The organism is Dactylosporangium vinaceum (assembly GCF_019904175.1).
GTDB classification, from domain to species: Bacteria; Actinomycetota; Actinomycetes; order Mycobacteriales; family Micromonosporaceae; genus Dactylosporangium; species Dactylosporangium vinaceum.
On record NZ_CP061913.1, the window covers coordinates 3658589 to 3715724 of the forward strand.

Genomic DNA, 57136 nt, shown 5'->3' on the forward strand with positions numbered 1-57136 from the left:
GGCCGCGAACAACTGGACCCAGCTGGGCACGGCCAACCTGACGGTCACGGCTGGAACGACGTATCACCTGCGGGTCACCGCGATCGGCTCCTCGATCAAGGTGTACGTCGACGACCTGAACACGCCCAAGATCTCCGTCACCGACGCGAGCTACGCGTCGGGCGCCGACGGCGTGCGCGTGTTCAACGCCGCGGCCGCCTTCGACAACGTGGCGGTCGGTGCGCCCACCGGGCCCGGGACCAACCTCGCGCAGGGCCGCCCGGCGACCGGGTCGGCGCCGTGCACCGCGTCGGAGGGGCCGGAGAAGGCCGTCAACGGCAGCGTCGCGGGCGGCAACGCCGACAAGTTCTGCTCGTCGGTCGCCGGGGCGTGGCTGCAGGTCGACCTGGGCGCGACGAGGGCCATCGGCCGGTTCGAGGTCGCGCACGCGCAGGCGGGCGGGGAGTCGTCCGCGTACAACACGAAGGCGTTCACGATCGCGGTGTCCAACGACGGCACGACGTGGACGACGCCGGTGAGCGTCACGAACAACACGGCGGCGAACACCACCCACACCGTCACCGGCGTCTCGGGGCGCTATGTCCGGCTCACCGCCGGCACCCCGGAACAGGGCACCGGCGGCGCGGCCCGGATCTACGAGTTGCGCGTGTTCTGACGGACGTACCGCGGCGCGGCGTGGATGCCGGTCTGGCCGGAGGGGAGGCCGTCGAGGAGGTTCTCGAGGCGCTTCACCATCGGGTCGTCGGCGTCCGCGTCGTAGTCGTCGGGGCGGGTCTGGTCGCGGCCCGGGCGCACCCGGGCCGCCCGCAGCAGCAGGGTGCCCAGCACCGCGATGGTGAGGTTCGCGGCGAGGGCGACGATCCCGACGTATAGCGGCCAGCCGTTTATCGTCGTGATCGAGCTGCCGAAGTGCTCCTTGACGATCGTCCCGCCCGGGCCGATCTGGGGGATGCGGTAGAGCATGACGACGCCGGTGCCGAGGCCCACCACGAGGCCGGCGATGAGGGCCAGGCGGTGGAACCAGTTCGTGAGCAGGCCGATGAAGCCCGCCGGGATCGTCTGCAGGATGATGACGCCGCCGATGAGCTGCAGGTCGACCGAGAACGCGGGGTCGAGCAGCAGGATGCAGAAGACCGCGCCGATCTTGACGACCAGCGACGTCCAGCGGCTCACCCGGGCCTCCTCGGCCGGGGTGGCGGCGGGGCGCAGGTAGGCCCGGTAGATCGAGCGGGTGAACGCGTTCGCGGCGGCGATGGACATGACGGCGGCCGGGATGAGCGCGGCGATGCCGAACGCGGCCAGCGCGATCCCGGAGGACCAGGCCGGGAACAGGTTGTGGAACAGCTGCGGCATGACGGTGTTGAGGTCGCGGCCCTGCGGGGTGACGGCCTGGGAGAGGGCGAAGAAGCCGAGCATGGCCATCAGCCCGAGCACGAGGCAGTAGATCGGCAGCGCGGCGGCGTTGCGCTGGACCGTCGAGCGATCCTTGGCCGCGAGCATTGTCGTCAACGCGTGGGGGTACACGAAAATCGACAGCGCGGAGCCGATGACGAGACTGAGATACGCCGTCTGGCCGGCGGAGCCGCCGAGCAGCAGCCCGTCGGACGGCGACGGCGTCGCGGCGAAGTGCGCACCGGCCTTGCGGAACGCGTCGCCCCAGCCGCCGTTCATGGCCACGATGAGCAGCGCGGCGACGACGACCCAGCCGAGCAGCACGTCCTTGGCGATGGACAGCAGCGCGGGCGCGCGCAGCCCCGAGCGGAACGTGCACAATGCGATGACGGTGACGCCGATCAGCAGCGGCCACTCGCCCGACAGTCCGACGGTCTGCAGCACCGCCTGCAGCGACGCGAGCTGCACGGCGATGTACGGCATGGTGGCGGCGATGCCGGTCAGCGCCACGGCCGCGCCGAGCCCGCGCGACCCGAACCGGGCCGCGGTGAACTCGCCGGGCGTCACGAACCCGTGCCGGTGCGCCACCGACCAGGCCCGGGTGGTGAAGATGAACGACAGCGGCGTGGTGATCGTCGCGAACGGGATGGCGAAGAAGCCCATCGCGCCGACGCCGTAGGTGAGGGCGGGGACGGCGACGAAGGTGTACGCGCTGTACATGCTCCCGCCGAGCAGAAACCACGTCGTCCAGTTGCCGAACGCGCGGCCGCCGACGCCCCACTCCTCGAGCGAGTGGATGTCGCGCGGCCGCCGCCACCGCGACGCCCCGACGCCGAGCAGCAGCATGGCCCCCATCAGCCCGATGAAGGTGAGGGACTCGACGCCGCCGGTCACCGGGGCCACTCGCTTTGCCTGTTGCGCAGTTCCCAGTCGCGGCGGCGGTTGCGCGCATGGACACTGACGAGGATCACCATGGCCAGCAGCACGCAGGCCATTTGGTAGGTGTAGAAGAACGGGATGCCCCAGACCATCGGCGTGGCCCGGTCGTACAAGGGCGTGAGCAGCGGCGCGATCGTCGGTATGGCCAATAACCAGTAACCGGAGCGCCGGCGGGCGGGCGGTGCCATCGAGCCTCCTTGCACGGATGAATCCGGGGGGTTGGCGCGATGGTACTGGCTGGTAACTTATTTGAACAGTTCGCTGTTCACCCAAATGCAACGCCGTGGAAATGTCCGTCGGCGACCACGGCGCGCGCACGAGCCCAGAGCGGCCGGCACGGGCACCGGCTCGGGACTGGGTCTTTGCTGTGGTCTATGAGCTGGGGCGATCGGAAGGCCAGGTGCGACCGCCGCAGACGGGCGAGGTGCGCACGTCCCACCGGCAGTAGGTACGAGCGCTCAGTGGTGCCGGTCCGAGCCGGGCCGGATCGACGCTCTTCATGCCGCCGGCCTTGTCGCCGAACAGGCGGCCGGCCTTGTCGATCGGCATGCGGTCGATGCGCACCTGATGTTCCCGGTATGACCCATCCTTGACGGTGTCCTCGCCGAGCGTGATGGGGACGGTCAATACCTCGACGCCGTTGTACTGCAACTGCACCGAGGGGTAGCAGTTCGGACCGGTGCAGACCGAGAGCACGTTCACGCTGTCACTCGGCTGCCGGTCGGCTTCCGAGAAGAAAACCTGAATGCTCGTTCGGTGGCATAAGATGGCCTTGTCAGCCGGCCCGACGATGGTTGTGTCGATCGGCTTGGTCGCCATGGTCTCTGAGGCCACCGAGCAGCTGTCGAGATTGTGCTCTCCGGCTCGCCGGATGTACCACAGCACGCCGGCGACGGTGGCGAGGACCAGGGCGAAGATGAGTGCGAGGGCTGGCCGGTTGGACCGCCACCGCGATCTTTGCGGAAGCCTGTCGGCGGGTGCGGCGACGAAACGCGCGTCGAGCACCTCGGGCCAGCCGTCCGATTGGGCGGACGGCTCGGATGTCACCGCCGTGGTCCGCGCCACTGTCGGCTGTTGTATCGGCGACAGGCCCCGCGGCATGCCGGCGACGGCCGTGAGTGTCTTGCTGGTCGTCGGCGCGGTGGCCGGCAGGGGAACCGTCGCTCCCTCGGCCATCGACGCCCTCAGGGCGCCTCGCGCGACCGCGAGATGCACGTGCCGTGACGCTACCGGCGCCGAAGTCGTGCCGAATGCGCTGTGCAGGCGTCTGTGCAGCAGCGGCATTCCCGCTGCGCCGCCGACCAGGAAGATGGCCGTCGGTGTGCGCCCCACTCCGTGAGCGGTTTGCTCGGCGACCCGCACAGCGGCGTCGATCGTGCGACGCGCGGCCGATTCCAGTTCATGTCGTGTGACTCGCACCTTGGAGCCGGTGAAGGGCTCCACTGGATCGGCGGAAGTCGTTTGGCTGAGCGACTCCTTGACTCTGCGAAGCGTCTCCCACCATGCTCGGCGATTCCTGTGCTCGGCCGACGTCTTTGGGTTGTTGAACTGCCGCACGGCGGTCTCAGGCAATACCGGCTCGACCGCTTTGCTCAGTGCTTCATCGATATCGCTGCCACCGAGACTGTCGTCGCCGCCGGTCGCGAGCACGTCGAAGCCGGCCTCGCTGCGGCGCAGCATCGCGATGTCGAGCGTGCCGGCACCCATGTCGAAGATCAGGTAATCAGCGCCATTGGGCACGGCCAGCGGATATTCCGCCAGAATCTGGTGTGCGGCGGCCGTGGCCTCGGGAATGAGATCGACGTTGCTCAGGCCAGCCCTCTCGGCCGCGGCGCGCAGGACTGCCTGCCGAGGCGTGCCCCAGGTGGTGGGATAAGTGAGGACGGCGGCATCGAGCGGCAGTGTGCTGTGATCTTGTGCCTTGAGCACGACCGTCCTCAGCACCGTGGCGATGACTTCGACGACAGGAAAATCCTGGCCGGCCAGGTGAATTACGTCGCTGTCTATCCAGCGCTTTGGATGCGGCTCGAATGCTCCCGGTTCGCTCAGGCCGGCGAAGACCGCTCGCTCGCCGCAGATCAGGTGACCGTTCTCGAAGCAGACGGCGGACGGCATCGTCGTAGCGCCGTTGTCAAAGACCACATCAGACTGTCCAGCGCCGGGGATGTACATCGAGGCCGCCGTGTTCGATGTGCCGAAATCGATGCTGAGGAGCGTGCCGCACTCATACACGGCGCAGAGGTTAGCGAAGACGCTTCCTGGAGGCGCACAGAACGATGAACAATGGCGCTTATTCGGGATGCCTCAATACCGAGTATTCGTGAAATGGGGGATATTGCGTGCTGCTCTGCGACCGGGCGCGGATCACCAGGCTCGGCGGTGCGGGATCGAGATGATGGAAGGGCTCGTCGCTGCCGGGCTGAGGTCAGCGGCCCAGGGCGCGGCCGGCGCCGGTGACGACCGTGGTGGCCAGGACCCAGCCGGCCGCCATGACCAGGACGGCGACCGCCTTGTCGGCGCCGACCGGGTTCCAGGCGTGCTCGTGGCCCAGGTCGACGAGCGGCACGAGCAGGTCCAGGGTGTACAGCAGCGGGTCCCAGGTCGGCGACTCGCCCGGCTTGACCGGGGCCAGGGGGCCGTGGAGCGCGAACCACGTGCTGCCCCCGGCCAGGACCGCGATCAGCCACAGCAGCGCGCGGGCCGGGCGGTAGCCGAAGCCGATCGTCGCGTCCTGCACCGCGCCCCAGGAGGCGCCGAGGCGGCCCATCGCGCGGTGGCGCCGGCGTTCGCGGACGCGTAGGACCTGGCGGGCCTCGCCCTCGCGGCCGTCGCGGCGCAGGGCGGCGGCCAGCTGGTCGTAGGGGCCGGGGGTGAAGGCGGCGTCGAAGCGGGCCATCCAGGCCAGACGCTCGCGGGCGGTCCACGCCTTGGTGTCGTCGGAGCGGCGGCTGATCCGGTCGTAGGTGAGCCCGGCGAGCTCGACGGTGCACGCGGGCGGCCAGGTGGCCGGGTCGTCGACCAGCCGGCCGACGTGCGCGTCGCGCAGGACGATCGCGCCGGCCGAGTCCGGGGCCGGGCGCAGGGTGAGCATGGCGGTGCGGGCCTCGATCAGCAGCAGGGCGGAGCCCTCGGCGGCCCGCAGTACCGTGCCCTGCAGGGTGATGGCGCCCTCGGCGCGCACGCCGATGAGCATCACCAGGCCCTCGGCCACAGTGCCGTGCAGCCAGATCCCGCCACCGACGACGGCGCCGTTCGCCCGGATCGCCGTGGCGTCGGCCGCCGCCGCGTGCGCCGTGGCGTTCGCGAGGTTGAGGTCGCCGGCGATGCGGGCGCCGTCGATGCGGACCCCGGCCGGGTAGACCGTGCCGTGGCCGAGCTTCGCGTCGCCGTCGACCACTGCCCGCTGCACGTCGACCTCGGCGCCGAACGTGGTGCCCGACAGGTCCAGCCCGCCGCCGACGACGATGTGGTGCAGCCACGCCCCGGCGGCGACCCGGGCGTGGCGCAGCCCGAACCAGCGGCGCACGCGCAGCGACTCGGCGTCGATGGACGGCAGCTCGCACTCGTCGAGGTTGACCGAGCCGATTTCGGCGTGGTCGAGCACAAGTGGCTCGTCGAACGTGCACCGCCGCAGCCGCAGCGGGGCGTCGAAGCGCGCGCCGGTCAGGTCGAGGCGGCCGGTGATCCGGGCGCCGGTCAGGTCGACGCGGGCGGTGCGGCCGGGGCGCGCGGGCGGGCCGGCCAGCAGCAGCTCGGCGACCACGGCGGCCCGGACCGGGGCGCCGCCGGCGTCGAGCGGTGTCCCGGTGCGGAAGGCGTGGCGGAGGGCGCGTTCCGTCCGGGTCAACATACGGTGATCTATACCATCCTCACTCTCAGGAGTGAGACCCGGCGTCGCGGCCCGCTCTTGTCGGCGATGTGGACCAGAGCGTCGCACGGCGAGCATCCACGTATGTCCAAGAAACTCGTCATCCTGCTGTGGCTGGCCGTCGTCGCGCTGGGGTTCGGCCTCGGCGGCGGCGTGTTCGCCAAGCTCACCGCCCAGGTCGCCACCGTGCCCGGCAGCGAGAGCGAACGCGCGCTCGACCTGCGCGAAGCGGCCGGCGGCCCACCGGAGCGCCACCTCACCGTCGTCGTCACCGGCGGCGCCGACGTGACGGGCGCGCTCGAGCAGGCCCGGAGCGCGGCCGGCGTCGCCGCTGTCGCGCCGCCGCTGCCGAGCGCGGACGGGCAGGCCGCACTCACCGACATCACGCTCACCGCCGGCGCCACCGCCGCGCAGGCCGCGCAGGTGGCCGAGCACCTGCGGGCGGCGGCGCCCGGGAAGGTCACCGTGGCCGGCGGACCGCTCACCGACAACGAGTTCAGCATGCAGGCGCAGCGCGACGTGCAGCGCGCCGAGATGATCACGTTGCCGGTGGTGCTGATCCTGCTGGTCATCGTGTTCGGCGGCCTCGTCGCGGGGTTGATGCCGCTGATCGTGGCCATTGCCGGCACCGCGGCGACCTTCGGGATCCTGTACCTGGCCAGCTTCGTCACCGACATCAGCGTCTACGCGATCCAGGTCGCCACCATGCTGAGCCTGGGCCTGGCCGTCGACTACGGCCTGCTGCTGCTCAGCCGGTACCGCACCGAGCTCGCGCACACCGAGGACCGCGAGGAGGCGCTGCGGCGGGCGGTCCGTAAGGCCGGGCGCACGATCGCCGTCACCGGCCTGACCGTCGCGGCCAGCCTGCTCGGCCTGACCGTGTTCCCGGACGCGTTCCTGCGCTCGATGGGCCTGGCCGGGGCCGGCGTGGTCGTCGTCGACATGCTCGCGGTGCTCACGCTGATGCCGGCGGTGCTGCGGCTGGCCGGGCGCCGGATCAAACCCGCCAGGCCCGACTCGGGCACCGGCGTGTTCGCCCGGCTCGCGCGCTTCGTGCAGCGGCGGCCGCTCATGGTGACAGTGCTGACCGCGGCGGCCGTGCTCGTGCTCGCCGTACCGTCGCTGCATGTGCGTCTGGCCAACAGCGATGCGCGCGCACTGCCCACGTCGACAGAGACGCGCAAACAGTTCGACGCGCTCAGTGCACACTTCCCGGAGCTCGTCGGGCCCGACGTGATCGCCGCCGTCGTGCGCTCGGGCGCGGACGACCCGCGGACCGCGCAGTTCGCCGCCGACGTGCGGCGCGTGCCGGGCGTGTCCACAGTGGACGTGGTCCGGGTCGCGGACGGTGTCAGCGTCGTGCGCGCCACGCCGGTGCACGAGCCGTGGACGGCCGAGGGCCGCGCGACGCTGCAGGCGGTGCGCGATGTGCCGGCCCCGTTCGAGGTGCTCGTCACCGGCGACGCTGCCCGGCTCGTCGACTACCGGGCGATGCTCGCCGAATACGGGCCGTGGGCCGCGCTGGTGGTCCTGGTGGCCACGTTCGCGCTGCTGGCCGTGTTCACCCGCTCGGTCCTGCTGCCGATCAAGGCGGTCTTGACCAGCCTGCTGAGCATCGCCGCGGCGTTCGGCGCGATCGTGTGGGTGTTCCAGGACGGGCACCTCGCGAGCTGGTTCGGCACCGAACGGCTCGGCGCGCTCGACCTGACCGTCCCGGTCCTGGTGGCCGCCATCGCGTTCGGCCTGTCCGTCGACTACGAGGTGTTCCTGCTGGCCCGGATCCGGGAGCGGTACCTCGAGACCGGCGACGCCCGCGCCGCCGTCGCCACCGGCCTGCAGCAGACCGGGCGGATCGTCACCTCGGCGGCGCTGCTGCTCGTGGTCGTGTTCGCCGGCTTCCTGGCCGGCGGGTTCGCGCCGATCAAGGAGATCGGCCTGGGCCTGGTCGTCGCGATCGTCCTCGACGCGACGGTCGTGCGGATGCTGCTGGTGCCGGCGACGATGACCCTGCTCGGGCGGGCCAACTGGTGGCCGTCGAAGCCGCCCGAGCGTCCCTCCACTGTGGACCGGAAGCTGGTCACCGCCGGCGGGTAGCATGGAGCGGTGATCGATCTCGACCGCTACGCCGGGCCCGTCCCGGCCGATGGGCCGGCGTCCGCGTGGCGCCGGCCCGCCGCCCGGCTGGCGGTCGTCGCCGCCCTGGCCCTGGTGGCCGGCGTCCCGGCCGCCCCGCCGCGCGCATATTCGCTGGGCCGGACCGCGCCGGCGCCCATAAACTGCGGCGTCGCCGCGTTCCAGGGCATCACCGTCCTCAGCGGCGACGCTTACCATGTCCTCAACCCCGGACCCGTTGGAGTGCACCGCCGATGCCCGAGCTGAGCCCGCCCGTCGAACGGGTGCACGAGTCGTTCCTGGCCGCGATGGCCGAGTTCCGGGCGGAGGGCCGCGGCGTCCCCGACGACAACTCGATGATCGGGCACGACCTGCGCACCTATGGCGACACGTGGGCCGACCCGGACACGTTCGCGCGGTACGTCGCCGACACCCGGGCCCAGGCGCTGGAGGAGACGCCGCGCCCGGAGCACTTCGTGCCCTCGACGACGCTGTGGCTGATCGACGGGGACGAGTACCTCGGCCGCGTCGCCATCCGCCACCGGCTCAACCAGCACCTGCTCGACGAGGGCGGCCACATCGGCTACGACGTCCGCCCGACCGCCCGCCGCCGCGGTCACGCCACCGCGATGCTGCGGGGTGCGCTGATCGTCGCCAAGGAGCTCGGCATCGAGCCGGCCCTGCTCACCTGCGACACCACCAACACCGTGTCCCGCCGGGTGATCGAGGCGGCCGGCGGCGTGTTGGAGGACGAGCGCAACGGCAAGCTGCGGTTCTGGGTGCCCGTCGGGTGAGCGCGCGCGGCCTGCGGGTCCTGGTCGTCGGGCTGGCCGCGACACACGTCGCCGGGCTGCTCGGGGGGCACGTGCTGCCGTGGACCGGGACGCTGACGATGGCCGCGTTCCTGGTTTACGCCTGGGACTGCGGGCCGCGGATCGGGCTCGCCGCCCTCATGGGGCTGGCGCTTGAGATCGACCTGCGCACCGGCGGCACCGGGTTCCCGAACGCGTTCGGCGCCCGCCCGGTGCTCGAGGGGCTGCTGCTCGTCATCGCGCTCGGCGACCTGCTCCGGACCCGCCGGTGGGCCGGGGTCGCCGCGGCTGCGGTCGTCGTGCTGCTGGCCGGGCCGGTGTTGCTCGCCGCGGCCCGGCCCGAGCCCACGGCGTCGCTGCAGGCCGTGGCGTCGCCGCAGGAGCGCGATCAGCTCGCCGCCCGCATGCGGTTCCTGCACCCCGGCGAGATCACGGCGGTCGCCGTCGCGGTGGAGCCGGCGCACGCGACACGGCCGCCGTCGTCACCCGCGCTGATCTGCGCGATCCCGGCGATGCTGCTGTTCGCCGCCCTCGCGCTCGTCGCCGGGGCGCGGCCGGACGAGGACGGCACCCTGCCGGCCTGAGCGGCAGGTGTCGCCGCTCATCGCCGCGGCCCGGCCGGACGTAGATAGCGCAGCCCCTGCTTGAGCGCCGCCCGCGGGTTGGTGTCGAGGTGGCGGGCCCAGTCCGGCGACGGCTCGTTGCGCAGCCAGGCGTAGCGGGCCAGGGCGTAGCCGTACATCGGCTCGGTCAGGTAGCCCAGCCGACTGGTGCTGGTGTACGTGAACTCTCCGCGGACCTGCCGGTGCCTGTCGAACGACGCGTTCGCGCTGAAGATGCCCAGGCCGAAGACGACCGTCAGCAGGTCCGTGAGCGGCTCGTGGTCGGGGGCGTCCGGATCGGCCCGGCCCTCACCGAGCAGCCGGGCGTGCCCCAGCTCGTGCGCCACTGTCGCGATGAGCGCCATCGGCCGCTCGGCCAGCTCGGAGCGGATCGCGATGACCGCCCGGCCGTTGTGCACCCGGTAGTGCCCGGCCGCGCCGGACCAGGCCGTGTGCAGCGGCACCGCCCCGGCCAGCCGCGGGTCGGTGCCGTCCGACTCGTGCTCGAGCTCGATCGAGGACCGGTCGACCTCCATGTGCGTGCAGAGCCGGTCGACGAGCATTTCGATGTCGTGGGTACTGCCGGCATAGGCGCCCGGGAAGTGCCTGTCGGTGGGCGTGAGGACCTCGCCGAGCAGGATCCGGCGCCCGAACTGCGCGACCAGGAAGTCCAGCGACCGCTCGATCCAGTCCTGCTCCTTCGGCACCACCGGGCACTTCGCGGCGGCCCACGGCCCGAATCCGAGCATGCTCATAAATCCCCCTGTTCGGCTGCGGCCGCACGACCGGCGAACCGGTTATGCCAGCCCGTAGCGCCGCTCGATCGCCTCGACCTCGTCCTTCGCCTCCCGCAGGCCCGTGCCGGTCAGCTCGCGGTACACCTTGATGGCCTGGATCTTCCGACCGGCCTGCAGCTCCTGCAGGACCAGCGGATGGACCTCGGGCTCGGGCTCGGTGATCCCGAGGTGCCGCATGATGAGGTCCACCTTGCGCTCGAGGGCGGCCAGCCGGGCGGACGGGTCGGGGGAGCGAGAACCAAAGGGCATGCCGCAGTTGTACCGCACCGAAGCTATTTAAGCCTTGACTTATATAAGCAGCCACTGCCATGCTGGCGCGGTGCACGCGTTCGACGTGCTCGGCGACCCCGTCCGCCGCCGGATCCTCGAGCTGCTCGCCGATGGTGAGCAGCCCGCCGGCGCGATAAGCGAGGCTGTCCGGGCCGAGTTCGGCATCTCCCAGCCGGCCGTCTCCCAGCATCTCAAGGTGCTGCGGGAGGCGGGCTTCGCGACCGTCCGCGCGGACGGCACCCGCCGGCTGTACGCCGTCGACGCCGCGCCGCTGCAGGAGGTCGACGCCTGGCTGGAGCGGTTCCGCGGCTTCTGGACCCAGCGTCTCGACGCCCTCGCCACCGAACTGGCGCGGGGCAGGCGGATGCGACAACAGCAGGAGGACCCGTGATCGACCTCGTCAACCAGATCAACGCCACCCACCGCGAGCTCGGCACCGCCGGGCTCTCCGGCGGTGGGGCCGGTCGCTCGCTGCTGCTGCGCCGCACGTACGACGCGGCCGTCGAGGACGTGTGGTCGGCCTGCACCACACCGGAGCGCCTGGCCCGCTGGCTCGCACCCGTGTCCGGTGACCTGCGCCCGGGCGGGCACTACCAGCTCGAAGGCAACGCCGGCGGCACCATCCAGATCTGTGTGGCCCCGTCGCTGCTGCGGGTGACGTGGTCGATGGGGGAGGGCATGGCCACCGAGGTCGAGCTGCGCTTGACTCAGTCCGGCGATGGCACGCTGCTGCAGCTCGAGCACGCGTCGCCGGCCGAGATCGTGGACGAGATGGTCCGCCAGTACGGTCCGGGCGGCACCATCGGCATCGGCGGCGGCTGGGACCTGGCCCTGGCCGGGCTGCTCCTGCATCTCAGCGGGGCCGAGTACGACCCGGCGACGTGGCCGGACACCGCCGAGGCGAAGGCGTTCGCGGCCCGCAGCTGCGCGGCGTGGGGCGCGGTCGTGCAGGCGGCCTGGGGCACCGGCGACGACGACCTGGCGGCCGCTGTCGCGTTCGCCACCGCCCACTTCTCCTGAGCTCAGCCCGCCCAGTCGCGGATCGCGTCGAAGTCGGCCTCGGTGAGGCCCGTGCGGCCCATCACGCGGTGCAGCAGGGCCGGGGCGCTGTGATGGCGGGCGACCCAGGACCGGTCGGCCGGCCCGATCTCGTCGTCGACCCAGACGAACGGCCGCCCGGCCGCCCACGCCACCAGGTTCCGGGTCTTCCAGTGCTCGGGGCCCGCGTCGCCCGCGCCGGTCCACGCCACGGTCGGCAGCGGGGGCAGGTGCAGCAGCGGGCCGAGCACCGCGTTGGCGTCATCGGCCCAGGTCGTGGCCCAGACCAGGTCGCAGCCCAGGCTGAGCAGGCGCGGGCCGTCGGCCGGGTCGAGCCGGGCCAGCAGAGGGTTGCCGTGGTGCTCGGCGGCTGACGCGGCCGCCGGGTCGGCCGCGGCCGCGCGTCCGTGCAGCGGGATCAGCGGGCCGTCGACGTCGAGGAACAGCAGTGGCCGCACGCGGCAATTCTGTACACACGGTTGCCGCAAACCCGTGCACGACACATCGACGAAATTGGTATGGCACATGTGTCGAACCGGCGGCGCGCGCTCCGACCTACCGGTGACACTGGCAGGGGCAGACGGCGACCACCGGAGGAACGGGTCATGCGGAAGATCATTTACTGGGTGCACAGCTCGGTCGACGGGTTCATCGACGGGCCGGGCGGCGAGTTCGACTGGCCGCGGATGGGCCAGGGGCTCTCGGCGTACTCCGAGGGCCTGAACGTGCACGTCGACACGCTGCTCTACGGGCGGCCGGTCTGGCAGATGATGGCCGGGTTCTGGCCGAAGGCCGACGAGGTGAGCGACCACCCGCACACCGCGAAGTTCGCCCCGTTCTGGCGGGCCACGCCGAAGGTCGTGTGCTCGCGGACCTTCGAGGGCGACGACTGGACGAGCCGCGTCATCCGCGACGACCTGCCCGGGCAGGTCGGCGCGCTCAAGGCGGAGCCGGGCGGTGACATCCTGCTCACCGGCGGCTCCGGGCTGGCGGCCGCGCTCACCGCGCACGGGCTCATCGACGAGTACCACATCGCGGTGCATCCGGTCGTGCTCGGCGGTGGCCGGCCGCTGTTCGCCGAGCCCAAGGGCCGCCTCAACCTGGTCGCGGACGGCTCGCAGGTTGTCGACGAGCAGGTGGTCGTGACCCGGTACCGCCTCGCCGGCTGAATATAGATGCACCGGCAGTGCCGAAAGTGCGCCGGTAGGCGTATCGTCGGCCGGCATGGTGCTCAAGGTGGACGTGCCGCCCGCCCTCGTCAGCGGTGCCGCTGACGAGGGCTACGGGCCGGTCGCCGACGCGTTCCGGCGCAACTTCGCCGAGCGCGGCGAGATCGGGGCGGCGTGCGCGGTGTACCGCGACGGGCGCAAGGTCGTGGATCTCTGGGGCGGCTACCGCGACGGGCGGGCGCGCGAACCCTGGCGGGAGGACACGCTCGTCACGGTCTTCTCCAGCACCAAGGGCGTGTCCGGCCTGGCGATCGCGGTGGCGCACGCGCGCGGCTGGATCGACCACGACGCCCCGGTCGCGCAGTACTGGCCGGAGTTCGCCGCTCACGGCAAAGCGGCGGTGACGGTACGGTCGCTGCTCGCACATCAGGCCGGGCTCGCCGCGATCGACCGCCCGCTCACCGTCACCGACCTCGCCGACCTGGACGTGGTCGCCGCCGCGCTGGCGGACCAGCGGCCCGCGTGGGAGCCGGGGACGCGGCACGGCTATCACGCCATCTCCCTCGGCTGGTACGAGGGCGAGCTCCTGCGCCGCGTCGACCCGCAGCGGCGCTCGCTCGGGCGGTTCTTCGCCGATGAGATCGCCGGCCCGCTCGGGATCGAGTTCTACATCGGCGTGCCCGACACCGTCGACCCGGCGCGGATCGCCCGCCTGCACGGGTACCGCCCGGGCGAGTTGCTCCTGCACATGGGCACGATGCCGCGCGGATTCGTGCTCGGGTTCCTCAACCCGCGCAGCGTCACCGCCCGCGCGTTCGCGAATCCGAAGGTGCTGGGCCGGATCGACAATTACAACCGGCCGGACGTGCGGCGGCTGGAGCTGCCCGCGGCCAACGGCACCGGCGAGGTCCGCGCGATCGCCCGCGCGTACGGCGACGCCGCGACCGGCGGGGCCGTGCTCGGCCTGACGCCGGCGACCCTGGAGGCGCTGACCCGCCCGGCCGCGCCGCCGAGCGGTGGCCTCGACGACGTGGTCCTGCGGGTGCCGACGCAGTTCTCGCTCGGCTACATCAAGCCGTTCCCGGCGCTGCGTTTCGGCGCCGCCGGGGACCGGGCGTTCGGGACGCCGGGGGCTGGAGGCTCGTTCGGGTTCGCGGACCCGGAGACGGGCGTCGGCTTCGCGTACGCCATGAACCGCGCCGGCTTCCACCTCTGGGACGACCCCCGCGAGCTGGCGCTGCGAGAGGCCCTCTTCCACACCGTGCTCGGCGAGCGCGCCCAGCGCCCGGACTAGCCGGGACCGTGTTGCAGCCACGCGCCTCGCCGGGTTGGCGAGGCGCGTGGTCTCGGGCGGTGGCGTTGCCGGGGCCGGGGACTAGCGGGGATTGCGTTCCTGGCGGGCGCCCAGCTCGGCCAGGCGCATGGTCTCGTCGCGGCGGCGGACCCACCATGCGCCGAGCAGGAACACGGTGAGCGGCAGCAGGACGAGCGCGACCACCTGGCCGGGCACGAGCGGGATCGTGTGTCCCATATTGCCGGTCGAGGCCGCCCAGCCGGCGAAGCCCAGGTTGGTCAGGACGATCATCGTGACCACCGGCGAGGCGGCGACGAGGAGCCGGCGGCGGATCGGGCCGGGCAGCCGGGCGACGGCGATGAGCAGGGTGAGCAGCGCGATGGCCGTGCCCAGCAGCATGAGGTCCAGCACGATCTCGTCGGACGCCTGGAACAGCATCGGGTCGTCGATGGGCACGTTGATGCCGGGCAGGTCGGAGGCGAAGAAGACCCAGGTGGAGCCGCCGGTGTCGGTGGAGTCCGACGTGAACGCGCCCGCGGCGCTCACCGCCAGGAGCGTGCCGATGACCGCGAAGGCGGCCAGGATCGTGGTGAGGCGCCGGCGTCCGGCCACCTTCCACGGGCTCGTGCGCCCGGCGGCGGTGAGCGTGACGGCGCAGACCAGGGCGAGGACGGGCAGCCACAGGGAGTACAGCGAAGGCACCGGGTCTGTCCCGAATCGCCCGGCCAGCGGGACGGTCTCCAGCAGCAGTGCGGCCCAGGCCGCGCCGGCGGCGACCCGGCGCCAACCGGTGAGTGCGGCGACGACCACGGCCGTCCAGAGCAGGCCGCGCAGGAACCGGGCGGACAGATCCGGGATGGCGGGCCGCAGCCCGAACCGGATCGTCACCAGGGCGACGGCCGCGAGGAGGCCGATCAGTGCGCAGGCGTCGGCCCAGGCGGCGCCGAGCGGGCGGCCGGAGCGCGTGAACAGCCGCTGGCGCACGGCGTGCAGTGCGATGTCGGCGGCGTCGCCGGGCCGGGGCCAGCGCTGCCGGTCGCCGGCGTCGGCCAGCATCGTGGTGAGCATGTCCTCGCCGTGGGTCCGGCGGAACGCGGGCGGGTAGATGCGCAGCAGCCGCTGGTAGCGCGACTCCAGTGGGCTCGTCATGCGGCACCTCCTTCGGGGAGCAGGCCGCTGCGGCGCAGGCGGCGGCCCGCGGTGACGGCGGCGGCCCGGCGCCGCTCGGCCTCGTCGGCCAGCCGGCGGGCGCCGGATGCGGTGAGCCGGTAGTTGCGGCGCAGCCGGGACTGGATGACCTCTTCGCTGTCGACCTCGATGAGGCCGTCGTCGACGAGCTCGGCGAGGACCGCGTAGAGCGTGCCGGGGCGCAGCCGGACGGTGCCGCCGGACTGCTGCTCGACGTCTTTCATGATGCCGTAGCCGTGGGTGGGCTCCTCCGCGAGCGCGGAGAGGATGTGGAACGCCGACTCTTTGAGAGGCATGACCGAAGCATATAACGAAATCCGTCATATACCCAGACCGATTCGTGCCGGGCCCGTGGCGCGGACCCGGCACGGTGGTGGTTGTCGCTCAGGCGGTGTCGCCGACGTTGTTCACGATGACGGCCTTGGTGTAGACGACCTGGCGCATCAGCGCCCCCTTCGGGGTGAAGTCGTCGTTGCCGTGCTCATCGGTGACGTGCCGGTCGGCGATCGCGACCTGGCGTTCGCCGATGACCCGGTACGTCGCCGGGTCGAACAGCAGCTCGTGCGCGTCGAACTCCTGCTCGACCCAGCCCAGCCCGATGGCCGGCCGCCCGTCGACGTTCACGGCGTCCGGGTTGAGCCGTGCGCCCGGGCGCTGCGCGAGCGCGCCGTAGAACGCGGCCTCGACCTTCGGCGGCAGGACGTACTGGCCGAGCAGTGCGTCGAGCTCGACGCCGAAGTTCTTGTCCTTGCGGTCCCAGGCGAGCACCTTGGCCGGCGTGTCCAGGCCCTTGAGCTCGTCGTAGTTCAGCTGGCCCCAGGTCGCGTCGCCGCCCTGCCGGTACACCTCGAGCCGGCCGCTTTCGTTCGTGGCCATCACCTTGGCGTCGATGCGCTTCCAGTTCTGCAGGGTGATGGTCCGGGTCCGGCCCGGGATGATCGGGTCGTTCGGGTGCTCGTTCTCGTAGGCCTTCTCGTTGCGCAGCTCGCGCGACTCGTTGTACATGAACTGCTCCGGCCGCGGGTCGGTCCACGGCTTCTGCGTCGCGGCCCAGGCGGCGTTGGTCAGCACCTCACTAGCGTTGGCCGGCTTGGGGAAGGGCAGGCCGACAGTCGAGTAGCCCTTGCCGCTGTCGTCGACCGTGCCGAAGTTCTCGACCGCGACGGCGCCGACCACGGCCAGGGCCGCGGCCGCCGCGGTGAGCGCGGCCCGCATGGGCCAGCGCCGCCGCCGCAGCACCGTGACGGTCGCCATCGGGGCCGGTGCGCTGTGCATCCGCTCGTGCAGGGCCGCGCGGGCCCGCTCGCGGGTGCGCGGGCCGGGCTCGGGGTCGGGCCCGAACGCCTCCCGCAGTGCCGTCATCTCATCCATCACCGCTCCACCTCCGTGTCGGTTCCCAGGGCCTTGCGCATCTCATGCCGGGCCCGGTGCAGTCGCGACCGCGCGGTGCCGGACGGGATGCCCAGCGCCGCGGCCGCCTCCTGCTGGGTGAGCCCGGCCCACGCGATGAGCAGCAGCACGTCGCGATCGCCGAGTGACAGCCGGTTGAGGGCCGCGGCGAGCCGGGCGCGGGCACCCCCGGCGTCGACCCGGCCCGGCACCAGCTCCGCGTGGTCGGGGCCGGCGTCGGGCTCGGCGCTGCGCGCGAGGGCCTTGAGGCGCCGCGCCTCGGCCCGCGAGTGCCGCATGATCAGGTTGGACGCGATGCCGTACAGCCAGGGCCGCACCTCACCGCGGGCCGGGTCGAACCCGGCTCGCCTGTCGTAGGCGACCAGGAACGTCTCCGACGCGACATCCTCGGCGAGATCGGGCCCGAGGCGGCGCGCCGCGTAGGCGTAGATGTGCCCGTAGTAGCGGTCGAAGACCTCGTCGAACCGATCCGCGACCAGGTCGGTGTCGGCCTCCGGCGGTGCCAAATCCGTCTCCCTCACACCCCCTGTTCGCCGCTGCGGGCGGATGTGTTCATGATTCTTTCCAGGACGTCCTTGGCGCCGGTGAGCCCGGCGATCTGCGCGTCGATCCGGTCGCGCTCCTCGGCCAGCAGGTCGAGCAGCTCCTGGCAGGTCGGGGCGAGCACGGTGGTCTCGTCGGGGATGCAGGGCACGATCTCGGCGATCGTGGCCGTGTTGAGGCCGGCCGAGAGCAGCAACTGGATGTGCCGGACGGTGTGCTGGCTGTCGGGGGCGTATTCGCGGTACCCGCTGGGCCGTCGCTGCGGGTGCAGGAGTCCCTGCTCCTCGTAGTACCGCAGGGCCCGTGGGGTGGTGCCGGTCAGCCGGGCGAGCTCGCCGATGCGCATGTGCGCAGCCTCGCAACGCTTGACTCTCACGTCAACGGCAAGGTTTAGCGTCACCGCCATGACCGACTTCGAGTTCGACCTGGCCGTGCTCGGCCTCGGGCCGATGGGGCGGGCGCTGGCCGGGGCCGCGCTTGACGCCGGGCACCCGACAATCGTGTGGAACCGGACACCGCAGAAGGCGCGGCCGCTGCTGGAGCGGGGCGCCGTCCTCGCTGCCGACGCGCCGGACGCCGCACGCCGGGCCGCGGTGACGGTGTGCTGCCTGCTCGACTATCCCGCGGTACAGCGGACACTCGACGATGCCGAAGCGCCCGCCGTGCTCGTCAACCTCGGCAGCGCCCACCCCGGTGAGGTGCGCACGGCGGCGGCCTGGGCCGCGGCGAAGGGAATCGGCTACCTCGACGGCGCCATCCTCAGCCCGGCCCCGGCGATCGGCACGCCCACCGCCACCATCCTCTACAGTGGACCTGCGGCCGTGTTCGAGGCCCATTCGGCGGTACTGCGATGCTTCGCTCCCCGCTCGGTGTACCTGGGCCCGGAGGTGGCGGCGGCGGCCGGCTACGAGATGGCGCTGCTCGACCTGTTCACCACCGCGACCGGCGGCCTGCTGCACGCGTTCGCGCTCGCCCTGTCCGCCGGCCTCGACCTGCCGCTGTTCGCCCGGTTCGCCGGCGGGATGAGCGCGCTGCTGCCGGAGATGGCGCAGCGCTACGCCCGGCACCTGGCCGACGACGTCTACCCCGGCGAACCGTCCACATTGGCCGCGGCCACGACGGCCATCGCGCACGTGGCAGCGGCCGCGCACGACCTGGGCGTGGACCCGGGCCCGCTGCCCGCCCTCCAGGCGATGTTCGGGCGGGCGGTGGCCGACGGTCACGGCGCCGACGGGTACGCCCGGCTGGCCCGCGCCCTGGCACGTTTCCGGGATTCAACCCCTACGGGATCCCCGTAACGTTGTTGGTGTCAGCGAGACAACAACTTCCCAGGGGGATACGGACATGAGCGACTACGACATGGGCGACACGGGCCACGACGTGGACTACGGCCACTACGAGGCGGGTGAGCAGCACGACGGTCTGGACCAGCTGCACCAGGCGCACGGCAGCGAGGCCGACCACAACAGCCAGTTCGGCCAGTACGAGAACGACCACCACGCGCAGGAGTCGACCGACTTCTCGCAGGGTCACCACGTCGAGTACGACCAGCCGGCCGCCGTGCACTACGAGTCGGACGACTACACCAACTACAACCACGACGCGTCCGTCGACGACCACGTCTTCGCCGCCGAGGGCTCGGAGAACTCCCACCAGGCCGAGTTCGGTGAGCTCGACGCCCTGCAGCAGCGCTTCGACGCGAGCTTCGCGTCGGGCACCGAGCTCCACGGCGGCGAGGGCCAGTTCGGCGTCGCCGCGAACTGAAGCCGTCCCCCTGGCTCGAGGCCGGTCACCCCTGTGGTGGCCGGCCTTCGCCCGTTACCGCACGACCCGAGCCGCGACCGGCCGGGTCAGCGCTTCATGCCGGCCAGGGTCTTGCTGAAGGTGGCCTTCGCCGCCTCCACGGTCTTGTCACGCAGGGTGTTCTTCTCCTGCTGCGACCAGCCGGCGTTGTCGCTGCGGTTGACGTTGACGTACACGGTCATCCGGGCGTTGCTGTCGCGCACGGCGAGGGTGAGCTGCATGCTGCTCTTGGCCAGGTCACCGCTCTGCGGCGTCTCGTAGATGATCGCCTGCTCGCCGAAGCCGGACAGGATCGTGTTCGGGCCGGCCAGCTTGCCGGTCTCCATCTCCTGGGTCTGGGCGTTCGCGGCGACCTGGGTGTCGGCGAACCCGAAGATGGTGAACGAGATGGTCGCCACCCGCTGCTGCTGCGGGTCGGTCACGGCGTGGGTGCGGCCGTAGGAGCAGGAGCTCGCGTTCACGGTGGCGTTCGGGACCCGGATCGGGGTCGGTTTGCCGTTCTCGGCCTCGAACAGCTCGAAGAACGTCGAGGCGTCGGATTTGGCGCACTCGTCGTCGGGCACCTTTGTCAGGTCGTACTTGCCGGGGCCGCCGGCGGCCGCGCCGCCCCCGCCGCCATTGGTGGCCGCGCCGGTGACGCCCGCGCCCGTCGTGCCGTTCGCGTTGGTGTTCTGCCCGTCGGCCTTGCCCAGGAACCGGGCCGCTCCGAAGACGCCGCCGGCCACGACGAGTACACCCGCCAGGATGATGGCGACGAGGGCCAGCGGTGACAGGCCGCGCCTGGGCGCCGGGGCCGGAGCCTGCGCCGGGGCGGGCGGGTACGGGCGCATGGGCATGGGTGCGACAGGCGGCGACACCGGGGCGGCGGGGTATCCGGGCGCGGAGACGGGGGCGATGGGGCTGCCGGAGAACGCCTGGGTGTTCGGGTACGGCACGCCCGAGGACGGCACCGCCGACACCGGGGCCGTGATCGGGCCGGAGACCGGCGCCGCCACCGGCGCGGACATCGCGGACATCGCGGTCACGGTGTTGGGCGTGCGGTTGACGTACAGCGATCCCTCGGCGACGACCAGTTCCGGCTGCTCGGCGACGACGGGTGCGATGCCGAGCGCCTCGTGCAGCATCGTGGCGACGAGCGGGATGCGGCTGGAGCCGCCGACGAGGAACAGGCCGGCGACGGCGGACTGCGGGATGCCCGACTCGTTGAGCATCGCCCGGGTCATCGAGATCGTCGAGCGCAGGACCGGCCGGGCCAGGCCCTCCAGCTGCTCGCGGCCGAGCGGCACCTCGCGGCCGAGGGAGGGGATGCCGATGACGGTGCCGCTGGCCCGCGACAGCATCTCCTTGGCCGAGCGCACGTCGTCCCACAGCTGCCGGCGGGTCGCCGGGCTCGTCCACAGTTCGCCGTAGGTGGCCTGCAGGAACCCGACCACGGCGGCGTCGACGTCGAGCCCGCCGACGTCGTTGAGGCCGTCGGAGGCGACCTGCTCGAAGCCGGTCTGGTTGCGCCGCAGCAGGGTGACGTCGCAGGTGCCGGCGCCGAGGTCGTACACGAGCACGCCCGCGCCGACCGGGAGCGCGCCGCCGCGGGTGTGCGCGAAGTAGGTGGCCGCCGCGGTCGGCTCCCCGACCAGCTCGATGGTGGCGAACCCGGCGTGGCGGGCGGCCTCGACCAGCACGGCCCGCCGGTGCTGGCCCCAGTCCGCCGGATGGGTGAGGACCACGTCCTGCACCGGCCCGGCGACCCGGGCGGCCTCGCGCGCGACCCGGCTCAGCACCGCGGTGATGAGGTCGCGCACGCCCAGCTCGGCGTCGCCCAGCAGCACCGACGTGTCGTCGATGCGCCGCTTCGGGTTCGGCTCCAGCCGCTCGGGTGCGCTGCGGGCCAGGTGGGCGGCGTCGCGCCCGGTGTGCAGCAGCCCGTCGGGGCCGAGCAGGACGGCGGAGGACAGCAGCGGGGAGCCGTCGAACAGCAGCGGTTGCACGCGCGCGTCGGGCCGCTGGAGCATCGCGATGGTGGTGGAGGTCCCGAAGTCGACCCCGAGGCGCAACCGCGCAGCTGTCATGGTCGGCGAGGATAACAGCCGGTCACGTGGCGGATTGCCGGGAATCGGCCGGACACGGCGCAGAAGTGGAGCAACACCTCCGCTAACGTGCGAGGGCATGAGCATGCCGTACCGCGACGCTGTGACAGCCCTCGATGCCGCCTACGGTGGCGTGTGCGACCTGGCCGCCGCCCTGAGCCCCGATGACCTGCTGGCCCCGTCGCGGTGCCGGGGCTGGCTCGTCGCCGATGTGCTGTTCCACCTGCTGGGTGACGCGCAGCGGGCGCTCGTCGCGCTGCACACCCCGGCGCCCGGCCCGGCCGACACCGACCATGTCACCTATTGGCGCTCGTTCCCGCCGGGTGGCGGCGGTGGCGGGTGGGCGGTGCGTCGGGCGGCGTCGGCGTTCGACGGCGCCGAGATCGTCCGCCTGTGGCGGGAGACCGCCGCCGCGGCCGTGCAGGCCGCCCGCGGCGCCGACCCGGCCGGCTTCGTGCGGACCCAGGGCAAGGTGCTCGCGGTGGCGGACCTGCTGGCGACGTTCGTGCTGGAGGCGGTCGTGCACCACCTCGACATGACCGTCGCCCTGCCGGCGGCGCCGCCGCCCGCCGCGGCGGCCGTCGAGCTGGCCGGCCGCACGCTTGTGGGTCTGGGCGGCGAGCCGCATCCGACGAGCGTGGCGTTCGTGCTGGAGGCGACGGGCCGCGTGCCGTCGGAGGATCCGCGGTTCCCGCTGCTGGGCTGACTGGCCAACCGCTCACTACAGATGTAGTTTGGTGGTGTGACGGCGCGACGGGCGCGGCTGCTCGACGCGGCCATCGAGGTCATCGGGGCGGGCGGCATCCGGGCGCTGACCCACCGGGCGGTCGACGCCGCCGCCGGGCTGCCGCCCGGCTCCGCGTCCAACCTGTTCCGCACCCGCGACACCCTGATCGAGGGCGTGGTCGAGCGCTTCGCCGAGCGCGAGCGGGCCAACTGGGAGCGCCTCGCGGCCGGCGCGCAGCCCTCCAGCGCGCGGGACCTGGCCGACCTGCTCAGCCGCTTCGCGTATGTGAGCACGCACGAACAGCGCACGCTCACGCTCGCGCGGTACGCGATCCTGACCGAGGCGGCGATCCGCCCGCCGGTGCGTGCGCACCTCCTCGCCACCGGCGCGCGGGTCAACGCCTGGGCGATGGGCTGGATGCGGGCCGCCGGCTCGGCCGACCCCGGCCGCGACGCCCCGCTGATCATGAACTACTGGACCGGCCTCGTCCTGCACCAGCTCGCCATGCCCGACCCGTCGTTCGACCCCGCCGAGCGGCTGCGCGCCCTCGTCGAGGCCGTCCTCACCGCCGCGGAGGCGTCATGACCTTTCCATGGTCCACAATGGACGACCAGCGGGCCACCGTCGCCGATCTCCTGGAGTCCCTCACCCCCGAGGAGTGGGCGCGGCCGTCGTTGTGCACCGCGTGGACCGTCCGCGACGTCGCCGCGCACCTGACCATGCAGCAGCTCGGCGTGCGCGACATGCTCGTGCGCGCACCGATCGTCATGCGCGCGAAAGGCGACATGAACCGGGCGATCCACGACATGACAGTTGCCCAGGTGCGCGCGAACACCGACGCCGAACTGGTCGCGGGCATCCGGGCGTCGATCGGTTCGCGCCGCCACACGGTCGGCGTCACACGCTACGAGACCCTCACCGACATCCTCGTGCACACCCAGGACATCGCGATCCCGCTCGGCCGCACCATCGCCACCCCGCCGCAGGCCGCCGCCGTCGCCGCGACCCGGATGATGACGATGCGCTGGCCCCGGCCGTTTCCCATCAAGCAGACCCTGCGGCTGTACTGCCTGGAGGCCACCGACACCGCCTGGCGCCACGGCACCGGGCCACTGGTGCAGGGCCCGATGGGCGCGCTGCTGCTGCTCGTGTGCGGCCGCCCGGCCGCGCTCGACCGGCTCAGCGGCGACGGCCGGGCCGAGCTGGAGCGCGTGCTGCGCGCATAGGCGCGGTGCGCTGCACTGCGACAGCGGCCTCGTCTTTGCCGGCTGCCCTCGCCGCTCGGGGGCCGCGGCGCCGCCCCGGCCGCCCCACGGGAGCAGCGGCTTGTGATGGCAAACCGTCGATGTTAGCGTTCACTCGCCCGGGCGCGCGGGCAGCCCAGACAGCAGCCGTGCATGCGACCGAGCCGGGGGAGTCGTGTCCTGGTCCTTGCGATCGGCGGCCGGACCCGGCGCGGCGGCACCGAGCGACGCGGTGGTCCAGTGCGAGAGTCTCGTGCACATCTACCAGACCGGCTCGGTCGAGGTACAGGCGCTGCAGGGACTTGACCTGGTCGTGACGGCGGGCGAGATGATCGCCGTCGTCGGTGCGTCGGGCTCGGGCAAGTCGACACTGCTGTCGATCCTCGCCGGCATCGAGACACCGACGGCGGGCCGGGCGCAGGTCGGCGAGTGGGACCTGCTGACGATGGCCCGCGCCGACCGGGTGCGCTACCGCCGGCACATGGTCGGCTTCGTGCGCCAGCAGACCGCGAGCAACCTGGTGCCGTACCTGACCGCCCGGCAGGTGATCGACCTGCCGATGACGGCCGCCGGGACCCGATCCCGCGCGCGGCGGGCCCGCTGCGACGAACTGCTCGACGCGCTCGGCGTCGCCGACTGCGCCGACCGGCGGCCCGCGCAGATGTCCGGCGGGCAGCAGCAGCGGGTCGCCATCGCGGTGGCCCTGGCCAACCGGCCGCGGCTGCTGCTGGCCGATGAGCCGACCGGCGAGCTGGACAGCACCACCGCCGCGGACGTGTTCGCGGCCATGCGGCAGGTGAATCGGCACTTCGGTGTCACCGCCGTCATCGTGACCCACGACCCGCAGGTCAGCGGGCACGTCGAGCGCACCGTGGCGATCCGCGACGGGCGCACCAGCAGCGAGGTGCTGCGCCGGGCCTCCGGCGGGACCGGGGCGGACACCCAGGTGATCGCCGAGGAGTACGCGGTCATGGACCGGGCCGGTCGGATCCAGGTGCCGCGGGAGTACCGCGAGGCGCTGGCCCTGACCCGGCGCGTCCGGCTGGCCCTGGAGCACGATCACATCACCATCCGCCCGGACGATCCGGACCCGGCGCCATGAGCGCCGCGGAGGAGCTGCTGCTGGTCCGGGCGGTCAGCCGCCGGTTCGGCCGCGGCCCGGCGATCGTGCACGCGCTGCGGGAGGTGACGTTCACCGTTGCCGCCGGCACGATGGTGGCGCTCGTCGGCCGGTCCGGCTCGGGCAAGACCACGCTGCTCAACGTCGTCGGCGGGCTCGACCGCCCGGACGGCGGCACCGTCGTCGTCGACGGCGTCGACGTGACAGGGCTGGACGACGACGGCCGGGCGCGGCTGCGGCGGGAGAAGGTCTCGTACGTGTTCCAGACGTTCGGCCTGATCCCCGAGCTCACCGCGGCCGAGAACGTCGGTGTCCCGCTGCGGCTGGCCCGCCGGCCGGCTGCGCAGCGGCAGCGCCGGGTGGAGCTGCTCCTCGACCTCGTCGGCCTGGCCGGGCACGCCCGGCAGCTGCCCGGTGAGCTGTCCGGCGGCCAGCAGCAGCGGGTCGCCATCGCCCGGGCGCTCGCGGGCTCGCCCCGGCTGCTCATCGCCGACGAGCCGACCGGGCAGCTCGACGCGGAGACCGGCCGGTCGGTGATGGCACTGCTGCGCGGGGTGGTGGAGTCCGAGGGCGTCACGGCGCTCGTGGCCACCCACGATCCGGTCATGATCGCGCTGGCCGACCGCGTCCTGCGCATCAGCGACGGCCGGGTCGACGAGCCGGTCGCCGGGGCGGCTGCGTGCTGACGTTCGCCGCCGTGCGGGCCCGGGCGCAGTGGCGGCTGCTGGCGGCGCTGCTGGGCGTGGCGGCCGTCGGCGCGACGCTGCTGGGCGTGTGCACGCTGCTGCTGACCGACACCGGGCAGCGGGCGCTGGAGGTGGCCGCCGGCCGGGCCGAGCCAGCGGACGTCGAGGTGACCGCCTACATGGCCACCATCCGCGGCGGCGACGCCCGGGCGGTCGCCGCCGACACCCGGGCGCTGCTGACCTCGACGCTGGCGCCGGTGCCGGCCGCCACGTCCGGGCGGGCGTCGTCGGTGATGCGGACACTGCCGACGGCAATGGCCGGGCCGTCTGTCGGGCCGTCCCCCGCGCCGGCGGTGGGGTACCTCTCGGCCGTCGAGGACCTGACCGGCGGGGCCGAGCTGACCGCCGGTCGCTGGCCGCGCGGTGCGTCCGCGCCGGGTGCCGGGCCGCTGGAGGCGGTCGTGCTCGAGCCGACGGCCCGGAGCCTGGGGCTGAGCGTCGGCGACCGGGTGCCGCTCGGTGCCGAGCTGACCCGTGACGGCGACGCGCCGCTCGACGTGGTCGTCGTCGGCGTCGCCCGGCCGCGGCCCGGCGCGGGATGGGAGCGTGACCCGCTGCGCGGGGCCGGCGTCGACTTCACCTTCGACGAGGGGACGGCCAACCAGCCGTCCGGCGCCTACGGCCCGTTCCTCGTCGACTTCACGGACCTGCTCGCCAGCGGCTCGACGCTCAGCCGCATGGAGTTCACCGCCCGCCCGGACCTGTCGGGCGTGCGCTACGGCGATCTCGACGCCATCGCCCGGGCCGTGGACGGCGCCGACCGCCGCCTGGCGCGGATCCTCGCGGACCGGGCGGGCAGCGAGCGGGTCGCGTCCGGGCTGCCGTCGACGCTGGCGACCGAGCACCGGCACCAGCGGGTCACCGACGCCCTGGTCCTGGCGGTCGCGACGCTCGGCGGTGCCCTGACCGCTGTCGCGCTCGTGCTGGCCGGCCGGCTCACCGCCGACGTCCGCGCCGAGGAGCACGCACTGCTGGTGACGATGGGCATCGGCCGCCGCCGGCTGGCCCTGCTCGCCGCCGGGGAAGGCGCCGTGCTCGCGCTGCTGGCCGCGGCCGTGGCGGTGCCGGCATCCTCCGCCGGGCACGCCGCGCTCACCCGCCTGCCCACGCTCGCCGCCGCCGGGCTCGCCACGGCGCCGCGCCTCACCGGCGGTCAGGTCCTGACCGTCGCCGTCTGCGTGCTGTCGCTGGTGGTACTGCTCACGGCGCCGGCCATGCGCGATCCGCTCGGCCGGCACCGGCGCGACCGGCCCGCCGCAGCCGCCCGCTCCGGCGCCGACCTGCTCCTGGTGGTGCTGGCCGTCGCCGGGTGGTGGCAGCTGCGCACCCAGTCGGCCCAGTCGGTGCTGGACGCCGACGCGGTGCGGACGTTCGCGCCGGCCGTGCTGCTGCTCGGGGCCGGCTGGCCGGCGCTGCGGCTGGTGCGTCCGGTCCTGACCCTCCTCGACCGGCTCGCCGCGCGCTCCTCCGGGCCGGCCTGGCCGCTGGCCGTCGCCGGCGCCGCCCGCCGCCCCCCGGCCACCGCGGCCGGGCTGCTGGTCATCACGGCCTGCGCGACGGCCACGTTCGGCATCGCCCTGCACGCCACGTGGGAACGCTCGCAGCGCGACCAGGCCGACCTCGCCGTCGGCACCGACCTCAGCGTGGCCGTGGCCGGGTCCCCGGCCGCTGGGGACGGGGCGGCACTGCTCACCGCGACCGGCGGGGTGCTCAGCCCGGCGACGGACCGCAGCATCGCCGTCGGGCAGTGGCTCGGCGCCGGCGGCGACGCGACCCGGCTGGTCGCGGTGGACACGACCCGCGCCGGTGACCTGCTGCGCGGCCGGTCACCGGCCGGCCGGAGCTGGTCGGACGTCGCCGCCGGCCTGACGCCGGTGACAGGCGTGTCAGCTGTGGCGGTCCCGCCCGGCGCGGCGTACACGATCACCGGGGACGCGGGGCCGGCCGCCGCAATGGTCGTGACCCCGACGCTGCTCATCGAGGACGGCACCGGGCTGCGGAGCACCTGCACCGGCGGCCGGGTGGAGCTGGACGGGCGGGCGCATCCGCTGCCGTCCTGTACGACGGCCCGCGGCGGGCGCCTCCTCGCGGTGCTGCTGTCCGTCACCGGCGGACCGGCCGGCATCGACCCGGCCGGCACTGACCCGACCGGCGCTGACCCGCCCGAAGCTGTGCAGCTCACCGTCACCCTGGCCGTCGCTGCGGCCGGCGCCGGCGACGCGGCGTGGACGGCCGGCATCCCCAACCCGGCGGCGGGCTCACTCGTCAATGCCGCCGTCACGGTGACCGGGTCCGGCGCCCAGGCGCTGGTGCGGATGAGCATGACCGTCCCGGCCGGCGCCTCGCCGCGGCCGCGGGCGTTCGTGGCCACCGCCTTCCCCGACCCCGGCGTCGTGCCGGTCGCGATCTCCGAGGCCCTGGCGAAGGCCCTGCACGCCCGGCCCGGCACCCAGCTCGACCTGACGATCGGCGACAGCGCCGTCCCGGTGGTCGTGACCGAGGTGGTGCCGGCCGTCCCGTCGGCGCCGGGCGGCGCGGCCGTGCTCGCCGACGTGGACGCGGTATCGCGGGCCCTGGCGGTCCAGGGCGACCTGACGGCTCCGGTCGACGCGTGGTGGGTCGGCCACCCGGACCGCGCCGACGCCGCCGGCCGCGCCGCGGCGCTGCACCTGGGGGCCGTCACCACCCGCGCCGCGGAGAACACCCGGCGCACCGCCGGGCCGGTCGTCGCCGGGCTCCCTGCGGTCCTGTGGGGGCTGGTCCCGGCCGTCGCCGTCCTGCTCTTCGCCGGCATCGTCTTGCACGTGCCGTGCGACCTGCAGGCCCGGGCCCGCGACTCGGCCCGCCTGCAGGGCCTGGGCATGACCCTCGCCGCGGTGCGGGCGGTGCTGCTCGGCCGGCACGCCCTGCTGCTGGTGCCGCTCGGCCTGGCCGGCGCCGCCGCCGGCGCGGTGGCGACAGCGCTGCTCACCCCGCTGCTCGTGCGGTCCGACACCGGCGGCGCACCCGATCCGGGCGTCGTCGTGCAGTGGCCGTGGCCCGCCGAGATCCTGGCGTTCGCCGTGCTGGTCTCGGGCTGCCTGGCCGCGGCCGGGATCGTGGTCGCCGTCCGGACCCGCCGGGTTGACGCCGCCGATCTGCGGACGGCGTCATGAGGCTGCACTGGCCGAGCGTGCGCGGCCGGGCCCGGGCCGACGGCGGCGCGCTGCTGCTGGGCGCGGCGGTGGTCGCACTCGTGGCGATGCTGGCCGGGGCCGTGCCGGTGGTGCTGCGCGGCATCGCCGACGACGCGGTCGCCGACGCCGTGCGCCGGGCCGGCGACGACGCCGACGTGACGGCGACCATGCGCTGGGAGTCCGACGCCGGGCGCAGCGGCCGGTTCCGCACACCCGGGCTCGCGGACGATGTCGAGGCGTTCCGGCTGCGCGCGCAGGGGGAGCTGGGCCCCGGGCTGCGGGCCGTGCTCGCGCCGCCCGTCGCGTCCGTGATCACCCCCACACTGCGGATCGCCCGCACGGATCTGGCCCGGACCTTCCGGATGGCGTACCTGAGCGCGGGCGCCGAGCCCGGCGTGACCTGGACGGCGGGCGGCGCACCGGGGCCCACCGTCACCGGCGCCGACGACGCCGAACTGCCCGACCAGCAGGGCCGGCTCATGCACGTCGGGCTCTCCGAGGCCACCGCGGCCGCGCTGCGGGTGGGGCCGGGCGAGCGCATCCCGCTGCTCGACGAGCACGGCGCGCCGAAGGAGGTCGAGGTCAGCGGCGTCTTCCGCGCCACCGACAGCGCCGATCCGGTCTGGCGGCCGGCGCCCTGGCTGCTGGAGCCGGACCCGGGCACGGACCGGGTGCGCGCCGTGCGGCTCGGGGCCCTGCTGTCGCGCGACTCCCTGCCGGACGCCCGGCTCGCCTTCGAACCCGACGAGCTGCGACCCGCCGTCACGTTCGCGCCGCGCCCAGCGGCGTTCACGATGGCCGTCGCGCGGACCGCCGGCCCGGCCGTGGTCGCGCTCGAGGCGAAGTCTCCCTCACCGAGCTCGTTCAGCACCAAGACGACGTGGAACACGCAGCTCGACGCCGTGCTGCGCGACGTCACCGGGCAGGTCGACGCGGCCGCGGACCAGATGTCGGTCCTGCTGCTCGGGGTCATCGCCGTCGGGGTCCTGGTGCTGCTCCTCGCCGCCGAGCTGCTGGTGCGCCGGCGGGCGCCGGCGCTGGCCCTGGCCCGCCGCCGTGGCGCCGCCCTGCCGGTGCTCGGCGCCGAGCTGCTGCTGGAGTCGGCCGTGACGGCCGTCGCCGCCGCGGGCGCCGGGCTGGGCCTGGCCCGGGTGCTGGCCGGGGGTGCCGCCTGGGGGTGGGCGGTCCCCGTGGCGGTGGCCGCGGCCGCCGGGCCGCCGCTGCTCGGCGTGCGCGCCGCCGGCCACGGCACCCGCGATCGGCGAACGTCGGCCCACCCGGCCGCCCGCCGGTTCGCCGCCCGGACCCGCCAGCTGCGCCGGCTCGCGTTCGAGGGTGCCGTGCTGGCCGCGGCGGCGGCCGCGTTCGTCGCTTTCGGACAGCGCGGCGGCCCGGCCGGCGGTGGTGCGGCCCTGCCGGCCGGCGCCCCCACGCTCGGTGCGGTGGCCGCCGGTCTGCTGCTCGCCCGCCTGGTGCCGCCCGGCCTGCGCCTGCTGCTGCGCGGTGTGCTGCGGTCCCGCTTCCCGACCGCCGTGTTCGGCCTGACCCGGGCGGTCGCGGCCGCCGGCCACGGCCTGGCACTCGTGACACTGACCTGCGCGGCGGCGCTGGCGTCGAGCAGCCTCACCGTGGGCGCCACGGTCGAGGCGAGCATCCGCGACGCGGCCTGGCGGACCGTCGGCGCCGACGTCCGCGTCGAGCTGGCCGACGGCACGGCGGACGACACGGCCCGGCGGATCGCGGCCGCGCCGGGCGTGCGGCAGGTCGTCGCGGCACAGGTCACCGACGTGGTCGACGTGGCCACGGCCGACTCCTCGGTCCCGGCGCGCTTGGTCGTCGTCGACATCGGCGGGCTCGACCGGCTCCGCGCGGGCACGCCGCTGCCCGGCGTCCCGGCACCGGCCGCGCCGGCCGCGGGCGGCGTGCCGGCGCTGGTGCGCTCGGCCACCGGCCGGCTGCGGCCCGGCATGAGCCTCACCCTCACCCGGGCCGGTGCGCAGCCGGTCGCGCTCACGGCGGTCGGCGCCGCGCCCGAGGTCGGCGGCGCCGGTGACGTCGTCCTCGTCGATGCGGCCGCCCTCGCCGCGGTCGGGACGCCGGCCGTGCCGAACACCCTCTGGGTGACCGGCCCCGGCGCCCGGCAGGCGGTCACCGGGGCCGTCGCCGGGCACACCGTCGTGCGCGACGACGTCCTGGAGTCGCTGCGGGAGGCGCCGCTGGTCGCCGGCCTGCTCCGGCTCGCTACCACCTGCGCCGTGACCCTAGTCGCGCTCGGGATGCTGGGGCTGATCCTGAGCGCGGTGATGCAGGGCCCGCAGCGCCGGCAGACCCTGAGCCGGCTGCGCACCCTCGGGCTGCGCGGGCGGGACGCCCGGCGGGTCGTCGCCGGTGAGCTGCTGCCGGCGGTGGTGGTGACCGGGCTGCTCGGCCCGCTGGCCGGCGTCGTGCTGGCTGGGGTGACGATCGGTGGCCTCACGCTGCCGGTTGGCCCCGGCCCGGCCGCCGATGCGGTCCTGACGCCGCCGTGGGCGTGGCTCGGCCTGATACCGGTGGCGCTGCTGGTGGCGGTCGCAGCCGTCACGGCCGCCGAGTCGGCCCGGCCCGGCCGTGGCCGGCTGGCCGCGGCGCTGCGCGTCGGCGACGGCTGAGCGGCCCGGCTTGTGCCGGGCGGGCGGGTCCGCGCGGCGCGCCGGGGTCGCCGGGTGCCGCCGTGGTGAGGGCGGCGCCGCGGGAGCGTTACGGTCGTAGGTATGCGCCTCGTCTCGCTGCTGCCGTCGGCCACGGAGATCGTCTACGCGCTCGGGCTCGGCGACGACCTCGTCGGGGTCACGTTCGAGTGCGACGAGCCGCCGGCCGCGCGGCGGGAGAAGACGGTCGTCGTCGGCGGCCGGGACACGAAGGGCATGGCGCCGGGCGAGATCGACGCCTACGTCCGCGCGCAGTTCGCCGCGGGCGCCGACCTGTACACGCTGCACGCCGGTGCGCTGGCCGCGCTCGCCCCGGACCTGATCCTCACCCAGGACCTGTGCCGGGTCTGCGCGCTGCCGTCCGGCCACGTCGAGGACGCCCTCGAACACCTCGGCTGCCGGGCCGACGTGCTGTCCCTCGACCCGCACACCCTCGAGGACGTCCTCGGTACCGTTCGCGCGGTGGGGGAGCGGGCCGGTGTGCCGGAGCGGGCCGAGGCGCTGATCGCCGGGCTGCGGGCCCGGCTGCGCGCGGTCGCGCAGCGGGTGGCCGGGCGGCCGCGGCCGCGGGTGCTTGTCGTCGAGTGGGTCGACCCGCCGTTCTGCGCCGGGCACTGGGTGCCCGACCTCGTCGCCGCGGCCGGTGGCGAGCCCGTCGCCGCCCGGCCCGGGCAGCGTTCGGTGCCGACGGACTGGGCGGCGATGGTCGCGGCCCGGCCGGACATCGTGGTCGTCGCGCCGTGCGGCTACCACCTCGACGGCGCTGCTGAGCAGGCCGCCCTGGTGGCGCCGCGGTTCCCCGGCGCGCAGGTCTGGGCGATCGACGGCGACAGCCTGATCGTGCGCCCCGGGCCCCGGCTCGTCGACGGCGTCGAGGCCCTCGCCGAGGTCCTCCATCCGCGACACGCCACACCTGCTGGTGGCGCGCGTTCGTCGCCATCCCCGTATATGGCGTTGATCGCAGCTGGTTCGCCCGCCCATCAAGGTTGACCGGGACACGTTCCTGGTCTGGAAGCGCGAGCCCCGCGGCCACCCGGCGTCCGTCCGCGGGCACCGGGTGGCATCGCGGCGCCGCCACCGCATCCCGGGTTTTTCGCTACGCGGACGATATGCCGCGCCTCGTACCATCGGCTCCGTGCGTGATCGCGGAGGTGCGCGTGGACAGGACGGGCACCAGGCGGCGCGGGCTGAGCGTCCGGCTCCGGTTCACCCTCAGCTACGCCGGGTTCCTGATGCTCGCCGGGGTGGTCCTGCTCGGCATCGTCTGGTTCATGCTGCGCAACCCGTCCGGCGACTCACTCGTCGGCCATGACATCGGGCCCGTCCCGGGCCGGTTCCTGATCGCCCGCAAATACTTCCCGGCCGCCGGCGCGCTGCTGCTGCTCCTGCTGGTCTTCGGCCTGGCCGGCGGCTGGCTGCTGTCCGGCCGGATGCTCGCACCGCTGGCCCGCATCACCGGCGCCGCCCGGATGGCCGCCGCCGGCTCACTGTCGCACCGCATCGCCCTGGCCGGCCGCGAGGACGAGTTCCGCGAGTGCGCCGACGCCTTCGACACCATGCTCGCCCGGCTCGAGGCCCACGTCGCCGAGCAGCAACGCTTCGCCGCCAACGCCTCCCACGAACTGCGCACCCCGCTGGCCATCACCCGCACCCTGCTCGACGTCGCCCGCAACGACCCGACCCGCGACGGCGGCGAACTCGACGACCGCCTCCGCGCCGTCAACACCCGCGCCATCGAACTCACCGAGGCCCTGCTCCTGCTCAGCCGGGCCGATCAGCGCGCGTTCGCCCGCACCCCCGTCGACCTGTCCCTCATCGCCGAAGAGGCCGCCGAGACCCTCCTACCCCTGGCCGAGAAGCGCGGCATCACGATGCACACATCCGGCCGCATCACACCGGCGCTGGGCTCGCCCGCACTGCTGCTGCAGCTGACGACGAACCTCCTGCACAACGCCATCGTCCACAACATCCCCGAGCACGGGACCGTCCACATCCACACGACCACCGGCCCGCAGGCCGTCACGCTGACCGTCGAGAACACCGGCGACGCGCTCACCCCGGACCTGCTCGCAACGCTCACCGAACCGTTCCGGCGCGGCACCGACCGCATCCACACCGATCAGGCCGGCGTCGGCCTCGGCCTGGCCATCGTGAAGAGCATCGCCAACGCCCACGACGGCAGCCTGACCCTGACACCCCGCCCGGAAGGCGGCCTGCGCGTCACAGTCCGCCTCCCCAGCGCCGCCGCCCACCCCGGGCCCGGCTGAACCCGGCCCGGCCGCGTGGCGTAGCGCTGCGCTCAGACGGCCTCGGCGCGACCGTCACGGAACGCGGCAAGCACCCGCGGACGCCCATCGACGGCCGCGACGGCCACGGCTGTCGCGCCGGCCCCACCGGCCGGATGCAGCAGCACGCCCTCCGCCGCGCTGTCCGCCTCGCCCGGCGCCGGGCCGTCCGGCACGGTCCACAGCCGGACGGCGCCCGCAGTGTCACCGGTGACCACGTATCCGCGCCCGCCGGCCGTCCCCGCGGCCACACAGGCGATCTCCTCGCTCCCGGGCCGCGCCTCGCCCACGGCCGTCCCCTCCGGCAACCGCCACAGCCGCAGCGACCCGTCCGGCCCGGCCCCCGATGCCAGCACCGCCCCGCCGGGCCCCTCGAGCAGGGCGAGCGGCGTACGCATGACAGTGCCCCCGAACCCGCCGCCGAGCAGGCCGCCGCCGATCTGCCGACCCTCGGCGAAGTCCCATACCTGCAGCGCGGTCTCCTCCATGTCGTAGTCGTCGAACTCCTGGAGGTACGGGTGGTCCTCGAGCACGGCGTAGATCTCGCCACCGACCCCGAAGAAGCCGACCGCCAGCGCCCAGTCCGCCGAGTCCTTCATTACCGGCTCGAACGTGCGCAGGTCGACGGCCGTGACCCGGTTGTTGCTCGACCGCCAGATGGCCAGCGGCATGTCCTTCCACAGCCCCACACCGAGCGCCTGCGTCCAAAACCGGGTCGGGTACGGCGGCGCCACCGCCTCCAGCGTCGCGAGGTCCCACACCCGGACCGTCTCCCCACCGGCGGTGACGGCAAGCACCCGCCCGTCGACGTCGATGACCCGGACCGCCCGCACCCACTCCGCGTGGGCCTCCACCCGGGCCTCGCCAGGCGCGTCCTCGGCGGGGTCCCAGTGCCCGATCCGGCCCTGGTCGTCGCCGTACAGGGCGAGCGGCCGCCCGCCGACCTCACCCACCCCGAGAGAGGTGATCTTCATATCGAACCCGCGCTTCCGTGTCGTGTCGTCCCGGCGATTGTGGCCTATCGGGGAGCACGGTCCGAGACCTGGCTCGCTTTGCCGCTTGCCGCTGCCTCCTGACCCATCTGGAGGGCCTACGCCGTCGTGGCCGGCCTTCAGGCGTAGATCAGTGGGCTGTTCCACCGCAGCGAGTACTGGGCAGCCTGGTGGTACATCGCCACGTAGAACATGAGCGGGTCATCGATGGTCGCGTTCAGCGTCATCCGTTCGACCGGCAGATCCGCGGGCAGGGCGACCTCGACGGCGATCGGCGCGACGGCGGCGCGCAGCCGCTGGGCGCTGTACGCGATCGTCGTGTCGTCGTAGGTGCTCGCGGCCGGTAGCTCGATCAGGCCGGTGAACTCCACAGGAACGATAAGCGACGCATGGAGCAGTTCGGTGGCGTCGTGCCGCGCGCAGGCCGCAGCAAAGGCGTCCATCGGCGGGACCAGCTTCTCCTCGAAGCCCGGCTTCGTCCGCGGCGGCCCGGGGTAGGGCGGCAAGCCCCGTGCGGCGAGCGCCTCGGCGAGCAGCGGGGCGCAAGCCTCCCGTTCCCAGCTCTCGGCGCTGACGTCGACGAGGTACATGCCCACTCCGGCAGAGTACCGGCGTGCCGGCAGGCATCGGCGGCTTCGTCGCGCTCGTCCCGACCCAGCCAATGGCCCTGCAGAGCCTCAACGACTGGTTCACCGTCGACTCGGTTAGCGGCGGGCAGATCCACACCCGCTATCACCACACCACCGCCCGCCCCGGCCTGAATGGCGCCTTCTCCTGGATGTGGGGTACCTCAGCCGGCACTTCCCGCGCCATCGTCGACAACGGCACCACCGCAGTCACCGCCACCACCGAACTCGACGCCGCATCCCGCGTCGTCACCCGCTTCGGCGCACTTGTCGACGGCACCGACCAGGTCATCGACCTGACCGAGGACCGAGGCCTGCACTGCCCCCTACCCAACGCGTTCTGCCGCATCCTCACCTGGCCCGACGGCAGCATCGGCGCCGACGGCAGCCACCCTCCAGCACGCTGAACGCCCGCCCGGCCGCACTCTGCAGCCGCACAACGGCCGACATCTATGGTCGTGGATGCAGGTGATCGCTCTTCGCCGGTTACAGGTACAGTAGGAGATCGATACCGTAAGTGTGGGGCTCGGCGGGGGAGACGACTTGTTCCAGCTCATAACATGCACGCGTCGGCACCGGATTGCGGCGGGTACGGCTGGCGCGACGGTAGTCCTCGCCCTGGCAACCGGCTGCACTGATGCACCGTCGGCGGCGCCGGGCACCCCTGCCCCATCAGCCGCGACGACCTCCGCGGTCCCGGCGTCCACGCCGGCGCCGGTGAGCGCCCCGGCGACGACGGCGGGCGCCTACACCAAGCCCCCGTCGCGGAACCTCACCCGGCCGGCCGGTCTCGCGCCGGTCCCCGACTCAACCTGCTCATACGCGCAGAGCTCTATCCACATCTTCGCCGCGTCCTGGGCATCGAACCAGGTCAAATATGTCCAGCGGGGCCAGCCGGTGCCCGACGACACCTGGGCCGACACTGCCCGGCTCACCGGCGACTACCAGCAGGGCATCACCACCACCCGGTCGCGGCTCAAAGACGCACACGTCCCGGAGACCTACATCGTCTACAGCGACCTGGCCGACGCCGACGCCGCGATCACCGCAGCGATCACGGCCGCCAAGGCCAAGGACGACACCCAGGTGATGCCGATCTACACCAAGGCCCTCACCGCCGAAGACCACATCGTCGAATCGTGCTCAGCGCTGGAAGCAACCTCACGATGACGACCGGCCGCCGACTCGGGCGGTGACAGCACATAGCGCCTGGTTGGTCCAGCGCCGGACCAACCAGCAGCCGGACCGAGGTCATCGCCGGCAGCAGCAGCGAATGCGCCAGGGGATACCACCCCGCCGGCAGGACACAAGGGAGGAAACAACGGTGGGCGACGCGTACGGATGGACCGACAACGGCCGGCAAGTCTTCGACCCGCTGCGGCTGGAAAACGCTGCCAGCGAACTGCGACAGAACCTCAAACCCGCCGAACTGCGTGCCCAGCTCCTCGATGGGCTGATCCCCCGCGAAGCGTTCGGCGACATCCCCGGCGGCGCCGACGCATATCACCGTCTGCTGGGCTCCGTCCAAGGAATGATCAGTGAACTGGAAAAGGTCGGCCTCGACCTCACCGACCTCGCCAGCCGCACCGTCGCCGCGGCACAGCTGGCGCACGAGGTCGACCCGGCCACCCAGGCCGCAGCCCGCCGCGGTCACTCACGCGCCGAGTAGCAGAGGCCTCGGGGCGCACCGCCCGCTGGGCCGCCGGCTCGGGCGGTGACAACACATAGCGCCTGGTTGGTCCAGCGCCGAACCAGCCAGCAGCCGGACCGAGGCCATCACCGCAGATCGACCTGACCTGAGGTTGCTTCCGCGCGACGAGGTGCGTCAGCGTGCCTGCGTGTGCGCTTGCCCGCTCCGTCAAGCAGATAGATGCCCAGCACGAGGTTGACGTTGGCGACCTTGTCCTCGGGGTGCGGCTTCGACGGGAATGGTGGATGAGTCGTTACCCCTGTCCCGCGGCTCCCCCGCCAGACATCGCACAGCAGCGGGAGGCGGGCTTCGAACGCGGAAGAGGCCGCCGATCCCCGTCAGATCGACGGCCCCGGCGGCCGTTGTGTGGTGTTGGTGAGTGGGCCTATCCGCCGATCTTCTGCAGGACGAACGACGCGGCGGCATTCTGATACCGGTCGAGGTACGTGATGTGGACCTGGCTGCTGGTGCCGTGGTCGCAGAACCGATCGTCACTGTCGCAGTAGGACTGGATCCTGCTGGCGTAGTGGAGCAACGCCTGGAGTTGGGCCGCCGAGCGGGGGAACAGGCCGTCGTTGGCCGAGGTGCCGACGTCGTAGGGTTGGTTTACGACGTGTCGCGGGTCGCCGAACTGGATCACCGCGAGGACGTGGTCGCCGATCGACGTGCTGATCGGCGGGGTCTGCGCACCCAACCCGCCACCGCCACCGCCGCCGAGCACGTCGCCGACGACGTGCGCGCCCTGCGAGTATCCGACGAGGATGATCTTCTGGGTGGGGCAGGCCTGCACCTGCGCGGTGAGCTGCGCGGTCAACGCCGACACGCCCTGTGCCGAGCTCGACGGATAGTTGAGGAGTGTGGCGGGGTAGTCGACGGCGGCCCGGCTGACGGTCTGGGTGCTGCTGTTCACGATCTGGGTGACCAGCGCACCGCTGATGCCTTCGCCAAGCGGTTCGGTGGATGCACGCGCGGTGATCACGTGTACCGCCGCGCAGCCGGAACCGGTGTAGGGCACAGCGTTGGCCGGGTTGACGCCGATACCGACGGCCGCCAGGGTGGCGGCGCCGATGAGCAGAATACGGGTGGACGGTCGCATCCGCCGGGTGCCGGCAATCACGGTTGACACTCCTCAGTGGACAGTTGAAGCGGTTCTGGGACGCGTTGCTTCACTTCGGTGGCGACCACCACGGCTCGCAGGTGCTCGCGGTCGGGCTTGCCGAGCGAGGTCAGTGGGATCCGGTCGAGCATGGTGACCTGCGGGGTACCTGGTGATGGGCGAGCCGATCACGGCTGAACGCGACGAGCTCCTCCGCTGAGGCTGACTGTGTGGATGACCTCGTCGAGGTAGGCGCCTGCGTTCGTCAGCGCGAGTGTCTGATCGAGCAGCGAGTCGAAATACTCGGCGGTATCGGTGGGGTCACCACCGCGACACCGTCCGCGACCGGGTGCGCCACGCGCTGGGGCACGTCACCGCCGAGGAGGTCCTCCATCGTGACGTCGCCTTGCCACGTCCGATCCGCGATAGGCATAAGCACGTATCAAACTATTGCACTAACAGTGCAGTCGATGTCAAGCTGAAGATCGTGGGTCGCCACGTCGCGACACGGATGTGGGGCAGGGCAACGGCCGGAGGCGTCGACCCGTCGTTGGCCGGACCATACGGGCGGATTCCGTTCGTGCTGCCCGTGGCCGGGCTGGTCAACCGAGTCGGGGCGCAACTGCTGGCCCGCTGATCCAGGGCTTGAGGGAATTCAGTGACAAGGTGGCCGGCTCGATCGCGGCCGCGTCCATGCTCGCCGCGGCCGGCTATCCGGCGGTGGCCGCCCAATCCAGCGTCGAGCGGCGCCGCCGTGGCGAGATGGCCTGCCGTCCACAGTGGAGGGCCGTCAGGCTGGGTTCGACCGGTCGTTCAGCAGCGCCTCGATCACGCACCGCAGGCACTGGTGCACCTCGGCCTGGCTCAGGCGGCGCAGGTGAAACCAGGACGCCCAACTCACCGCGGCGTCGAGCGCGGCCGACACGCGTGGCTCGCGGCCGGCCAATTCGGTGGCGAAAACCTCGGCGATCTGGTCCCTGAGCCAGGCGTCGCACCGGTCGATGATGTCCGCCAGCGTCCGGGAGAACGGCGCGGCGCCGATCGCGCTCCGGCGAATCGGGGTCATCGTCTCGTAGATCCGTTGGCGCTGAGCAAGGAACTGGTCGATCCGCTCGGTCAGCGGCAGGTCCGTGGCGATCGGCTTCATGAATGTCGACAGGCGCTCGCCTTGCACGACCGCGACTTCGGTGTAGAGCTCGTCGAGATCGGCGAAGTGGACGAACACGCTTCGTCGCGACACGCCGGCCCGTTCGGCGATCGCGTCCGCGGTTGGCCGGCGCTGCCCCTCTTGGAGCAGGTTGAGCAGCGCTTCACTGATAGCCCGCCGGGTCCGCTGGGCATCGTTGATGCGTCGACCATGAGTGTCAGGAACCATCGAATCAGAAAGTACCAGTGCCGTTCGATGGTCGTCAGCGCCGGAACCATGAAGAAGGTCAGGCTGACACGGCGGGCACCCGGGCTCGGGGTTGCGGTGGTGCACGGCGCCGCCACTGTCACGGTTGGCGCGTCGCGGTCGGTCGGACCCCACACCTGCACCGCCGCGGTAGGCCGTGGTCAGGCGACCCGGCACGTCACCGTGAGGTCGTCCACCCGCATGCCGACCACGCCCCACTCCTGCCCGACGAGCACGACGCGGAAGACGACGTCCCGCGCACTCACGTTCCAGTAGCCGGTGGTCTGGTAGCGCCACGTCCCGACCTTACTCAGGTCGGTCAGCTGGACCTGCTTGTTCATCTCGTAGACCCGGTTGTCGGCCCGGAACACGTCGATGCTGATCGTCACGGGGGTCTGCCGGGCATAGTCGATATTGGTCCAGACGGTCAGCTGGCACTGTGTCGCGCCCGCCGGGAGGCCGACGCGGCGGCCGAAGGACAGCCAGTTGGCACCGTAGCCGGAGTTGTTGAGGATCGAGGCGTACTGGGTGCCGCGATGCGCCTGGGCCTCGTTGTCGATGACCTCGACGGGGTTGCAGGTCCGATACTTCGGGCAGTCCTCCGGGCCGCCCCCGTCGCGGAACCACAGCGACTCCGTGCCCTCGAAGCCGTCCTTGAGCTCCCAGATGGTCGTGGCTTCGGCCGGGACGCCGAGGCCGAGGATCACCGCGCAGACGGTCAGCACCGCCACACCAGCTTGCCGCAAACGGCGTGTCATGGACGCGGACGGTAAGGCGGCGGTGACCCGGCGGCAACGAACGGCCGCCGGTCGCTCGTTGCGACCAGCGCACCGTCCGTGAAACTTCCGCCGGGCCACGTCGGCTCGGTCAGCAGCCGCGCCAGACCACCGGCACGGTGTTGTTTGGGGCGATGGGCACGCTGTGGTCGCCGACGGTGCCGGTGGCGCCGGCCACGACCGGGCCGTTGACCGAGCCGGCCAGGTCGTGCCCGTCGGCGGTGAGGCCGGCGACGATGCTGCCGCCCGGATCGAAGTCCGCCGGCATCGGCAGGACGTAGACCTGGCCGTCCCGCCACACGGCCGGCTCGCCCTGGTTCGTGAGGCCGGCCACCGCGCCCGACCCGCTGACCCACTCGCCGCTGATGCCGGGGATCAGCTCGACGGCGCCGGTGCGCAGGTTCCAGCGGGCCGCCAGCATCGCGAAGTCCGCGTTTTTGTCGCCGGTCGGCGGCTTGGACGCCGGGCCCGCCGCCCAGTCCCCGGCGGCCGACCGCGGGGCGCTGCTCTCGGTGCCGGCCGGGCGTGCCAGGGCGACGGCCGGGCTGCCGGGCGTCCAGCGCACGGGGCGGCCGCCGGACTGCTCGACGCCGACGGCCACGCCGGCGTCGGTGAGGCCGAGGCCCGACCGGCCCGGCAGCACCGAGACGATCGCGGCGCCGCCGGCGGTGCGCCAGGAGACCGCGATCCAGGTCCCGTCGGCACGCACGAGCGTGCCGAGGACGTCGCCGCCCGCGTTGACGGCGTAGGCAGTGCCGCCGATTGCGCCGTCGGGCAGCGGCAGCCGGATCAGGCGGGTGCCGTCCCAGGCGACGGGGCGCTGCTCGGCGTCGTCGCCCCGGCGGTCGGGCCCGGTGAAGCCGACGATCATCCCCGCCGCGTTGACCGCCTGGGGGACGAACGACTCCGGCAGTACCGCGACAGCGCCGCCGCTCCACAGCAGCGCCTTGGCCGCGTTGCGGTCGCCGGTCTTGCCGATGACGAGCCGGCCGGACGGGTCGATGCCGCTGGTCATCACGCCGCCGGAGACGCCGGGCGGCAGCGGCAGCCGTTCAACGGCGCACCCAGGACCGGCGGCGGTGATCGACGGCCCCGCGAAGGTGCGGGCCACCGCGACGGCCCCGACGACCGCGAGCACAGCCGCCGCGGTCGCCGCCGCCCCTATGCGCCGCAGCCGGCGGCGGCGCCGGCGCCGGGCCTCGGCCAGCACCTGGGCCACGGGCAGCGGCGGCATGGGCACGTCCTGGCGGGCGTAGTGGTGCAGCGTCTCCTCGATCATGCCTGCCCCCTGCGGTGGGTGATGACGGTGGCGCGGGCAGGCGCGTCCTCGAGGAGCGCGCTGCGCAGGCCCTGCAGCCCGTGGTGGGTGCGGCTCTTGACGGTCCCCTCGGAGCACTTGAGCACCTTCGCGACCTCGGCCACGGGCATGTCGCAGAGGTACCGCAGGATCACGACCATCCGCTGCGCCTCCGGCAGCCGGTGCAGGGCGGCCCGCAGCGTGAGCCACTCGTCGACCTGCCGGCTGCCGGACTCGACGGGCGTGTCCGGCGGATCGTCGCGCAGCAGCACCCGGGCCCACCGGTGCCGCCGGTAGCTCAGGCACGCCCGTACGACCATCGTGTGCACATACGCGTCCAGGTTCGCGACGTCGGTGAGCCTGCCCCACCGCCGGTAGAGCACGCTCAGCGCGTCCTGCACCGCGTCGTCGGCCCGGTGACCGTCGCCCACGACCAAGCGCGCAACCCGCCGTAGCGACGGCAGCCGGGCCTCGACGTAAGCGACGTAATCCTGTTCGGCGCGCAACGGCCGCCTCCCTCGTGTGGTCTCCCTGATCGATGCCGCCGGCCGGGCGCCAGGTTCAAGATCGTCACAGCTTTCGCCCCGTCAGCCGGCGAGCCGCCGGACCGCGATGCCGCTCTCCGTGACACAGCCCAGGTGAGTGCGGCTCCATCCGCAGCCGCCGACGGCGAGGGTGCCCAGCGGCACCGGGCGCCGTCGAGCGGACGATCGCCGTGGAGCGGGTGCACCGTCGCGGCGTACGACACCGCCGAGCCGTACTTTGCCACGCTGTAGAGCGTGCAGACCGCCTGCGATCAGGTCGGTCCCGCGTGGCGAACAGCAAGCCGGCCGGCGCCGGTCAGTGCACGGTGAGGGCGTTGGTCGCGGCGGTCAGCAGCGCATCGAAGGCCTTCTCGCGCTCCCACGGCGACAAGAACAGCGTGCTCTGCGGGTCGATCGGCCGGAGCAGCAGGCTCAGGTTCCGGTCGTGGTCGAGGCAAGTGACCCCCAGCGTGGTGTATTGCTGGGTGTCAGCGGCGTCGTGCCGCGCCCACCGCAACGTCCGCGCCCCGCAGCCGCTGATCGTCTTGACGTCGTACTCCTTGGTGCTGCCCGAAGTCGCCGGTACCGCCGAGCCGAAGCTGCTCTCCGCCTCGGCGGCCGTGGCATAGCGGGCGACCGTCACGTCCACGCGAGCCGGAGGGATGGCCTGCTGGTACCGCCATTGGCATCCGAAGATGGCCGTCTCCCGGGTCTGGAGCGGGTACAGGTGCGACACGTTCTCGCTCCCTCCGGTGACAACGGTATCGAGCGCCTTGAGTCTGTCGGTCCAGTTGCCGCGGTGGCAGTACTCAACCGGGGAGGTGGCCTCCGGGCCAGTCGTAGTGGGCTGGCTCGGGGTCTCGAGGGCCTGCGGATCGCCGGCCGCGCCGTCCCGGTTCGCGAGCGCGACGGCCGTCACGGCGACGATCGACGCGACGATCGCGGCCACCCACAGCAGTTTCGTCCGCCGGGGCAGCGGCGGGGGCGTCCGCGGGCCCGGCGAGCTCGCCGGGCGCTCCGACGGGTCCGGTCCGGGGGAGTCCGGCACCACCGGCACGATGGGCACCGGCACGGTTGGCGTGGGCGGGTTGGGCGCGGGCGCGGGCGGCGCAAGGTCGTCGGCCGGTATGTGGGCGGCGCCGGCCGCGACGACGAGCTGAGGCTCCTCGATGACGATCGGGGGTGTCCCGAGCGCGCGGTGGACCAGGGTGGCGACCAGCGGCGTGCGGGTGGCGCCGCCGACGAGGAAGCAGCCGGCGAAGTCGGCGGGCGGGACACCGGTCTCCCGGAGGGTCGCCGCCGCGGTGTCGACCGTGCGGGCCAGGAGCGCGGCGGCGGCCCGCTCGTACTCCTCCCGGGTGATCAGCACGTCGCGGTCGAACCGCGGCACGTGCACGGGCGCGCTCGACTCCCGCGACAGCGCCTCGCGGGCGTGCTTCGCGTCCTCCCACAGCAGCGCGGACTGCCGCCGGTCCGCGGCGTCCGCGGGGCCGGTGAGCCGATGCCAGGCCTGCGGGTCGAGGGCCCCAGGATGCCGCCGACGTGCCGCACCACGACGGCGTCGAGATCGATGCCGCCGATGCCGTCGAGGCCACGGTACGCCAACGTCCGGAAGCTGTCGGGGGTCTGCTGCACGACGCTGGCGTCGAAGGTGCCGGCGCCCAGGTCGTAGACGAGGATGCTGCGGCCGGTCCCGATGCGGTGGTCCAGGACCGCGGTGAAGAATGCGGCGGCCGCCACCGGCTCGGCGACGAGGTGCGGGGCGGGCAGCCCGGCTCGCGCGGCCGCGTCGGCCAGGACCGAGCGGCGCGGCCCGCCCCAGGACGCCGGGTGGGTGAGCGTCAGACCGCCGACCGGGGCGTCGAGGGCCCGGCGCGCCTCCGCGCCCACCCGCCGCAGCGTGGTGGCGATCAGCTCGGCGACGGGGTAGGGCCGGTCGCCGAGCAGCACGTCGGCATCGTCGATCCGGCGTTTGGGGTTGGGCTCGAACCGGCCGGGCTCGCTGCGGGCGTGGCGCTCGGCGTCGCGCCCGGTCAGCACGCGGCCGTCGGCGGTGGCGAAGACGGCCGAGGACAGCAAGGGCGAGCCGTCGAACAGCAGCGGCTGCTGCCGCCCGTCGGCGTGGCGGAGCACAGCGACCGTGTTCGACGTCCCGTAGTCGACGCACAACCAGTCCGCGGGCACGCCGTCAGCGTACTGGCTTCCGGCCGGCGGCCTGACCCGGCCGACCAGCCGCCCCACTTCCCGCGCAGCCCTGGATCAGATCCGCCGATCGGCGGTGATCACCGCCGGTGGCGGCAGCGGGACGGCGACCTCGGCCTGCCACGGCATCCGCAGCACCACGACGTCGTCGGCGGAGAACCGCACCGCGCCTTCGGTCCCCCAGTCCATGTACTCGTGCGGATAGGCGGACACGGGCATCTCGACGCCGACGTCGGCCCCGTGCCACACGCCGTCGGGCAGGTGCAGGACGTGCAGGCGTGCCCAGTCCAGCATGACCCGGACGCCGGGTCCCTTGGCGAACAGATCCGTGAAGTGCCCGCCGGTGCCGCGAACCCGGAACCCGTCCGCCACGAACGAGACGACCCAGTCCCCGCGAGGGGAGAACACCGGCGCGCTCGCCTTACCCGCTGCCGGCGCCAGGCCACCGATGTGCGCGAACGTCGGCTGCATCTGGAACAGCTCGTAGCCATGCTCGGACCGGCCCGAGTCGATGACCAGCGCCAGGTATCGCTCGTCAGGCGACACCACGAACGCGTACCCCGCCACAGGGGTCCGTAGCGATCATGCCGGTACGCCAACGCGGCACCGACGCCACCGGCCAGTCGCCCCGGACAACCGTCGGTCAGGGCGTGCGTGTCCGGATACAGCGCCGAGCTCCGACGTACCGGGCGTGAACGACTCTTCGCGACGAGCGGCCGCCCGGCTCGCGGCCGCCGCCATCGTCACCTACCAGCTCCTGCTCGTTGCCGCGGTCGTAGCGCGGCCCGACATCGATGTCACGCACAAGCCGGTCAGTGAGTATGCCATCGGCCGGCCCGGCTGGATCGCCGTCGCCGCCTTCCTGGCCTGCGCGCTGAGTTATGCCGCGCTGGCCGCTGCGGTCCCTGGGCGCACGGCCGGGGTGCTGCTCGTCATCTGCGCCGCCGGCACGGCCGGTGTCGGCGTCTTCGTCGCGGATCCGGTCTCCACACCGCTGGACCGGCTGTCCACGATCGGCACACTGCACGTGATCGCCGGCCTGAGTGCGCTGCTCCTGCTGCCCTTCGCAGCGCTCTTCGCCGGTGGCCGCCGCAAGTGGTTACCGCTGGCCGGGCTGCTCGGCCACTACGCACTGTCCGTCGTCATCCCACCCGAGGGCTGGCCGCCGCGGCTGCTCTTCCTCACCTACGCGATCTGGGTCGTGCTCACCGCCCAGCACGTCCTCCAGCAGCTTCGGCCAACGGTGGCGCCTCGTCAACAGCGTGCCACCTGACGCTGCGATGCGTGGCTGCGGTCGCCGGTGGCAGCCGGCGACCGGGGTCGCGTCAGATCCGTACGACGCCGGCTTGGATCGGGCCGTCCACGGCGTAGGGCGGGCCGGTCACGACGAAGACGAGGCCCGGCGCCCGGCGTGGGCCCGGCCCGTCCAGGGGGATGGTCTGGCGGCTGTAGCCGCGGGGGACGGGTGACGTCACCCGTGTCCACCGGCGCGGGTCACCGCCGTGCCGGTTGACGAAGAAGTCCTGGTCGCTGTTCGCGGTGACCACGATCGTGCCCGCCGGTCCGCCGGAGTCCGACCAGGATACGGTCGGTGCGGCCGATGGGATGTAGCCGTCCTGGTCGTGCAGGACGAAGTCCGGGGCCGAGTCGAACAGCTCCGGGTCCCGGGCCAGGCGGTAGCGCACGGCGTACGGGTTGCCGGTCTTGTCGTTGCCGTTCTCGTAGGTGAGGATCCACAGGCGGGGGTTGATCTGGGCCAGGGTGGTCATCCCCGGGCGCAGGTCGTAGTCGGGGTCCGCCACGTCGTTGACGACCGGTCCCCAGGTGCGCAGGTCGGTGCTGGTCTGGTGGGCCAGCTTCTGCCCGTGCTTCGGGTCCCGCTGGTCGGAGTAGTAGACGACGAACCGGTTGTTGTGCAGCAGCAGGAACGGCTCCCACACCGGGGTGCCGCCGTTGTTCGGGTTCGGCGGGCCGCCCTGCGCGACGGTGCTCAGGTGCTGCCAGGTGAGGCCGCGGTCCCGGCTCGCGTACAGCTCGATCCTGGTACTGGTGAAGTCGCCCAGGTCGTTGCCGGCGAACAGCAGCGTGCCCCTGGGCAGCCCGGCGAAGGGGCGCGGCAGCTCGTAGAAGGCCGGCTGCAGCCATACCCCGGCCGCGTCGCCGGTGCTGGGCACGTTGCTCAGGTGCTGCCAGGTGTGCCCGTCGTCGGTGCTGCGGAAGATCGGGAATCCGGCCGCGCCGAACTGCTGGTACGACGCCAGCCAGGTGCGTGAGCCCTCGAGCCGCACCGCGCGGGCGTAGGCGGCGCCGCCGCCCGGGTCGGTGACGACCACGGGGCCGAACGGCGCCTCGCCCCGCGGTGCCGGCGGCGCCGCTGCCGCCGGTTCGGCGAAGCTCAGCGGCAGTCCGGCGGCCATGAGTGCGCCCGCACCCAACAGTGTCCGGCGCGACAGGCTCGCACCTCCCGGTGCCTGCGGACCAGTGGATGTGTGCGGTTGGCCGTGACGTTGATCCTGCAAGGTCCCTCCAAAGACAAAACCAAAGGCATGAGTGGAGTGGGTACCGCCGGCAAGGCGCCGATCGCCGCCGAGCCGGACACGTCGGCAACCTCGGCACCCCGTCAACGGCCTACTGCCGCCCGCTGTGTGCGGTGGTGCCCGGCCCGGGATCGCGGACCGGGCACCGCCATCGGACGCCGAGGTGCGGGGCGGGCTGGATCAGTGTCCGGTGCCCGCGCGGCGGGGTGCGCCACCCGTGGCCAGACGCAGGTCCTGCTGCATGACCGTGTACGCCGGCTTCGGGTTGAGGTTGATGTCGTAGATGAGCGCGTACCCCTCGCCCGTGAAGACCGCGGGGATCCAGGAACTGGCGTCGGTCAGGCCCCAGATGGTGAACGAGATGCACTGACGGACGAACAGACAGGCCTTGAGCATCTGGTCGTACTCGAACGGCTGCGCGAAGACCGCGAGGTGATCGGTCGGCACGTTGTCGGTGGCGTTGTTGACGAACGTGCGGACGTCGGCCTCGGTGATGGCGACCTTCAGGCCCAGGTCCGCGTACCGCTGGAGGTCCTGCTGCATGAGCGTGCCGGAGAAGCCGTACTGGGTGTCCAGGTGGCCCTGGTCGCCGATGCAGTCAAGCGGCACCCGGTCGGCCAGCGCCTGCTTGGCCCACGCGTAGACCGCGTCCGCCTTGGCGTTGCTGCCGTCCTCGCCGCCGATGTTGTAGTCGTTGTAGCACAGGATCGCGTGCGGGTCGGCGGCGCGTGCCCAGCGGAACACGTCCTCGAGAATGCCGGTCCCCAGGTGCGACACCCAGAAGTCGTTGGGGTTCATCTGCGACGGCGTGCTGTCGGTGAAGAACTCGTTGGCGACGTCCCACTGCCAGATCTTGCCCCGGAAGTGGGTGACCTCGTCGGTGACGTGCTTGCGCAGCAACGCCCGCAGCTGGTCGTTGCTGATCGTCCCGTTCGTGACGCCGTCGGTCAGCCAGGTGGGCAGCTGGTTGTGCCAGGCCAGTGTGTGCCCGCGGACGAGCTGGTCGTGCGCCCGGGCGAACGCGACCAGGTTGTCGCCGCCGGACCAGTCGTAGGTGCCCTGGGTCGGCTCCACGAGCTGCCATTTCATCTCGTTGCCGGGCGTCACCACGGAGAACTGGTCGCCGATGATCTGCCCGTAGGCGGCCAGCTCGGACGGGACCGCGGCGGTGCCCATGCGCAGCCCGATCGGTGCGGCCAGGGTGCGCAGTGAGTCGGCCGGCGGCCGGAAGCCCGAGTGGTCGGACACCGCGCTGGCGGCGGTGCTTCCGGTGAGGACGAGCCCCGCGAGCGCGGCTGCGATGGTGAGCAGACGGCGTGATCGCACCGTGAGCCTCCTTGAAGGTGGCGTGAGGGATTCCGGTACGGAGTACCGAAATTTTCGCAACTTCAGCAAAAGTTTCGGGGCGAGGATATCGACGCGTTCGACAAGCGTCAATGTCGACAACCGCGCCACCTCAGCGCCGGTCCCTGCGTGCACTGCGACGCAACGCCGGCACCTCGAGCACGGCATCCCCAGGGACCGGCGCCTGCCCGCCGAAGACCTGGGAATCCCGCACGGCACAGGCCGGCGACATCCGCCGACACAGTGGTGGCGTGGCCTTCGCCGCCGGCCGCCCGAACTCCGGAACCTTTCACGCATCGACACGAGCCGCTCATCGGCCCGATCCCCGCCGGGCTCCACTGACGCGGGGTCGGACGGGCGGGGTCGGATCGGCGATGATGATCGCGATGAAACTGTTGGTGGCCGCGATTCGGGCCGGTGATGTCGAGCGGCTCGACCAGCTGCTGGAGGCACTGCCCGGCGTCGATCTGCGCGGCGAGACCGGCAGTGCGCTGCTGCGGGAGGCGGCCGACACCGGACGGCCCGAGCTCGTGAATTCCTTGCTCTGGGCCGGTGCGGACCTGTATCGCGCCTGGCCCGACGGCGTCGACGCGGTGGGTTGGTTCGCGGATCACGGGGCCTGGAACATGCTGCTGACGGTGCTGCCGCAGCCGGGCAGCTCGTTCCACCAGCCCTCGGTTCCCGAGTCGTCGCTGCGCGCGGCGCTCGATCTGGCTCGGAGTTGGCTCACAGTCGACCCGGAACAGGAGCTCCGTCGCCGTCTCAACGCACCGGACACCCCGGCAACACTGGTGCAGCGCGATCAGGTGTTCGCGTGGCACGACGGCGGCTCTACCGTGGTGCGGATCCGTGTCCGCACCACCGGCGGCCGTCAGGGCCAGGTCTGGGTGGCGCACCGCGCGGTGGTCACGCTGCTGGAAGCGCACCTGGGCATCGTCACGTCGAACGACGAGCTGGCCGACCGGGCCGTGCACACCGCCGACCCCGATTCGTGGGACAACAGCCAGGTCCACGCGACGATCACGCAGCGCGCGGAGCGCGACGCCGGGGTCTTCGACTGGCTCGCCGCCCGGCTGACCCACCCCGCGGCCGCCCACCGGCTGCTCGCGGCCCAAATCCTGCACGGGCTGTCGTTCGACGAGCGGCCGTTCGACGCCCCGGCCGCGGACATTCTCGCCGACCGGGTCCGCGACGAGCCGGACCCGGCTGTGCTCGACAGCCTGATCGGCGCCCTCGCCGAGTACGCCCTGCGCGCCCGGCCCGGCACGGACCTGCCCGAGATCCTGCCGCACGCCCGGCACCACGATGCGTCGGTCCGTGCCCGGGTCGCCGCGGAGCTGGTCGTGGCCACTGGTTCGCGGCGCAACTCGCTGCTGCGCGGCCAGGCGCATCCTCCAGTGCCCGCGGTCATCACCACCTTGATCGAGCTTGCCGCGGACCCGGACGCCGACGCCCGCACGGCGGCACTGCAGGTCCTCGCCGACTCCTACCTCGACACCGTGCAGCTCCACGCCGTCTTCGCGGAGCACCTGAGCGACCCGCACCCACCCGCCCGGATGGCCGCCGCCGTCGGGCTGGCGTTCCGCAACGATCCGCGCGGCCGGGAAACGCTGCACCGTCTGGAGGCCGACCCGGCCACCGCGGACACCGCGCGCCGCCACCTCGCCGATCTCGACCGGCTCGCGGGCCGTCTATCCCATCCCGAGCTCGCTCCCTGACACCGCGATTCGGGCAGTTGCGCCGGCCCGGTGTGCGTCTTATTGTTTCCATCGCCGAAATATTCCATCGTCGAAGTACTTTTGGGCACGGGGTCGATCGCCACGACGGCCGGGCTGATCGGCGGATCGGGAAGGAAGACCGTTGCGGCGCTGGATAGCCCTGATACTGCTCAGCCTCGGCGTCTCGATGATCATCGTGGACGCCACGATCGTGAACGTCATCGTGCCCGTGCTGGTGCGCGATCTGCGGCTGACCTCCACCGATACGCAGTGGGTCAACGAGGTGTACTCGCTGGTGTTCGCCGCGCTCCTGCTGACCTCCGGGAGCCTCGCCGACCGCCTGGGCCGCCGCCGGATCTTCCTGCTCGGCGTCGGGGTCTTCGCCGTGGCCAGCGTCGCCTGCGCGCTGGCGCAACGCACCCCGGCCCTGATCGGCGGCCGCGTCGGGCAGGGCATCGGTGGCGCGATGATCCTGCCGACCTCGCTGTCACTGATCAACGCGACCTTCCGCGGCCGGGAGCGGGGCATCGCCTTCGCCGTCTGGGGCTCGACCATCGGCGCCACGGCCGCGCTCGGACCGCTGATCGGCGGCTGGCTGGCGACCGACGCGTCGTGGCGGTGGGCGTTCGGCGTCAACGTGCCGGTGGCCCTGGTGATCGTCGCTGTCCTGCCGGTGGTCCTGCACGAGTCGCGCGAGAAGGTACGCAGGCCCGGGCTCGACGTGCTGGGCTCGCTGCTGTCCGCCGTCGGTTTCGCGGCACTGGTGTTCGCGCTCATCGAAGGCCGCACGTACGGCTGGTGGTCCAGCGCCCGGCCGTTCGATCTCGGCGGGTTCGCCTGGAATGCCGCAGTGTCGCCGATCCCGGTGGCGTTCGCGGTCGCGGCCCTGGTACTCGGCGGCTTCGTGATCTATGAGCGCCGCCGCCGGCGCACGGGCCGCGCGGTGCTGCTCGATCTCGACCTGCTGCGCATCGAGTCCTTCCGCAACGGCAACATCGCGGCGATGGTGGTGTCCCTGGGGGAGTTCGGCCTGCTGTTCGCCCTGCCCCTCTGGCTGCAGTACACGCTGGGGTACAGCGCCCTGCGCACCGGCGTGGCGCTGCTGCCGCTGGCGATCGGGTCGTTCCTGGCCAGCGGGATCGCGCAACCGTTGACGGGCAGGCTCGGTGCGGTCGCCGTCGTCCGCCTCGGGATCGTGGCCGAGATCGCCGGCGTCGGCGGCCTCGGCCTCGTCATCGGGGCCGACACGCCATGGTGGGCCACCGCCATTCCGCTGCTGGTCTACGGCGTCGGTGTCGGCCTGGCCACCGCCCAGCTGACCGGCATCGTGCTGGCTGATGTGCCGGTCGACGCCGGTGGCCAGGCGTCGGGCACGCAGAGCGTCAGCCGCCAGATCGGCTCGGCCCTCGGCATCGCTGTGCTCGGCACCGTGCTGTTCAGCCGCCTGCAGGCCGGCCTGGCCGAACGACTCGCGGGCACGCCCGGCGGCGACCGCATCGCCGACGCCGTCGGGGCGAGCGCCGGCGGGGCGATCAGCGGACTCGCCGCCGACCCGGCCACCGCGGCCGCCGCCACCGCCGCGCGGCTCGCGCTCGCCCACGCGGCAAGTGTTACCGCCTACACGGCCGCCGGATTCCTGCTGCTCGGCCTCCTGGCCACCCGAACGCTCGGCCCGCCCCGGACGTCCGCGCGCCTCGAACCGGCCGACGCGCCGGCGCCGCAGCAGTCACGCTGATGCCGCACCCGTGCCCGTCGACCGGTCCCCGACTCGATCGACGCCGGCGTCCGGCTCGAGTCGCGAAGCGGTAGCGGACGATGTGCCTCATCGACACGGTGAAGGACCTGGCGTGACTGCGCCGCGTGCGTAGCCCCGGTGCACACTTCGGCGCCGGCGGCACGGTGAAGTGACGAAGCCTACTTCCTGCGTCCACGGACGGCGCAGGGCCCGAACCCTCGGATGGATGAGGGAGAGGACTGCCCGTGGACACCGTGAGGACCGTGCTCGACCGGCTGCGTGCCGCGCCGTCCATCGTCGACGTGCTGAACCTGGCCGGTGAGCTGGCCGACGTCGTTGCCGATGGTGCCGGCCGCGAGGACGTGCGGCTGCTTGTCGAGGCCATCGAGGACGCCCGCGACCAGCCGACCGGCATCGCGGCCGTACACGCGCTGGCCCGTGGGTTCGACGACGAGGCCGACGCCGTGCTGTCCGAGTTGCTGTCGCATCCGCGCGGGTACGTGCGCGAGCACGCCGCCTGGGTGCTGGGCTCGCGGCTGCCGCGGCTGGACGCGATCGGCCGGCTGGTCGCGGTCGTCAGCGCCGGGGGGTTCTCCGCGGTCCTCGCCCAGCGCACGCTGGAGGCGTGGGCCGGCGCGGCGCCGGAACACGTGGCGCTGGCCGTCGAGGGTGCCCTCGCCGCCGCGACGGACACCGGCGTGCGGGCGCGGCTGGTCGAGACCCTCGGCCTGGTGCCCGGACCCCTCGCCGGCCGGGCGCTGCGGCACATCGCCGTCGCCGACGACGAGGCCCCCGGCGTGCGGCTGGCGGCTGTCGGCGCTCTCGGTGACCGCACCGGTGACCTGGCGGCGGCGGACGTCGTCGACCGGCTGTCGGCGGGCCATGGACCGATCGCCGACGCCGCGCGGCTGGCGGCGACCGATCTCGCGCCGTCGGCGCCGGCACCGGGCGACGGGCTCACCGTCGCGCAGCTGTTCCTGCACGCCGACCTCGACCGCGACCTGACCTGGACCGGGAAGGGCGACAACGGCGGCATCGCCACGCTCCTGGTCCGCCTCGGTGACGCTCTGCAACGACTGCCGGAGGTCGGGCGGGTGCTCACCATGTCCCGCGGCAGTCTGCGTGACGCGGTCGCCGCGGCCGGCTCGCCGTCCGAGGGCCACCACCTGCTGCCGGTACCGATGCCACCCGAGCTGCGCGACGCCGGCGCGGCCTGGGCGGCGCGGGTGTCGGTGCGCCGGGGCATCCGGCGGCTGCTGCGCACCGCCGCGCCGGTGGACGTCCTGCACCTGCGGATGGCCGACGTCGGCTCGCTCGTGGCCGGCGAGGTAGCGCACGACCTGGGCATTCCCGTCGTGTTCACCCTGGCGCCGGACCCGCACGTGCTGATCAGCGCGCTGGAGCGCGACGGCACGCTGTCGCGGGCCACCTTCGGCGACGTCGACGAGCGCGAGCACTACTGGTTCCGGGCGCGCCTGGTGCGGCGTCTCGCCCAGGCCGCCGATCGGGTCGTCCTGCTGCCCCGCCCGGCGCTGCCCGCCACCCTGTGGCGGCTGCTGGCGCTGGACGTCGAGGACTCCGCGCGGTACACCGTCGTGCCGGAGGGCATCGACCTGTCCGTGACGGACGCCGCCCGTACCGGTGACGGCGCCTCGGCCACGGCGGCGCTGGGGGAGTTGGACGAGCTGATCGCCGCGCTGCCCGCCGGGCGCAGAGGGCTGCCGCTGGCCGTCAGCGTCGGGCGGCTGCACCGCGTCAAGGGCATGCCCGACATCGTGGCCGCCTGGGCCGGCGACGCCGACCTGCAGGCCCGCTGCAACCTGCTCATCGTCGGCGGTGATCTCACCGAACCGTCCGCGGAAGAGCGGCGCGAGCTGGACCGGATCAGTGCCGTGCTGGGCGACGGCGGCGCAGCCGACGGGCTCGTCCTGGCCGGACACCGCCCCAACGCCGTCGTCGCCTCCTGGCTCGCCGCCGCCCGCACCGGCCGGCCCGGGCTGGTGGCCGCCGGTGGCATCTCGGTCAGCGGCAGCGTCAAGGAGGAGTTCGGCCTGGCCATCCTCGAGGCCCTCGCCGCCGGGTTGCCGGTCGTGGCGCAGGGCTCAGGCGGCCCCGCCACCTACATCGAGGACGGCGTCACCGGCGTCCTCGCCGACGGCACCGGCCCGGCGGAGCTCGGCCGGGCCATGCACCGGGCCCTCGACCTCGCCGGGGCCGCGGACGCCGACGCGCGCGCGGACCGGGCGTACCGGATGGTCCGGGACCGCTACGCCGTGCGGTCCATGGCCGAGTCGCTCGTCGAGGTGTACCGCAGCGTCGCCAACCGCGGCCGGGTCGCCGCATGAGGCTGCTGGTCATCAGCCCCGACTACGCCTCGCACCTGCTGCCGCTGGCGACCCTGGCGACGGCCTGGCGCGACGCCGGCGACGACGTGGTGGTCGCGACCGGCCCGGCCACCGAGCACATCGTGGCGTCGTTCGGCTACTCCCGCACCGACCTGCGGCTCGGCCGGGGCTCGAACCCGGGCGTCATACGCGCCGAGCAGCAACCGGTGGGCGAGGACGACGCGCTGCGCGGCTTCTTCGCCGCCACCACCGCGGGCATGACCGCGACGCTGCAGTTCCAGGCCGACGCCCGCCGCAACGACCTGCTCTGGGAGCCGGTGGACACCGCTCGCGCCGTCCTGCGCATCCTGGACACGCTGCGGCCCGACCACATCCTCGTCGACCATCTCGCGTTCGGCGCCAGGCTCGCCCTCGCCGCGAGCGGCGCCGACCACGCCGACGTCGTACTCGGGCACCCCACCGCCCTCGTCGTCGGCGGCGAACTCTACGGCTACCCGACGGCGTGGCCGGCCGCCTTCGCCCCCGACGCCGCCGCGCTCGACCAGCTGCGCCGCCGCTGCCTGCAGGTGCGTGAACAGTTCACCGACGACTGGAACCGGGCCCTGCGGGTCCTCGACCCGGGCGCGGCGACGGTCGACGACGCGTTCGCCGCAGCCGGCCCCCGGCTCCTGCTCAACTACCCCGAGCCCCTGCACGACCCGGCCCGCACCCGGCTCCTGCCGCCGCACACGTTCCTCGGCTCGGCCGTGCGCACCGAGACCCCGGACGCCGACGTGGCCGCCTGGCTGCACGATCCCGACCCGCGCCCGATCGTGTACGTCAGCTTCGGCAGCTTCCTGTCGGCCCGCGCCGACGTGCTCGGCCGCGTCGTCGAGGCGCTGCGCCCGCTGCGCGTGCGGGTCGCGGTGACCACGGGCTCCGCCGACACCCGCGACTGGCCGGCCCTGCCCGGGCATTGGCTGGTCCGCGAGCACCTGCCGCAGGTCGCCGTCCTGGACCGGGCCGCGCTCGCCGTCACCCACGGCGGCAACAACAGCGTCACCGAGGCGCTCAACCGCGGGGTACCACTGCTCGTCCTGCCGTTCTCCACCGATCAGTTCGCCGGCGCGGCGGCGGTCGAGGACGCCGGGCTGGGCACCGCCCTGGCGCCCAACACGGCGACAGTTGCCGAGCTGCGGTCCGCGGTCACCACGGTCCTGGAAGGCCCGGCGGTCGCCGCGGCCCGGAAGGTCGGCATCGACCTGCGCGCGCATCCCGGCGCCGAACTGGCCCGCCGCGCCCTCGCCGGCCGGTGAGCCCGGTGGCGGCAACGCCGTCCGCCGAAGCTCGCCACGTCGGTTACCCAGGAGCTCCAGCGTGCTCGGTACCGGCATGCTGGGCGCCCGCGCGGACCGGCCGGCTGATCACGGCCCGCCGAGGCCGGCGACCGCGCTAGCGTTGGACCATGCCGAAAGCAATCTGGAACGGGACGGTCATCGCCGAGAGCGACGACACGGTCGTCGTGGAGGGCAATCACTACTTCCCGCGGGCCGCCCTGCGTGACGACGTGGTGCGGGAGTCCGGTACCCACACCGTCTGCCCGTGGAAGGGCGAGGCGTCCTACTACACGCTCGAGCACGACGGCACCCGCAGTGCGGACGCCGTGTGGTACTACCCCGACCCGAAGCCGGAGGCGTCGATGGTCCGCGACCGCGTCGCCTTCTGGAAGGACGTCCAAGTCGTCGGGTAAGGGTCGATGCGGGCGGCTACCAGTGGATTGACGTCCACCGGTGCCGCCCGTTCCCGTGACCGGGCCGGCGACCCGCCCGGCCGGGCGTCAGGTGATCTGGACCGCGAGGATGGCGAGGTCGTCCGCCAGCGGCTGGTCGCTGTACTCGGTGATCTTGGTCTCGAGGAAGTGGACGAGCCCGGGGACGTCGCCGACCGGCGCCTCCGCGATGAGCTCACGCAGCCGGGCTTCACCGAGCAGCGTCTGGCCGTTGCGGCGTTCCGTGGCCCCGTCGGTGTACAGGACGATCGTGTCACCGGGGTGGAGCTCATGACGGGTGACGGTATGGGTCGGCCGGGCGACGATGCCGAGGACGAGCCCGGGGGTGCCCAGGGCCTCGACCCGGCCGTCGGCGCGGCGCACGAAGGGCAGCGGATGCCCGGCAAGGACGAGGGACATGACGACGGGCCGGGCGTCGACGTCGAGGACGGCGTACGCCTGCGTGCAGAACTTGCCGTACGGGGCGTCCTCCAGCAGCGCGGTGTTCACGGCGGCCATCACCTGGCCGATGTCCGGCAGCAGTTTGCCGAACGCGCGGGTGCTGTGCCGGACCAGTGCGGTCCGGGACGCGGCGACCGGTCCGGTACCGCAGATGTCGCCGATCGTGACGGCCACCCGCCCGTCGGCCGCGGCGAACACGTCGTAGAAGTCGCCACCGGCCTCCGCGCCGTGCTCGCCGGAGTGGTAGCAGCTGCCGAACCGCAGCCCGGCGACCGCGGGCAGCTCACGCGGGAGCAGTCCCTGCTGCAGGAGGTGGGCGACGTTGCGCTGCCGGTTGAAGGTCTGGACGTGCTGCACCGCGGCGGCGACCCGGCGGCCGAGCTCGGCGGCGAACGGGACGTCGCGGTCGGTGAACGGCTCATCTCCCTCGCGGATGAGCGTGAGCGCGCCGATGCGCTCGCCCGCCTGTTCCATGGCGACGACGAGCCACGAGGTGGTTGCCAGACCACTGAGCACGGCGCGGTGGTGCGCACTGCGCGCCAGCCCGTCGAACGCGGCCCCCGGGTCGGTGACGAGCTCCGGCTCGCCGGTGCGCAGCACCCGCCCGATGCCGGTGGGCGAGTCCGCGAGCGGGGGATAGCGGTCCAGCAGCGCGTGCAGCGCGGCGAGGCGGCCGTCGTCGACGTGAGCGCTGGCGGTCAGGTGCGGAGGCATGCCGGGTTCGCCCGCGAGATGGATCATCGCACCGTTGGCTAACCGGGGCACGACCTCGGCGAGGAGTGCGCTGAAGACCGCCGGGGTATCGGCCGCCTCGGCCAGCCGATCGCTGAGGCCGGCGAGCATCTCGAGCTGCGCATAGGCGCGGGCCGACGCGTCGCGGTGCCGGGTGCGTTCGAGGGCCTGCGCGAACTGGCCGGTCAACGTGGACAGGAAAGCCCGCTCGGCCGCGTCGAATGCGTGGACGGTGGGGAAGTGGAAGCTGACCGCGCCCAGGAGCCGGTCCTGCACCGTGAGCGGCAGTATCGCCGTGGCCGTGGCGCTGCCGGCGAGGTACTGCTCGGCCTCGGGAAATGCGGCCGCGCGGGCCGTGGCGTCACCGAAGAACAGGGGCCGGCCGGTCCTGGCCGTGTAGGCCATGGGCAGCGGCGCGCCGACGTCGAAGGCGAACCGGTCCGGTGTACCACTGGGGCGGTTGAGGCTCGAGAGCACCACGAAATGGTTGCCGCTGGCATCCGGCACGACGGCGCCACCGCTGCTCGCGCCGACCCCGGCCACGCCGTGGAGCATCAGCGCATCGATGACCCCCGCTGTGGTGTCCACCGACGAGAGCGCCGCGGTGACTGCGG

54 protein-coding genes and 1 pseudogene (2 of these 55 cut by a window edge) are annotated in these 57136 nt (G+C 73.2%); 29 read left to right on the forward strand and 26 right to left on the reverse strand.

Features of this window, described 5'->3' with window-relative positions:
* Window positions 1-655 carry the final stretch of a family 43 glycosylhydrolase gene (locus Dvina_RS16370; RefSeq protein ID WP_246656257.1) on the forward strand. Its footprint begins 1256 nt before the window's first position, so only the last 655 of its 1911 coding nucleotides appear in the window; the start codon falls outside the window, past its left edge; its stop codon occupies window positions 653-655.
* Here Dvina_RS16370 and Dvina_RS16375 read toward each other — a convergent pair.
* The 4 genes from Dvina_RS16375 to Dvina_RS16390 form a co-directional block, all read right to left on the reverse strand.
* Window positions 634-2247 carry a sodium:solute symporter family protein gene (locus Dvina_RS16375; RefSeq protein ID WP_223105558.1) on the reverse strand — a complete coding sequence of 538 codons (1614 nt, stop codon included), beginning with the start codon at window positions 2245-2247 and terminating at the stop codon, window positions 634-636. The genes Dvina_RS16370 and Dvina_RS16375 overlap by 22 nt on opposite strands.
* 35 nt (window positions 2248-2282) lie before the next feature.
* On the reverse strand, window positions 2283-2519 hold the full coding sequence (locus Dvina_RS16380) for a DUF3311 domain-containing protein (protein ID WP_223103333.1): 237 nt from the start codon (window positions 2517-2519) through the stop codon (window positions 2283-2285).
* A 184-nt stretch (window positions 2520-2703) separates the two neighbouring features.
* Complete coding sequence (locus Dvina_RS16385; RefSeq protein ID WP_223103334.1) at window positions 2704-4563, reverse strand: Hsp70 family protein; 1860 nt, start codon at window positions 4561-4563, stop codon at window positions 2704-2706.
* A gap of 193 nt (window positions 4564-4756) precedes the next feature.
* Window positions 4757-6181, reverse strand: coding sequence for a hypothetical protein (locus tag Dvina_RS16390; RefSeq protein WP_223103335.1), 1425 nt, complete (start codon window positions 6179-6181; stop codon window positions 4757-4759).
* 102 nt (window positions 6182-6283) lie between these two features.
* Here Dvina_RS16390 and Dvina_RS16395 point away from each other — a divergent pair, with 102 nt between their 5' ends.
* Genes Dvina_RS16395 through Dvina_RS16410 form a run of 4 tightly spaced genes read left to right on the forward strand, consistent with a single transcriptional unit; the run spans window position 6284 to window position 9707 of the window.
* Window positions 6284-8293, forward strand: a complete 2010-nt coding sequence (locus tag Dvina_RS16395) for an MMPL family transporter (RefSeq protein WP_223103336.1) — start codon at window positions 6284-6286, stop codon at window positions 8291-8293.
* Between the two features lie 9 nt (window positions 8294-8302).
* Entirely contained in the window at window positions 8303-8578 is a 276-nt protein-coding gene (locus Dvina_RS16400; RefSeq protein ID WP_223103337.1) for a hypothetical protein, read from the forward strand.
* Complete coding sequence (locus Dvina_RS16405) at window positions 8566-9105, forward strand: GNAT family N-acetyltransferase (RefSeq protein ID WP_223103338.1); 540 nt, start codon at window positions 8566-8568, stop codon at window positions 9103-9105. The genes Dvina_RS16400 and Dvina_RS16405 overlap by 13 nt, the downstream gene beginning before the upstream one ends.
* Entirely contained in the window at window positions 9102-9707 is a 606-nt protein-coding gene (locus Dvina_RS16410) for a hypothetical protein (RefSeq protein ID WP_223103339.1), read from the forward strand. Before Dvina_RS16405 ends, Dvina_RS16410 begins: the two co-directional genes overlap by 4 nt.
* 17 nt (window positions 9708-9724) lie before the next feature.
* Here Dvina_RS16410 and Dvina_RS16415 read toward each other — a convergent pair whose 3' ends face one another.
* Both Dvina_RS16415 and Dvina_RS55705 read right to left on the reverse strand, forming a co-directional pair.
* Window positions 9725-10480 carry a hypothetical protein gene (locus Dvina_RS16415; protein WP_223103340.1) on the reverse strand — a complete coding sequence of 252 codons (756 nt, stop codon included), beginning with the start codon at window positions 10478-10480 and terminating at the stop codon, window positions 9725-9727.
* A gap of 69 nt (window positions 10481-10549) precedes the next feature.
* Window positions 10550-10630 (reverse strand): annotated as a pseudogene (locus Dvina_RS55705) (ribosomal protein L7/L12); the annotation flags it as partial.
* 211 nt (window positions 10631-10841) lie between these two features.
* On the opposite strand from Dvina_RS55705, the gene Dvina_RS16425 reads away from it, so the two are divergent.
* Both Dvina_RS16425 and Dvina_RS16430 read left to right on the forward strand, forming a co-directional pair.
* Complete coding sequence (locus Dvina_RS16425; RefSeq protein WP_223103342.1) at window positions 10842-11183, forward strand: ArsR/SmtB family transcription factor; 342 nt, start codon at window positions 10842-10844, stop codon at window positions 11181-11183.
* The gene (locus Dvina_RS16430) at window positions 11180-11812 is read left to right on the forward strand and encodes an SRPBCC family protein (protein WP_223103343.1); all 633 of its coding nucleotides are present in this window, start codon (window positions 11180-11182) and stop codon (window positions 11810-11812) included. The genes Dvina_RS16425 and Dvina_RS16430 overlap by 4 nt, the downstream gene beginning before the upstream one ends.
* Window positions 11813-11814: 2 nt before the next feature.
* Here Dvina_RS16430 and Dvina_RS16435 read toward each other — a convergent pair whose 3' ends face one another.
* Window positions 11815-12279, reverse strand: a complete 465-nt coding sequence (locus tag Dvina_RS16435) for an HAD domain-containing protein (RefSeq protein WP_223105559.1) — start codon at window positions 12277-12279, stop codon at window positions 11815-11817.
* A 156-nt stretch (window positions 12280-12435) separates the two neighbouring features.
* On the opposite strand from Dvina_RS16435, the gene Dvina_RS16440 reads away from it, so the two are divergent.
* On the forward strand, window positions 12436-12999 hold the full coding sequence (locus Dvina_RS16440; RefSeq protein WP_223103344.1) for a dihydrofolate reductase family protein: 564 nt from the start codon (window positions 12436-12438) through the stop codon (window positions 12997-12999).
* A gap of 55 nt (window positions 13000-13054) precedes the next feature.
* Window positions 13055-14293, forward strand: a complete 1239-nt coding sequence (locus Dvina_RS16445; protein WP_246656258.1) for a serine hydrolase domain-containing protein — start codon at window positions 13055-13057, stop codon at window positions 14291-14293.
* 81 nt (window positions 14294-14374) lie between these two features.
* Here the strand turns inward: Dvina_RS16445 and Dvina_RS16450 are convergent, their stop codons facing one another.
* The 5 genes from Dvina_RS16450 to Dvina_RS16470 form a co-directional block, all read right to left on the reverse strand.
* Window positions 14375-15442, reverse strand: a complete 1068-nt coding sequence (locus Dvina_RS16450) for a hypothetical protein (protein WP_223103345.1) — start codon at window positions 15440-15442, stop codon at window positions 14375-14377.
* Complete coding sequence (locus tag Dvina_RS16455) at window positions 15439-15777, reverse strand: PadR family transcriptional regulator (RefSeq protein ID WP_223103346.1); 339 nt, start codon at window positions 15775-15777, stop codon at window positions 15439-15441. The genes Dvina_RS16450 and Dvina_RS16455 overlap by 4 nt, the downstream gene beginning before the upstream one ends.
* 88 nt (window positions 15778-15865) lie before the next feature.
* Window positions 15866-16852, reverse strand: a complete 987-nt coding sequence (locus Dvina_RS16460) for a hypothetical protein (protein WP_223103347.1) — start codon at window positions 16850-16852, stop codon at window positions 15866-15868.
* Window positions 16852-17397, reverse strand: a complete 546-nt coding sequence (locus tag Dvina_RS16465) for an RNA polymerase sigma factor (RefSeq protein WP_246656259.1) — start codon at window positions 17395-17397, stop codon at window positions 16852-16854. The genes Dvina_RS16460 and Dvina_RS16465 overlap by 1 nt, the downstream gene beginning before the upstream one ends.
* Window positions 17398-17408: 11 nt before the next feature.
* On the reverse strand, window positions 17409-17780 hold the full coding sequence (locus Dvina_RS16470) for a MerR family transcriptional regulator (RefSeq protein ID WP_223103349.1): 372 nt from the start codon (window positions 17778-17780) through the stop codon (window positions 17409-17411).
* Window positions 17781-17838: 58 nt separating this feature from the next.
* On the opposite strand from Dvina_RS16470, the gene Dvina_RS16475 reads away from it, so the two are divergent.
* Together Dvina_RS16475 and Dvina_RS16480 are read left to right on the forward strand one after the other, a co-directional pair.
* On the forward strand, window positions 17839-18732 hold the full coding sequence (locus Dvina_RS16475) for an NAD(P)-dependent oxidoreductase (RefSeq protein WP_223103350.1): 894 nt from the start codon (window positions 17839-17841) through the stop codon (window positions 18730-18732).
* A 46-nt stretch (window positions 18733-18778) separates the two neighbouring features.
* Window positions 18779-19198 (forward strand): hypothetical protein, encoded by a 420-nt coding sequence (locus Dvina_RS16480; protein ID WP_223103351.1) that lies wholly within the window; start codon window positions 18779-18781, stop codon window positions 19196-19198.
* An 86-nt stretch (window positions 19199-19284) separates the two neighbouring features.
* Here Dvina_RS16480 and Dvina_RS16485 read toward each other — a convergent pair whose 3' ends face one another.
* The gene (locus Dvina_RS16485; RefSeq protein WP_223103352.1) at window positions 19285-21303 is read right to left on the reverse strand and encodes an Hsp70 family protein; all 2019 of its coding nucleotides are present in this window, start codon (window positions 21301-21303) and stop codon (window positions 19285-19287) included.
* Window positions 21304-21400: 97 nt separating this feature from the next.
* Between Dvina_RS16485 and Dvina_RS16490 the strand changes: the two genes are divergently transcribed.
* From Dvina_RS16490 to Dvina_RS16530, 9 genes are all read left to right on the forward strand, one after another.
* Complete coding sequence (locus tag Dvina_RS16490) at window positions 21401-22027, forward strand: maleylpyruvate isomerase N-terminal domain-containing protein (RefSeq protein WP_246656260.1); 627 nt, start codon at window positions 21401-21403, stop codon at window positions 22025-22027.
* Between the two features lie 36 nt (window positions 22028-22063).
* The gene (locus tag Dvina_RS16495) at window positions 22064-22633 is read left to right on the forward strand and encodes a TetR/AcrR family transcriptional regulator (RefSeq protein ID WP_223103353.1); all 570 of its coding nucleotides are present in this window, start codon (window positions 22064-22066) and stop codon (window positions 22631-22633) included.
* Window positions 22630-23274, forward strand: a complete 645-nt coding sequence (locus tag Dvina_RS16500) for a maleylpyruvate isomerase family mycothiol-dependent enzyme (RefSeq protein ID WP_223103354.1) — start codon at window positions 22630-22632, stop codon at window positions 23272-23274. The genes Dvina_RS16495 and Dvina_RS16500 overlap by 4 nt, the downstream gene beginning before the upstream one ends.
* Before the next feature lie 193 nt (window positions 23275-23467).
* Window positions 23468-24394 carry an ABC transporter ATP-binding protein gene (locus Dvina_RS16505; RefSeq protein WP_380028890.1) on the forward strand — a complete coding sequence of 309 codons (927 nt, stop codon included), beginning with the start codon at window positions 23468-23470 and terminating at the stop codon, window positions 24392-24394.
* Window positions 24391-25098 carry an ABC transporter ATP-binding protein gene (locus Dvina_RS16510; RefSeq protein WP_223103355.1) on the forward strand — a complete coding sequence of 236 codons (708 nt, stop codon included), beginning with the start codon at window positions 24391-24393 and terminating at the stop codon, window positions 25096-25098. The genes Dvina_RS16505 and Dvina_RS16510 overlap by 4 nt, the downstream gene beginning before the upstream one ends.
* Entirely contained in the window at window positions 25092-28313 is a 3222-nt protein-coding gene (locus Dvina_RS16515) for a permease (RefSeq protein WP_223103356.1), read from the forward strand. Before Dvina_RS16510 ends, Dvina_RS16515 begins: the two co-directional genes overlap by 7 nt.
* Window positions 28310-30982: an FtsX-like permease family protein gene (locus Dvina_RS16520; RefSeq protein ID WP_223103357.1), complete on the forward strand. Its 2673-nt coding sequence runs from the start codon at window positions 28310-28312 to the stop codon at window positions 30980-30982. The genes Dvina_RS16515 and Dvina_RS16520 overlap by 4 nt, the downstream gene beginning before the upstream one ends.
* A gap of 102 nt (window positions 30983-31084) precedes the next feature.
* Window positions 31085-32011 (forward strand): ABC transporter substrate-binding protein, encoded by a 927-nt coding sequence (locus tag Dvina_RS16525; RefSeq protein ID WP_223103358.1) that lies wholly within the window; start codon window positions 31085-31087, stop codon window positions 32009-32011.
* Between the two features lie 149 nt (window positions 32012-32160).
* Window positions 32161-33288, forward strand: coding sequence for a sensor histidine kinase (locus tag Dvina_RS16530; RefSeq protein ID WP_281428387.1), 1128 nt, complete (start codon window positions 32161-32163; stop codon window positions 33286-33288).
* Between the two features lie 32 nt (window positions 33289-33320).
* Here the strand turns inward: Dvina_RS16530 and Dvina_RS16535 are convergent, their stop codons facing one another.
* Together Dvina_RS16535 and Dvina_RS16540 are read right to left on the reverse strand one after the other, a co-directional pair.
* Window positions 33321-34280, reverse strand: a complete 960-nt coding sequence (locus Dvina_RS16535) for a WD40 repeat domain-containing protein (protein ID WP_223103360.1) — start codon at window positions 34278-34280, stop codon at window positions 33321-33323.
* A 137-nt stretch (window positions 34281-34417) separates the two neighbouring features.
* The gene (locus Dvina_RS16540) at window positions 34418-34894 is read right to left on the reverse strand and encodes a hypothetical protein (RefSeq protein WP_223103361.1); all 477 of its coding nucleotides are present in this window, start codon (window positions 34892-34894) and stop codon (window positions 34418-34420) included.
* Between the two features lie 17 nt (window positions 34895-34911).
* Between Dvina_RS16540 and Dvina_RS16545 the strand changes: the two genes are divergently transcribed.
* From Dvina_RS16545 to Dvina_RS16555, 3 genes are all read left to right on the forward strand, one after another.
* Entirely contained in the window at window positions 34912-35331 is a 420-nt protein-coding gene (locus tag Dvina_RS16545; RefSeq protein WP_223103362.1) for a hypothetical protein, read from the forward strand.
* A gap of 310 nt (window positions 35332-35641) precedes the next feature.
* Complete coding sequence (locus tag Dvina_RS16550; protein ID WP_223103363.1) at window positions 35642-36094, forward strand: hypothetical protein; 453 nt, start codon at window positions 35642-35644, stop codon at window positions 36092-36094.
* Window positions 36095-36248: 154 nt separating this feature from the next.
* The gene (locus Dvina_RS16555) at window positions 36249-36593 is read left to right on the forward strand and encodes a hypothetical protein (protein WP_223103364.1); all 345 of its coding nucleotides are present in this window, start codon (window positions 36249-36251) and stop codon (window positions 36591-36593) included.
* Between the two features lie 406 nt (window positions 36594-36999).
* On the opposite strand, the gene Dvina_RS16560 is transcribed toward Dvina_RS16555, so the two are convergent.
* The 8 genes from Dvina_RS16560 to Dvina_RS16605 form a co-directional block, all read right to left on the reverse strand.
* The gene (locus Dvina_RS16560) at window positions 37000-37731 is read right to left on the reverse strand and encodes a cutinase family protein (RefSeq protein WP_223103365.1); all 732 of its coding nucleotides are present in this window, start codon (window positions 37729-37731) and stop codon (window positions 37000-37002) included.
* 769 nt (window positions 37732-38500) lie between these two features.
* Complete coding sequence (locus Dvina_RS16565) at window positions 38501-39085, reverse strand: TetR/AcrR family transcriptional regulator (RefSeq protein WP_223103366.1); 585 nt, start codon at window positions 39083-39085, stop codon at window positions 38501-38503.
* A gap of 179 nt (window positions 39086-39264) precedes the next feature.
* Entirely contained in the window at window positions 39265-39861 is a 597-nt protein-coding gene (locus tag Dvina_RS16570; RefSeq protein WP_223103367.1) for a hypothetical protein, read from the reverse strand.
* Window positions 39862-39970: 109 nt separating this feature from the next.
* A complete protein-coding gene (locus Dvina_RS16575) occupies window positions 39971-41158 on the reverse strand; it encodes a hypothetical protein (protein ID WP_223103368.1) in 1188 nt (395 codons plus the stop codon).
* Window positions 41155-41682, reverse strand: coding sequence for a SigE family RNA polymerase sigma factor (locus Dvina_RS16580; RefSeq protein ID WP_223103369.1), 528 nt, complete (start codon window positions 41680-41682; stop codon window positions 41155-41157). The genes Dvina_RS16575 and Dvina_RS16580 overlap by 4 nt, the downstream gene beginning before the upstream one ends.
* Window positions 41683-42016: 334 nt before the next feature.
* Window positions 42017-43156, reverse strand: a complete 1140-nt coding sequence (locus tag Dvina_RS54260) for an Hsp70 family protein (RefSeq protein WP_281428414.1) — start codon at window positions 43154-43156, stop codon at window positions 42017-42019.
* Window positions 43063-43884, reverse strand: coding sequence for an Hsp70 family protein (locus tag Dvina_RS55195; protein WP_223103372.1), 822 nt, complete (start codon window positions 43882-43884; stop codon window positions 43063-43065). Before Dvina_RS55195 ends, Dvina_RS54260 begins: the two co-directional genes overlap by 94 nt.
* A 75-nt stretch (window positions 43885-43959) precedes the next feature.
* Entirely contained in the window at window positions 43960-44451 is a 492-nt protein-coding gene (locus Dvina_RS16605) for a hypothetical protein (RefSeq protein ID WP_223103373.1), read from the reverse strand.
* Between the two features lie 142 nt (window positions 44452-44593).
* On the opposite strand from Dvina_RS16605, the gene Dvina_RS16610 reads away from it, so the two are divergent.
* Complete coding sequence (locus tag Dvina_RS16610; protein ID WP_223103374.1) at window positions 44594-45175, forward strand: DUF998 domain-containing protein; 582 nt, start codon at window positions 44594-44596, stop codon at window positions 45173-45175.
* A gap of 52 nt (window positions 45176-45227) precedes the next feature.
* On the opposite strand, the gene Dvina_RS16615 is transcribed toward Dvina_RS16610, so the two are convergent.
* The gene (locus Dvina_RS16615; RefSeq protein ID WP_223103375.1) at window positions 45228-46319 is read right to left on the reverse strand and encodes a sialidase family protein; all 1092 of its coding nucleotides are present in this window, start codon (window positions 46317-46319) and stop codon (window positions 45228-45230) included.
* A 300-nt stretch (window positions 46320-46619) separates the two neighbouring features.
* Window positions 46620-47765 carry an endo-1,4-beta-xylanase gene (locus tag Dvina_RS16620; RefSeq protein ID WP_246656261.1) on the reverse strand — a complete coding sequence of 382 codons (1146 nt, stop codon included), beginning with the start codon at window positions 47763-47765 and terminating at the stop codon, window positions 46620-46622.
* 392 nt (window positions 47766-48157) lie between these two features.
* Between Dvina_RS16620 and Dvina_RS16625 the strand changes: the two genes are divergently transcribed.
* From Dvina_RS16625 to Dvina_RS16645, 5 genes are all read left to right on the forward strand, one after another.
* Window positions 48158-49501: a hypothetical protein gene (locus tag Dvina_RS16625; protein WP_223103377.1), complete on the forward strand. Its 1344-nt coding sequence runs from the start codon at window positions 48158-48160 to the stop codon at window positions 49499-49501.
* Between the two features lie 187 nt (window positions 49502-49688).
* The gene (locus Dvina_RS16630; protein WP_223105563.1) at window positions 49689-51236 is read left to right on the forward strand and encodes a DHA2 family efflux MFS transporter permease subunit; all 1548 of its coding nucleotides are present in this window, start codon (window positions 49689-49691) and stop codon (window positions 51234-51236) included.
* Between the two features lie 245 nt (window positions 51237-51481).
* Window positions 51482-53581, forward strand: a complete 2100-nt coding sequence (locus Dvina_RS16635; RefSeq protein ID WP_223103378.1) for a glycosyltransferase — start codon at window positions 51482-51484, stop codon at window positions 53579-53581.
* Entirely contained in the window at window positions 53578-54876 is a 1299-nt protein-coding gene (locus tag Dvina_RS16640; protein ID WP_223103379.1) for a nucleotide disphospho-sugar-binding domain-containing protein, read from the forward strand. The genes Dvina_RS16635 and Dvina_RS16640 overlap by 4 nt, the downstream gene beginning before the upstream one ends.
* Window positions 54877-55025: 149 nt before the next feature.
* Complete coding sequence (locus Dvina_RS16645; protein ID WP_223103380.1) at window positions 55026-55310, forward strand: DUF427 domain-containing protein; 285 nt, start codon at window positions 55026-55028, stop codon at window positions 55308-55310.
* Window positions 55311-55397: 87 nt separating this feature from the next.
* Here Dvina_RS16645 and Dvina_RS16650 read toward each other — a convergent pair whose 3' ends face one another.
* Window positions 55398-57136, reverse strand: partial view of a GAF domain-containing SpoIIE family protein phosphatase gene (locus Dvina_RS16650; RefSeq protein ID WP_223103381.1) — the 3' portion only. Its footprint extends 445 nt past the window's final position; the window shows 1739 of its 2184 coding nt (coding positions 446-2184); its start codon lies beyond the right edge, outside the window; the stop codon is at window positions 55398-55400.

Bases quoted from the DNA above. Each gene is read 5' to 3' on its own strand.
- Dvina_RS16630 (WP_223105563.1), top strand. From the start codon at position 49,689: ATGATCATCGTGGACGCCACGATCGTGAACGTCATCGTGCCCGTGCTG.
- Dvina_RS16565 (WP_223103366.1), bottom strand. From the start codon at position 39,085: ATGGTTCCTGACACTCATGGTCGACGCATCAACGATGCCCAGCGGACC.
- Dvina_RS16375 (WP_223105558.1), bottom strand. From the start codon at position 2,247: ATGGGGGCCATGCTGCTGCTCGGCGTCGGGGCGTCGCGGTGGCGGCGG.
- Dvina_RS16500 (WP_223103354.1), top strand. From the start codon at position 22,630: ATGACCTTTCCATGGTCCACAATGGACGACCAGCGGGCCACCGTCGCC.
- Dvina_RS16625 (WP_223103377.1), top strand. From the start codon at position 48,158: ATGATGATCGCGATGAAACTGTTGGTGGCCGCGATTCGGGCCGGTGAT.
- Dvina_RS16450 (WP_223103345.1), bottom strand. From the start codon at position 15,442: ATGACGAGCCCACTGGAGTCGCGCTACCAGCGGCTGCTGCGCATCTAC.
- Dvina_RS16445 (WP_246656258.1), top strand. From the start codon at position 13,055: ATGGTGCTCAAGGTGGACGTGCCGCCCGCCCTCGTCAGCGGTGCCGCT.
- Dvina_RS16570 (WP_223103367.1), bottom strand. From the start codon at position 39,861: ATGACACGCCGTTTGCGGCAAGCTGGTGTGGCGGTGCTGACCGTCTGC.
- Dvina_RS16490 (WP_246656260.1), top strand. From the start codon at position 21,401: ATGAGCATGCCGTACCGCGACGCTGTGACAGCCCTCGATGCCGCCTAC.
- Dvina_RS16485 (WP_223103352.1), bottom strand. From the start codon at position 21,303: ATGACAGCTGCGCGGTTGCGCCTCGGGGTCGACTTCGGGACCTCCACC.
- Dvina_RS16390 (WP_223103335.1), bottom strand. From the start codon at position 6,181: ATGTTGACCCGGACGGAACGCGCCCTCCGCCACGCCTTCCGCACCGGG.
- Dvina_RS16380 (WP_223103333.1), bottom strand. From the start codon at position 2,519: ATGGCACCGCCCGCCCGCCGGCGCTCCGGTTACTGGTTATTGGCCATA.
- Dvina_RS16455 (WP_223103346.1), bottom strand. From the start codon at position 15,777: ATGCCTCTCAAAGAGTCGGCGTTCCACATCCTCTCCGCGCTCGCGGAG.
- Dvina_RS16520 (WP_223103357.1), top strand. From the start codon at position 28,310: ATGAGGCTGCACTGGCCGAGCGTGCGCGGCCGGGCCCGGGCCGACGGC.
- Dvina_RS16535 (WP_223103360.1), bottom strand. From the start codon at position 34,280: ATGAAGATCACCTCTCTCGGGGTGGGTGAGGTCGGCGGGCGGCCGCTC.
- Dvina_RS16480 (WP_223103351.1), top strand. From the start codon at position 18,779: ATGAGCGACTACGACATGGGCGACACGGGCCACGACGTGGACTACGGC.
- Dvina_RS16440 (WP_223103344.1), top strand. From the start codon at position 12,436: ATGCGGAAGATCATTTACTGGGTGCACAGCTCGGTCGACGGGTTCATC.
- Dvina_RS16475 (WP_223103350.1), top strand. From the start codon at position 17,839: ATGACCGACTTCGAGTTCGACCTGGCCGTGCTCGGCCTCGGGCCGATG.
- Dvina_RS16405 (WP_223103338.1), top strand. From the start codon at position 8,566: ATGCCCGAGCTGAGCCCGCCCGTCGAACGGGTGCACGAGTCGTTCCTG.
- Dvina_RS16645 (WP_223103380.1), top strand. From the start codon at position 55,026: ATGCCGAAAGCAATCTGGAACGGGACGGTCATCGCCGAGAGCGACGAC.
- Dvina_RS16525 (WP_223103358.1), top strand. From the start codon at position 31,085: ATGCGCCTCGTCTCGCTGCTGCCGTCGGCCACGGAGATCGTCTACGCG.
- Dvina_RS16640 (WP_223103379.1), top strand. From the start codon at position 53,578: ATGAGGCTGCTGGTCATCAGCCCCGACTACGCCTCGCACCTGCTGCCG.
- Dvina_RS16395 (WP_223103336.1), top strand. From the start codon at position 6,284: ATGTCCAAGAAACTCGTCATCCTGCTGTGGCTGGCCGTCGTCGCGCTG.
- Dvina_RS16470 (WP_223103349.1), bottom strand. From the start codon at position 17,780: ATGCGCATCGGCGAGCTCGCCCGGCTGACCGGCACCACCCCACGGGCC.
- Dvina_RS16575 (WP_223103368.1), bottom strand. From the start codon at position 41,158: ATGATCGAGGAGACGCTGCACCACTACGCCCGCCAGGACGTGCCCATG.
- Dvina_RS16460 (WP_223103347.1), bottom strand. From the start codon at position 16,852: ATGGATGAGATGACGGCACTGCGGGAGGCGTTCGGGCCCGACCCCGAG.
- Dvina_RS16615 (WP_223103375.1), bottom strand. From the start codon at position 46,319: ATGGCCGCCGGACTGCCGCTGAGCTTCGCCGAACCGGCGGCAGCGGCG.
- Dvina_RS16415 (WP_223103340.1), bottom strand. From the start codon at position 10,480: ATGAGCATGCTCGGATTCGGGCCGTGGGCCGCCGCGAAGTGCCCGGTG.
- Dvina_RS16510 (WP_223103355.1), top strand. From the start codon at position 24,391: ATGAGCGCCGCGGAGGAGCTGCTGCTGGTCCGGGCGGTCAGCCGCCGG.